This is a genomic window from Microcystis sp. LE18-22.4A (genome assembly GCF_027531105.1).
GTDB classification, from domain to species: domain Bacteria; phylum Cyanobacteriota; class Cyanobacteriia; order Cyanobacteriales; family Microcystaceae; genus Microcystis; species Microcystis aeruginosa.
Genome location: NZ_JAPZRB010000010.1, coordinates 1 through 40586, shown reverse-complemented (window position 1 = coordinate 40586; position 40586 = coordinate 1). Strand labels below are relative to the sequence as shown.

Annotated in this window: 37 protein-coding genes and 4 pseudogenes; 15 read left to right on the top strand and 26 right to left on the bottom strand. The window is 42.5% G+C overall.

Annotated features, from left to right (window positions below):
- Positions 1 to 346 precede the first annotated feature (346 nt).
- The 4 genes from O9295_RS00450 to O9295_RS00435 all read right to left on the bottom strand — a co-directional run bounded on the left by O9295_RS00450 (position 347) and on the right by O9295_RS00435 (position 3812).
- A complete protein-coding gene (locus O9295_RS00450; RefSeq protein WP_185240112.1) occupies positions 347 to 712 on the bottom strand; it encodes a DUF948 domain-containing protein in 366 nt (121 codons plus the stop codon).
- Positions 713 to 1072, bottom strand: coding sequence for a YtxH domain-containing protein (locus tag O9295_RS00445; RefSeq protein WP_288030890.1), 360 nt, complete (start codon positions 1070 to 1072; stop codon positions 713 to 715).
- A gap of 521 nt (positions 1073 to 1593) precedes the next feature.
- Entirely contained in the window at positions 1594 to 2610 is a 1017-nt protein-coding gene (gene glsA / locus O9295_RS00440) for a glutaminase A (protein WP_288030887.1), read from the bottom strand.
- A gap of 92 nt (positions 2611 to 2702) precedes the next feature.
- Entirely contained in the window at positions 2703 to 3812 is a 1110-nt protein-coding gene (locus O9295_RS00435; RefSeq protein WP_288030884.1) for a glycosyltransferase family 4 protein, read from the bottom strand.
- 449 nt (positions 3813 to 4261) lie between these two features.
- On the opposite strand from O9295_RS00435, the gene O9295_RS00430 reads away from it, so the two are divergent.
- Positions 4262 to 5869 (top strand): MFS transporter, encoded by a 1608-nt coding sequence (locus tag O9295_RS00430; RefSeq protein WP_079209059.1) that lies wholly within the window; start codon positions 4262 to 4264, stop codon positions 5867 to 5869.
- Positions 5870 to 6154: 285 nt separating this feature from the next.
- Here O9295_RS00430 and O9295_RS00425 read toward each other — a convergent pair whose 3' ends face one another.
- The 3 genes from O9295_RS00425 to O9295_RS00415 all read right to left on the bottom strand — a co-directional run bounded on the left by O9295_RS00425 (position 6155) and on the right by O9295_RS00415 (position 10811).
- Complete coding sequence (locus O9295_RS00425; RefSeq protein WP_288030879.1) at positions 6155 to 7999, bottom strand: AAA family ATPase; 1845 nt, start codon at positions 7997 to 7999, stop codon at positions 6155 to 6157.
- 214 nt (positions 8000 to 8213) lie between these two features.
- Entirely contained in the window at positions 8214 to 10115 is a 1902-nt protein-coding gene (locus O9295_RS00420) for an ArsA family ATPase (RefSeq protein ID WP_288030876.1), read from the bottom strand.
- 12 nt (positions 10116 to 10127) lie between these two features.
- Entirely contained in the window at positions 10128 to 10811 is a 684-nt protein-coding gene (locus O9295_RS00415; RefSeq protein WP_288030874.1) for a GvpL/GvpF family gas vesicle protein, read from the bottom strand.
- Between the two features lie 92 nt (positions 10812 to 10903).
- Here O9295_RS00415 and O9295_RS00410 point away from each other — a divergent pair, with 92 nt between their 5' ends.
- Complete coding sequence (locus O9295_RS00410) at positions 10904 to 11236, top strand: gas vesicle protein (protein WP_002758520.1); 333 nt, start codon at positions 10904 to 10906, stop codon at positions 11234 to 11236.
- Positions 11237 to 11359: 123 nt separating this feature from the next.
- Here the strand turns inward: O9295_RS00410 and O9295_RS00405 are convergent, their stop codons facing one another.
- The 13 genes and pseudogenes from O9295_RS00405 to O9295_RS00345 all read right to left on the bottom strand — a co-directional run.
- Entirely contained in the window at positions 11360 to 11620 is a 261-nt protein-coding gene (locus O9295_RS00405; RefSeq protein ID WP_002736124.1) for a gas vesicle protein GvpG, read from the bottom strand.
- 14 nt (positions 11621 to 11634) lie between these two features.
- Positions 11635 to 12369 (bottom strand): gas vesicle protein GvpF, encoded by a 735-nt coding sequence (gvpF, locus tag O9295_RS00400; protein ID WP_061431827.1) that lies wholly within the window; start codon positions 12367 to 12369, stop codon positions 11635 to 11637.
- 15 nt (positions 12370 to 12384) lie between these two features.
- Positions 12385 to 12858 (bottom strand): gas vesicle protein K, encoded by a 474-nt coding sequence (locus O9295_RS00395; protein ID WP_002758523.1) that lies wholly within the window; start codon positions 12856 to 12858, stop codon positions 12385 to 12387.
- Positions 12859 to 13366: 508 nt separating this feature from the next.
- A complete protein-coding gene (locus O9295_RS00390) occupies positions 13367 to 13678 on the bottom strand; it encodes a hypothetical protein (RefSeq protein ID WP_043999004.1) in 312 nt (103 codons plus the stop codon).
- A complete protein-coding gene (locus tag O9295_RS00385) occupies positions 13635 to 14045 on the bottom strand; it encodes a gas vesicle protein (RefSeq protein WP_147068961.1) in 411 nt (136 codons plus the stop codon). Before O9295_RS00385 ends, O9295_RS00390 begins: the two co-directional genes overlap by 44 nt.
- Before the next feature lie 29 nt (positions 14046 to 14074).
- On the bottom strand, positions 14075 to 15115 hold the full coding sequence (gvpN, locus tag O9295_RS00380; RefSeq protein WP_002796981.1) for a gas vesicle protein GvpN: 1041 nt from the start codon (positions 15113 to 15115) through the stop codon (positions 14075 to 14077).
- 611 nt (positions 15116 to 15726) lie between these two features.
- Positions 15727 to 16266, bottom strand: coding sequence for a gas vesicle protein GvpC (gene gvpC, locus O9295_RS00375; RefSeq protein WP_288030868.1), 540 nt, complete (start codon positions 16264 to 16266; stop codon positions 15727 to 15729).
- Between the two features lie 267 nt (positions 16267 to 16533).
- The gene (gene gvpA, locus O9295_RS00370) at positions 16534 to 16749 is read right to left on the bottom strand and encodes a gas vesicle structural protein GvpA (RefSeq protein ID WP_002735503.1); all 216 of its coding nucleotides are present in this window, start codon (positions 16747 to 16749) and stop codon (positions 16534 to 16536) included.
- 371 nt (positions 16750 to 17120) lie between these two features.
- Positions 17121 to 17336 (bottom strand): gas vesicle structural protein GvpA, encoded by a 216-nt coding sequence (gene gvpA, locus O9295_RS00365; protein WP_002735503.1) that lies wholly within the window; start codon positions 17334 to 17336, stop codon positions 17121 to 17123.
- Between the two features lie 556 nt (positions 17337 to 17892).
- Positions 17893 to 18182, bottom strand: a pseudogene (locus O9295_RS00360) (ISNCY family transposase); the annotation flags it as partial.
- Positions 18183 to 18364: 182 nt separating this feature from the next.
- Positions 18365 to 19025, bottom strand: a pseudogene (locus O9295_RS00355) (IS1/IS1595 family N-terminal zinc-binding domain-containing protein).
- A gap of 609 nt (positions 19026 to 19634) precedes the next feature.
- On the bottom strand, positions 19635 to 19904 hold the full coding sequence (locus O9295_RS00350; RefSeq protein WP_288030866.1) for a hypothetical protein: 270 nt from the start codon (positions 19902 to 19904) through the stop codon (positions 19635 to 19637).
- Between the two features lie 219 nt (positions 19905 to 20123).
- Positions 20124 to 20375, bottom strand: a pseudogene (locus tag O9295_RS00345) (helix-turn-helix domain-containing protein); the annotation flags it as partial.
- 248 nt (positions 20376 to 20623) lie between these two features.
- On the opposite strand from O9295_RS00345, the gene O9295_RS00340 reads away from it, so the two are divergent.
- On the top strand, positions 20624 to 21961 hold the full coding sequence (locus O9295_RS00340; protein ID WP_002758537.1) for a helix-hairpin-helix domain-containing protein: 1338 nt from the start codon (positions 20624 to 20626) through the stop codon (positions 21959 to 21961).
- A gap of 114 nt (positions 21962 to 22075) precedes the next feature.
- On the top strand, positions 22076 to 23110 hold the full coding sequence (locus O9295_RS00335) for a M42 family metallopeptidase (protein ID WP_288030863.1): 1035 nt from the start codon (positions 22076 to 22078) through the stop codon (positions 23108 to 23110).
- Here O9295_RS00335 and O9295_RS00330 read toward each other — a convergent pair.
- A complete protein-coding gene (locus O9295_RS00330) occupies positions 23107 to 23598 on the bottom strand; it encodes a hypothetical protein (RefSeq protein ID WP_288030860.1) in 492 nt (163 codons plus the stop codon). The genes O9295_RS00335 and O9295_RS00330 overlap by 4 nt on opposite strands.
- 419 nt (positions 23599 to 24017) lie before the next feature.
- On the opposite strand from O9295_RS00330, the gene O9295_RS00325 reads away from it, so the two are divergent.
- From O9295_RS00325 to O9295_RS00295, 7 genes are all read left to right on the top strand, one after another.
- Positions 24018 to 25577, top strand: a complete 1560-nt coding sequence (locus O9295_RS00325; protein ID WP_288030857.1) for a hypothetical protein — start codon at positions 24018 to 24020, stop codon at positions 25575 to 25577.
- Positions 25578 to 25630: 53 nt separating this feature from the next.
- Positions 25631 to 26074, top strand: coding sequence for a hypothetical protein (locus tag O9295_RS00320; protein ID WP_190718099.1), 444 nt, complete (start codon positions 25631 to 25633; stop codon positions 26072 to 26074).
- 132 nt (positions 26075 to 26206) lie between these two features.
- Entirely contained in the window at positions 26207 to 27313 is a 1107-nt protein-coding gene (locus O9295_RS00315) for a hybrid sensor histidine kinase/response regulator (RefSeq protein ID WP_190718101.1), read from the top strand.
- A gap of 223 nt (positions 27314 to 27536) precedes the next feature.
- Positions 27537 to 30323 (top strand): cation-translocating P-type ATPase, encoded by a 2787-nt coding sequence (locus tag O9295_RS00310; protein WP_288030853.1) that lies wholly within the window; start codon positions 27537 to 27539, stop codon positions 30321 to 30323.
- A 468-nt stretch (positions 30324 to 30791) separates the two neighbouring features.
- Complete coding sequence (locus tag O9295_RS00305) at positions 30792 to 31196, top strand: Het-E N-terminal domain-containing protein (RefSeq protein ID WP_288030850.1); 405 nt, start codon at positions 30792 to 30794, stop codon at positions 31194 to 31196.
- 31 nt (positions 31197 to 31227) lie between these two features.
- The gene (locus tag O9295_RS00300) at positions 31228 to 34905 is read left to right on the top strand and encodes an nSTAND1 domain-containing NTPase (RefSeq protein ID WP_288030847.1); all 3678 of its coding nucleotides are present in this window, start codon (positions 31228 to 31230) and stop codon (positions 34903 to 34905) included.
- Positions 34906 to 34972: 67 nt separating this feature from the next.
- Positions 34973 to 35167 carry a hypothetical protein gene (locus tag O9295_RS00295; RefSeq protein ID WP_079209040.1) on the top strand — a complete coding sequence of 65 codons (195 nt, stop codon included), beginning with the start codon at positions 34973 to 34975 and terminating at the stop codon, positions 35165 to 35167.
- Between the two features lie 69 nt (positions 35168 to 35236).
- On the opposite strand, the pseudogene O9295_RS27635 reads toward O9295_RS00295, so the two are convergent.
- The 4 genes and pseudogenes from O9295_RS27635 to O9295_RS00275 all read right to left on the bottom strand — a co-directional run bounded on the left by O9295_RS27635 (position 35237) and on the right by O9295_RS00275 (position 36870).
- Positions 35237 to 35662: pseudogene (locus tag O9295_RS27635) on the bottom strand (PIN domain-containing protein).
- Positions 35649 to 35849, bottom strand: a complete 201-nt coding sequence (locus O9295_RS00285) for a hypothetical protein (protein ID WP_147069269.1) — start codon at positions 35847 to 35849, stop codon at positions 35649 to 35651. Before O9295_RS00285 ends, O9295_RS27635 begins: the two are co-directional and overlap by 14 nt.
- A 329-nt stretch (positions 35850 to 36178) precedes the next feature.
- A complete protein-coding gene (locus tag O9295_RS00280; RefSeq protein ID WP_287693153.1) occupies positions 36179 to 36610 on the bottom strand; it encodes a type II toxin-antitoxin system VapC family toxin in 432 nt (143 codons plus the stop codon).
- A gap of 8 nt (positions 36611 to 36618) precedes the next feature.
- Positions 36619 to 36870 (bottom strand): hypothetical protein, encoded by a 252-nt coding sequence (locus tag O9295_RS00275; RefSeq protein WP_002796964.1) that lies wholly within the window; start codon positions 36868 to 36870, stop codon positions 36619 to 36621.
- Between the two features lie 502 nt (positions 36871 to 37372).
- Here O9295_RS00275 and O9295_RS00270 point away from each other — a divergent pair.
- Genes O9295_RS00270 through O9295_RS00260 form a run of 3 tightly spaced genes read left to right on the top strand, consistent with a single transcriptional unit; the run spans position 37373 to position 39764 of the window.
- Complete coding sequence (locus O9295_RS00270) at positions 37373 to 38119, top strand: pseudouridine synthase (RefSeq protein WP_079209038.1); 747 nt, start codon at positions 37373 to 37375, stop codon at positions 38117 to 38119.
- A 26-nt stretch (positions 38120 to 38145) separates the two neighbouring features.
- On the top strand, positions 38146 to 38907 hold the full coding sequence (locus tag O9295_RS00265) for a helix-turn-helix domain-containing protein (protein ID WP_079209037.1): 762 nt from the start codon (positions 38146 to 38148) through the stop codon (positions 38905 to 38907).
- An 8-nt stretch (positions 38908 to 38915) separates the two neighbouring features.
- A complete protein-coding gene (locus tag O9295_RS00260; protein WP_288030842.1) occupies positions 38916 to 39764 on the top strand; it encodes an ADP-ribosylglycohydrolase family protein in 849 nt (282 codons plus the stop codon).
- Positions 39765 to 39801: 37 nt separating this feature from the next.
- Here O9295_RS00260 and O9295_RS00255 read toward each other — a convergent pair whose 3' ends face one another.
- Positions 39802 to 40029, bottom strand: a complete 228-nt coding sequence (locus O9295_RS00255; RefSeq protein WP_002803885.1) for a hypothetical protein — start codon at positions 40027 to 40029, stop codon at positions 39802 to 39804.
- A 90-nt stretch (positions 40030 to 40119) separates the two neighbouring features.
- Here O9295_RS00255 and O9295_RS00250 point away from each other — a divergent pair.
- Positions 40120 to 40586, top strand: a 467-nt coding sequence (locus O9295_RS00250) for an RNA-guided endonuclease InsQ/TnpB family protein (protein ID WP_288030840.1), incomplete at its 3' end; no start/stop codon positions are given.

The window sequence follows — 40586 nt, the reverse complement described above, 5'->3', positions numbered from 1 at the left end:
AATATCCCAGCCAGACAGTCGCTCTGTAGAAGAATCAGACAAGCCATAAATGGTACATTATCAAAGCGCAAGTCCCCAGCGAGAAACCAACAACGATGACACCCCCCAAGAAACCCCCGAATCGGAGCAGTAAAGATTTGCATACCACAGAAAGGTAACTTAGGCAAAAAACTTTACAAATATTTAGGGTTTGCTGAAAAAGTTTGTTGGTGGGGTTAGGATTCAGGATTCGGTCGTCAGGATTCAGGAGTCAGTCCCGATGAAAAAATTTTCACCCCCACAGATGAAAGAGGTTTCCTTCCCCACACCCCACACCCCACACCCTACACCCCACTTCCCCATCTGCTTAACTGCGTTTCCAAGTATTCCAAGCGACTTTAAAACCGATCAGGAGGCGACGGCTGCCACGATCGAGCTTGCTAAGACCAGCTTTAGCACTACCGATACTGCGATCGACTCCTTGGACAACTTGGCGGGTACTTTTGACCCCTTCATCGATATTGTCGGTTAATTCGCTGATTTCCGCCCCTGTTAGGCGAATTGCTTCTAGAGTCGGGGGAAATTCCCGATGGAGGGTATCGAACAATTTTTCGGCACTCCGGGCTGCCCGGGCTAACTCTTGCAGAGCAGGTAAAGCGGCGATGAAAACCGCCGTTAAACTAACGGCGACTAGCAGTAAAGAACATCCTAGCCAGAAAATAGGTTCGGTCATTTAGTAGTGATTCGAGTGTTGATTATCGCCCTGGGGGGATTCTTGCGAGTCAGGGGAGGGATTGTCCGTGGCTATACTTTGACTAGCTTCGATTCCGGCTGTCACCGCCTCTTTTAATCTCATTAAAGTATCATCCCAATTACGCCGGGCTGATTCCGATAGGCGATCGGCCTGCAATTGCATCGTTGTGGTCAGATCTTCGGCTAATTCAGGCAAAGCCCTGGCGGATTTTTGCAGAATTCGACGGGTTTCTTTTCCAGATCTCGGCGCTACTAATAAACCCGCCACTGCCCCGATCGCACTGCCCACTAAAACCCCGACGACGAATAAGCCACCGTTACCGTTATTTTTATCTGCCATAGGATTGCCCCTGTACTTAATTCCCAATTTTACGAGGAATTACACTTCTCTTGTGCAGTTTCTTCGGCAAAAATTTTGACCTGTTGCTCTTGGTAAGCAGCAACAGACCTAGAAGGGATAAATTGAGAAAAAACTAGCGATCGGGGAAAACCTGATTTTACGGCTGACTTTGAGCCAATAAGGGAGTGAAAAAGAAGAACCTCTGGGAGTCTTGCCGTGTTTCGACCCCAAAGGTTCCTCTTATGCTGAACTTATACTCCTCACACGATATTTATATTACACACAATCCGCTGCTTTTGTCAAGGGGTTTATGAAATTTTTTCCATAGACTTCTGGCCAAATTAATTTTTTAGGGTCGGTAGGCGCTCTTGCTGGGGACAGTTAAGTAGGGTTTGCGGCAAAAAGTTTTTCCTGGGGGTAGGGTGTGGGGTGTGGGGTGTGGGGTGTGGGGTGTGGGGTGTGGGGTGTGGGGTGTGGGGTGTGGGGTGTGGGGTGTGGGGTGTGGGGTGTGGGGTGTGGGATCAACTATTGCCTTCAAGCCATGTTTTTAAATCTCGTTCTGGTTTGGCCACATTGAATAAATGTAAACCAAAATCCTCTGAAATATCTTGACAAATTTTCACTCCTCTGATAGTGTTGCCTTTTTCATCTAAAAGGGGCGAAAAAGTTCCAATTCCCAACTGATGGGGAACTACTGCCGTAATTCCGCCCCCGACACCGCTTTTTGCCGGTAATCCTACCCGATAGGCCCATTCTCCCGAAGCGTCGTACATTCCACAGGTAAGCATAACACTGATCACATCTTGAACGTAGTGTTCATCGATCGCCCGTATTCCTGTGATTGGGTTGACACCTCCATTAGCCAAAGTAGCGGCCATCAGGGCTAAATCGTGAGCATGGACGAGGATGGCGCATTGTTGACAGTAAAGGTCGAGGGTTTCTTCAATTTTATCGCTAACCATGCCAAAATTTAGCATCAGATAGGCCATGGCCCGATTACGATTGCCGGTGGATTTTTCCGAGAGAAAAACGGGGACATTAATCTCGTGATCCCTACCCGTATAGCGTTTAAACATTTCTAAAATACGTTTTAGCCTTTCCGTGGCATTCTGTCCGGTGATTAAATCCGTGGTAGCGATCGCACCAGCATTAACCATAGGATTATAGGGACGATTGGTTTTTTCATCGAGAATAATCGAGTTAAAAGCTTCCCCCGTGGGTTCAACACCGACTTTACTGTTAACGTATTCCCTTCCGTGATCTTCTAGAGCTAATCCAAAGACAAAAGCTTTAGAAATCGATTGTACTGTAAAGGTTTGCCGACAGTCTCCCACCTCAAAAATCTGACCGTCAGTGGTAATTACCGAAATACCAAACCATTGTGGAGCTGCTAGGGCTAATTCCGGAATATAATCAGCGATCTTACCCGTCTGTAAATCAGAGTATTTGTCGTGAAGATAGTTAAGATAGTTGCGAAAAGGATAGACCAACTTTTGACCAGAATTGACCGGACTAATAAAATCTTTTGGGGAAGCCATAGAGGAGTATAGCAGTTATCTTAATAATGAGTGACAAAGTTGTGGTTTTGGCTAGTCAGTGGCCGGTATTGAGGAGACGATGCCCAATGAAGTTATAATGAGATTAACTGCCGTAATTTTGCTTGTAAAGTCTTTTTGCCGAATTTAGTTACAGTTTGTTGACGCAACCATTGCGGGTGACAACGTTGATCCTGACCTGGCAAAATTTCTAAACAAGCTTGAGCCACCTTTTCGGCATCTCGATAGGGAACGCGCCACCCCACCAAACCATCCTGCAGCGGTTCTGCTGAACCGTCCTCATCTCCAGAAATCACGGGAATACCACAGGCCATGGCCTCTAGGTAAACAATCCCGAATCCTTCCCGGGAGGGCATAACGTAAGCATCGGCTAAACGATAATGGTCGGCTAATTCCTCCGTCGGGACAAAACCCGCGAAAATTACCTGTTTATCCACTCCTAACTGCTTGGTTAAAGCTTCTAACCTGGGGCGATCGTCCCCACGTCCAATGACTAGATATTTTACTTCGGGATAAGTCTCTAGAATTGTCGGCAGGGCCCGAATGGTAACATCTACCCCTTTATGGATATCCCCCGACCACAACCGGGCCACTGTTAATAAAACTTTGGCATTTTCCATATCATATTTTTTGATTAATGTCAAGGACTTTTCGCCTAAATTAAACTTTTCTTCATCCACCACACAGGGGAGAATTGCTACTTTTTTGGGATCGATAGCGTTAGCCTTACACATAAGATCGCGAGTGTAACGGCTAATTGTCCAGATCGATGCGGCCGCTTGCAGGGCCTGTTTTTGGGAATTTGGTAAAGGTTCCCAGACTTCATTGCCGTAGGTGAGGACGGTGTAGGGTATGCCTAAAGCTTGACAGTAAAGACGGGTGAGGGGGGCTAAATTTATATGACCACAAAAAACCCGTTGGGGACGTTTCCGGAGGAGAGAAACTAGAAACTTAAGGGCTAATTGAATGCGTCCGAGAGTTGCTGAGTTATTTTTCAGGTAATGAAAGGTAATACCTTGATTTTTGAAAGGATTAGGACAATCAGGGGCATCCCGCAGTAAAAAAACCTCGGCCGCCTCGCAATCGGGCAAAGTGAGATAAGCTTGCAGGACATCCTTGATATAGGATTGAATACCGCCTTCTTGGGAAAAAATCTCTAAAAATAGGAAGATATGAGGCATCATAGAACGTCAGCGTCAAAAAGTTTTAGGTTTGGCGAAAAAATTTTCCCCGATCTCTTATCTGTACTATCACACTTTCTTGATCTATTTCGATCGTCTCCCCAGTAATAACTCCTAACCGCTAACAGTCCGAAAAAGAACAATCTGGTGGCTCTTCTTGAGTTTAACTGCCAGAATAAGGGGAATTCCGATGCTGATAGCTAAAATAACTGATATTAGTCAGTTTAGCTGATGATGCTGGTCAAGGCGATAGATAAAAAGTGAAGGACGGGGAAATAGTCAGAATTTTCCCGGATGCCAAAGATCAAGCTATTTCTTTGTCCCTTGTGTCATCGGGGAATCTTCCCTTTTAACGCTAGATATTTTCAGGAATTACTAGAGACAAAAAAAATTAAAGTTCCTCAACTGCTCCCAGAACGGTTAAGCTTATTTTAATCTCTGTAATTGCTTTTATGGCTCATTTGACTTCTGAAAGACTCAATTTAACCACAAAAATCGCCTATGGTGCTGGCGATTTGGGACCGGCTATCACTGCCAATATCTCGGTATTTTACCTGCTATTTTTCCTCACTGATGTGGCAGGATTATCGGCAGGATTAGCTGGTAGTGTGCTGATGGTGGTGAGAATTTTCGACGCTATTAACGATCCGATCATTGGCATGTGGAGCGATCGAACTCGTACTATCTGGGGTCGTCGCTTACCATGGATGTTATTGGGGTCGATTCCCTTCGGAATTAGCTATTTTTTACTGTGGTTAATCCCGACTAATAACCAATTATGGCTATTTTTATATTATATTTTTATTGGTATTATCTTTAATTTAACCTATACAGTAGTCAATCTTCCCTACCAGGCACTCACCCCTGAATTAACTTATGATTATAATGAGAGAACCCGCTTAAATAGTTTTCGTTTTGCCTTTTCCATCGGGGGCAGCATTCTCTCATTAATTCTCTATATTATCGTCTCATCGTCCTATGCCAACGATCTCCATCAAGCTTTTTTATTGTTAGGTGTAGTTTGTGCTTTAATGTCGATTATAGCAGTTATTTGCTGCGCTTTAGCTTTACAAGAACGAGGAGCAAAAGCGATTCTCAATTCTCCCCAGAAAAAAGTTTTGGCAATTGCTTTTATAGTTATCGGTGGGCTTTCCTCGGTCTATGGACTAGGAAAAATTGGGGTAAATCCCAGAGACTTTATCGCTATTTCCACAATTTTATTAGGAATAGAAGGGATAGTTTCGGGGTTAACCCTTTACTATGGCAAAACTGAAAATCATCTCAAGGATAGCGCGGCAATTAAACAGAGAGAAGCGGATAATAATACCGAAACTATTCCCCTGAAAGAACAATTAAAAATAGTTTTTGGTAATCGTCCCTTTTTATACGTTATTGGCATCTATCTTTGTGCTTGGTTAGGAGTACAATTAACTGCCTCGATTTTGGTTTACTACGTCGTCAGCTACATGAGACTATCGGAAGCAGAATCGGGTTTAGTCGCTTTGGCAGTACAGGGAACAGCTTTAGTGATGTTATTTTTCTGGCAAGCAGTTAGTCAGAAATTAGACAAAAAGATAGTCTATTTTTTAGGGATGACATTCTGGATTATTGCCCAAATTGGTTTATTTTTGCTCCAACCAGGAGAAATAACTTTAATGTATGCTTTGGCAGTTTTGGCAGGATTTGGCGTATCTGTGGCCTATTTAATTCCTTGGTCAATGGTTCCCGATGTGATTGAATTAGACGAATTAGAAACAGGAAAACGTCGAGAAGGTATTTTTTATGCTTTCATGGTACTTTTGCAAAAAATTGGTTTAGCTTTGGGGTTATTTCTTGTCGGTATTGCTCTAGAAACATCGGGTTTTAAACCGAGAATCCCAGGAGAAGCAATTCCCCTGCAGCCAGATAGTGCTTTAATAGCAATTCGCCTAGCAATTGCTCCTTTACCGGCATTTTTTCTGATCATTAGCTTAATTCTTGCCTATTTTTATCCAATTACTCGCCAAGTTCACGCCGAAATTTTAGACCAATTAGCAACAAGAAGACAAGAGGAAAAGTAAACATCAGTTTTTTGAGAAACACTGTCAGTTAAACCCCGTAATAATTTTTCTTCTTCAGGTTCCAATCGTTTTGTAAATTATCAAGACAAAGTTATACTAAATCCGTTGAGTATAGGCTACATATCAGGACAGGCACTCATGCAAAAGGGGAAATAAATAATCAGTTTTTAATAACCGGATTTAGTATTAGACCCATGATTGCAGACATTTTTGAAAATTTTCCTTTTTACGATGGTTTTCCTGAATTGAGATTCTCCCCCCTACTAAAGCAAGGGGGAAAAAAAATCAATTGGCACGCTGTTCAACCAACAGTTGGTAAGCATGATTAAAATCAGCCGTTGTAATGCGAATCTCAGCCGGGTCAGTCATTCCCTGATGGCGATAACGACGAATTGCCATCAGTGCCGCTTGGTTACATAATAACGCTAAATCTGCGCCATTCCAGCCTTCGGTTGCCTCGGCCCAATAGCCTAAATCCACATCCTGTAAAGGACGTTCATCATTATGAACCCCGAGAATTGCTAAACGACTAGAGGCATTCGGTAAATCAACTTTTAACTGTAAATCCAACCGTCCCGCTCGCAATAAGGCTGGATCTAACGCATCTGGGCGATTAGTGGCTCCAATCACTAAAATCGTTGCCCCCGTTTGCAACCCATCCAACTCCGTGAGGATTTGTCCCACAACCCGGTCACTCACTCCTGAATCCCCACTATAACGACCTCTTGCTGGTGCTAAAGTATCAATTTCATCAATAAAAACCACACAAGGTGCTGCCTGACGAGCTTTGGCAAACAACTCACGCACCGCTTGTTCACTCGCACCCACCCATTTACTCAAAAGCTCAGGTCCATTAATACTAATAAAATTAGCTCGCGCCTGAGATGCAACCGCTTTGGCCAATAAGGTTTTTCCCGTTCCGGGGGGACCCCAAAGTAAAATACCTTTGGGAGCTTGGGCTTTGGTTTGCGTATATAATTGAGGATGGAGTAATGCCCCTTCCACGGACTCCTGTAGGGTTTGTTTAATCTGTTCAAGTCCGCCAATATTGTCCCAGTCCACATGGGGAGATTCCACTTCCACAGACCGCAATACCGCCGGTTTAACTTCTTTAAGGGCTTGCAAAAAGTCGGCTTGGACCACCGTCATTGTTTCTGGAATTTGCGAGTCAATCGTAGGAACCTGGCGTCGCAAAGCACTATAGGCCGCTTTCTGGCAAACGGCTTTTAAATCTGACCCGACAAATCCCACAGCATTATCGGCAATCAGAGCTAAGGAAACTGATTCATCTAGGGGCATGGAACGGGTGAGAATTTGCAGGATTTCTAAACGGCCCTTGCGGTCAGGCACCCGAAAGAGGACTTCTCGGTCAAACCGTCCAGGGCGACGGAGGGCAGGGTCAAGATGGTCGGGACGGTTTGTCGCCGCTAGAACAATCACCCCTCGGCTTTGGGCAAAGCCATCCATTAAACCCAGCAATTGGGCTACCAGTCTTTTTTCTACTTCCCCTTCAACTTTACTGCGGTCGGGTGCCATGCTATCAATTTCGTCAATAAAAACGATACAAGGCGCATTCTTACCGGCTTTCTCAAAAATTCCCCGCAGTTTTTGCTCGGCTTCCCCATAATATTTGCTGATCACCTCTGGTCCGACTAAGGCAATATAGTTAACACCGAGTTCTTCGGCCAAAGCACGGGCGGTCAGGGTTTTACCGGTTCCAGGGGGTCCGACTAAGAGAACGCCGCGAGTGGGTTCAAGTCCTAACTTGGCCAACAAGTCAGGGCGTTTCAGAGGAATGGCAATTAGTTCTTTGAGTTCTTTAATCACTTCCGTCAAGCCACCAACATCTTTCAGGGAAGCCGTGGTCGGTCCTTCGGGCGGTGTCACAGTGTCTTCAACCCCTGAATCAGTGGGAGATGACCGATTGCGATTGACCTCAAAATCATCCCCGCCAGAATTGCTCGGACGAGAAACTCCCCCTGAACGGGGAATACCGCCAGAACGGGGAATATTACTCAAGGGACGGGAATTAAATTGCATTTCGGTTTTAATTTCCCCTTTTTCCAGTTTCTCTTCCAAGATTTTAGCCAGTTCGACTAATTGCTCGAAGCCTTTGAATAATTCTGCCATAAAATTTCTCCTGAGTCAAGTGAAAGATGGGGACTGCAGCAATTCTCATTTTAAGGTTTCATGACATTAAAACCCTTGCACCTAGAGGGGTTAATAATTCTTAACGAGTCTCTAGATCGCTGAAACAACGCAAAATCGTTTCAAAATGAGAATTGCCGTGGGGACTGGGTGATAGATGGGGTGAAGAAGTCCGACTTGAGCAGACTAATTACCTTTAAAATAACAGATCTGCCGCGCTTTTTACCCGGGCTAGAGGTTCTACTGACCGGGGTAAACTGGGTAAGCGAATCAAAGTTTGATCTGGGAATAAATCCCAATCAATTTCCTCATTAGCGTGATAACGATTCTGCACGACATAACGTTGATAGACTCCCATTTTTTTCAAAGATGCTGTCAATCGCAGTTGTTCGGCAACTATAGCATCTTGGGCTTGCAAAACTCCAATAAATTCTGTATGTTGGGGGTCTTTTAGTTTTTTCTGGGCAGACATCACTTGTTGTCTTAAGGTTCGCAATCGTCCCATTAAATCTACACGCCCTAAGACATTTTGATACTTCATCCAAAGCTTAAAAATCCAACTTAACCAATCTCCTAAAGCCGTTGGCATTTCCAAAAATCGCAGGAGATGACCGGTAGGAGCCGTATCTAAAATAATCAAATCTTGTTGTTTCTGGTCTAATAAATCCATCACTGTTACTAGGGATAACATTTCATCAATTCCTGGCAGAGATTGAGCTACAATTTGTCGCCAAGCTTCCGGAGTATAAGCTAGTTTGATGTTTCCTTCTTCCTTACCTTCACCACTAATCATTTCTGCCAGTTCCCATAAATAATCATCCCGAAATTTTTCTAAAATGATATTAGCATCAACTTCTTGACCACTTAAATTATCAGTTAATTGTGTGGATTGATGTCCTAACTTTGTCCCAAAGGCATCTCCCAAAGAATGAGCCGGATCAATAGAAATAATTCTAATTTTTTGATCGGGATGACGATTAGCTAACGCCCAACCAATGGCCGCGGCAACGGTGGTTTTTCCCACCCCCCCCTTGCCACCAATGATAATGAGTTGGCGTTTGTCGTCAATAAAATCACTAAAACTCGGCAGAATTTTTTGCGGCCATTGAATAGGAGGCGGGGGAGTAAATTCTACTTTTTCGATGATTTTAATTTGACTCATGATCTGATCTAATGCTTCACCTCCTAGGGGTTCTTTTGATTGTTGGGGCAGGGTGAAAATTGTCTCTTGACCTGGAATTTTTAGGAATTTATCCAGGAGTTGCTGTTGCTCACTATAGCGATCTAAATTTTGATTAGGATCCGTTAGAATTCGATTAATAAATAAGCTGCCGCAGGGAATATTTAAGTGATGCAAACTATTGAGTAATCGTTCGGTTTCTAATAAACTCATCGGTTCGGCAATTGCCACAATTAAACAAAGGGTAAAATCCCGATCTTGTAGGATTCGTTTGCCTTCGGTTAATTCTGCTTGTGTTTTGACTAAAAAGTCATCCACATCATCGGCATTGTAGGTTTTTGAAAAAGTTTGCGAAATAACACGATGTTTTTCTTGAAACAACTCTAAAGAATTTAAAATAATCTCTAAAAAGTCTTTAATTCCCAATAAATTCAAGGTATGACCAGAGGGAGCCATATCAACAACAATTCGATCTACAACATTGTCAATAAGTAATCGTTGAATTTCTAATAGACCCATAATTTCATCTAAACCTGGCCAGTCTAAATCCCAAACAGGAGTTAAATCTTCTCCTTCAACAAAACTGCCCCGTTCTACTAAAAGTTCTAAAAATTTTCCGTATTTTTCTTTAAATTCTAAGAGCAATTTTTCCGCATCTAATGCCCTAACTTTTAAGTTGGGTAAGTCTTTTACAGGTGATGCTTGATCGCTAACTTCTGTTTGCAATACATCCCCTAAAGAATGAGCAGGATCGGTTGAGATTAACAGGATTTGTTCCTCGGGAAATAATTTAGCCCAACGGCGAGCAAATCCACAGGAAAGGGTGGTTTTTCCCACTCCTCCTTTGCCACTAAACATAACTAAATGTCGAGTGTCATAACGACTTAGAGAGTTATTTACCAAGTTAAAGTTAGTCATAGAGAAATCAAGTTAAGTAAAGTGATAGGGGGGAGAAACTTGTCCTAATTGTAATTCCCAACGGGGGCAGGCTTTCTGCCAATGCAAGACTTGCTCGATTAGTAAAGGTTCTTCTTGAAAATCAACTAAAAGATAAATTCGTGATTCTGTCCCTGGAGCAGTAATAATTCTCGTTGATGGATAGCTTTGGGTGATTAAATTCACGAGATTTTGCCATTCCGAACCTTGCAAAGTATAAAAATCTTGTTGGGCTTCATAAAGCTGTTTTTTGGCTAAAAAATATTGTCTGCCCTTGCTTTCAGAAAAGAGTACAGGCTCCTCTGGCTTACGGGGATTACATTTTAAAAGATATTCTCCTTTTCCCTCAAGTTCTTCAATTTTTTCTTGATATTCTTGGCCATGAGAACAAAGATGAGTCAGTAAATTTTCTGCCTCTAAAAAAGATGTGCCAAAACGTAAGGGTAAAATAGTGGTTTGTTGAAATAATTGACAGATGACTCGATCATGACATAAAACGGATTGAATCAAGCGTTCATCATCATTTTGTAAAGTGTCTAAACCAACTTCGGGTTCGACTACGGCCGATAGCTCTCCACCAGTTATCAGTAACAATGGGTTAGCCATTCCAACGGGTAATTTTAGGCTTTCTATGGGGGTTTTCAAAAAAGCGTAAGTATATAGATTGTACAATTTCATAGGGTTTACCAAAAGAAAATTGACGATTTTTTACAAGTTTTTATATTGGGGCGTTGATATGCTAGAATATTCTAAGTTATTCAGGGATTGTTATGACAACCACTCGTCCACCCAGACCAATTAGATCTAAAATTAGCACCATGCCTCGGAAACAATCTGAAGCAGATCACCAACTTGAGCTTTATAAGTTAATTACTGAAAAACAACGTATCCAAGAAAAATTAGAAATGATGGAGCGGCAGATTCAGCAATTAAAAAATCGTCTCACGTTTGTGACAGAGCAAATTGAGACTACAGAACAAAGTATTCAAAATTTGCGTACAGCCAACCCTCCTAGTGTAGCTAAAAAACCTGATTCCCCCAAAACTGTTGCTCACTCCTCTAATAATTCCAGTAATTTCCAAACTTTTTACCTAGAATATTAAGGCTTAACCAAGGGCTAGTTCTGACCAAGCTTCAACGAGTTCTTGAGCTTGTCAAATCCGCCCTTACTAAGCTTACAATTTGTGATTTTGTTCATGATCTATGTGGTGGGAAAGATTGCAAGTTTAGAGAGAAGATTCAGATTCGTTTTCTGCCTCTTCTTCTTCTAAGGCTTGAATTTTTAATAAAAGTTCTTCTTCCTGAATTTCAAACTCCTCCTCAGAAATGTTGCCCATATCGTAAGATAGTTGTAAGGATAATAACAATTTGTGCAAATTTTCCGCCTCATCATATTCTATATCTGCACGCTCTTGAATTTTCTCCCCAATCCAGATCAGACCCCCAATAGGACCGGTAACAGGAAGAAATAAAAGATCGAGAAACATAACTAATACTCTCCTTAGACAAGTTGGGCAAAGGTATAGGGTGCGGTTAAATTGTTATAGCGAATTCTTAGGCGATCACCAAACTGCTGATCGATCGCTTCAACGTTTTGGCTAAATTCCGGCTCTTGCTCCCAGGGAATTAAATAAGCTGCATTGTAAATCATGTCATCCGTCATCGGATCGCTTTCAATCACCTCTTGGGCGCGATGATTTAATTGCTCTCTAAAGACTTGAATAATGTCTTGTTTCCGTTGCAATACAGTGGCTTCAATGAGTTGACCTATATGGATAATTTCTTCCATATTTAAGTTTTTACCCATCATCGCATCCCGTTCTTGCTTTAACTTAGGATTAGACTCCAAAGCCGCTTGTAATTCCCACTGATTATCCCAAAAAATCTTAATGCTAACCTCTCGTTGGCCTGACAGTTTAGCAAATAATTCTTTCAGTTGGGTTTTATAGGGACTAATTAATTGTTCGGTGACGGATTCCCAGGTTTTGATAACTAAGCCAAACCGCAGGGGCAACAACGTTGTAAACCCTGCTTCCATGACAGTTTCTAATACTTTTTCATGGCAAATTAAATAGCGACGGGATGCCAAATACTTCTCTTTATGAGCAGCGGAGTAGAGAAAACTAAAACCCTCAATCATCTCACTGTGAACTGGCTCATTATCAATCCCTTGCAAAACGAGTCCGTCAGGAACTGGTTCGGGAAATATTCCATATAAATAAAGACCCACTGTCATCAGTATTCTCCCAAATTAAACCGGCTGAGAAGTTAAAACCAAACGAAGCTTTAGATGAATTAAATCTAGTTGAGCTAAACCCAGATCAACATTTCCTTCCACAACAACCCCTGTATTGAGGAGTCGATCCACTAATTCTAACACAGAAGGCTTAATACCCTCCTCTCCCGGGTAATAACTCCCTGCTTCCGGTAAAAGAGTTCCAAACTCTCCTAAGTGGACATTTAACTCTTCTGGCTCAACCTCAAAAATTTCACACAAATAGAGAATTTGTTCTTGCAATTTTTGGATACTTTCTGCGGCTCTATCTAAATCAGACTCACTGAGAACCCCTTTTTCCATCCGGCGAATGATTTGGGCTTCGAGCAATTGGCGTACCAGTTCCACGACAGTTAACAGTAAAGGGGCTAAACCAGCTTGGCTATTACTTTCTGGACGGGTCAGCAAGGCTTGATTATCAGAATCGTAAGGTGTGCAAGCAAGTGTCATGGTGGGAATTGGTAAATGAGCAGTTTTTGACGGTGAGTCTCTAGTGGGGAGCTTGGGCAAGAAATTTTATCTGAGGGAAAATAATGATTTGACATACCCCACGCCGTTTACGACGTGGATTCTTCTCGCATCACTGCTGTGAATTTATGGCTCAACGAGTCCACTTGAATTAGATTCCTGGCGAAATCCCACCCAGAGGTGGTTCTCTCCTCAGACTTTCGCGACCTTACAGAAGCCTGTTTTCCTATGCCCTACGATACAGTTCAAAACCTCTAAAATCATTGGTTTCTTTGGTACTTGACGCTGAGAGCTTTTACCTATAGGAGCACTCCCCTAGAGAACCCCATAACTCTAGTTTTCAAGGTGCGTTCATCGGTTGATGACTGGGTTTTTTAAGCGGTTGCTTACCCGGCCCGCTATTCTTAATATCATACATCCTATAAAGTCGCCCTAAAAGGGCGAGGCTTTCAACCCAATTTTTCGGTAAACTTCTTTACCGTTTGAGGATTCAGTTGAGGAATTTCAATGTATATAAGGAATGTGCCTGCTCGTTCGGACTGGTATCACGGCTCTCCATTGCACTCAATTTGCCTAAGGATTTTAAGGCTTGAAGTCGCCGTGAAAGTTCCAGGTTTTCTGCGAATAAAGCTTGGCATTGGCTAGGGAGGTGGGGATAACCTTGGCACCCATCAATTGCCATTTCCCTGGCTTTATCAAGAGGGGCAACCGTCAACTCGTGTAAATTTCCTAACCTTTGAGGATTCAAGTGAGGAATTTCACGCATCTGAGGAATGTGCTTCATCGTTCGGACTGGTATCATGGCTCTCTATTGCACTCAATTGGGTTAAGGATTTTAAGGTTTCAAGCTCAGTTTCTAGGGTTTGGAGTCGGAGTGAAAGTTCCCGATTTTCTGCTAGTAAAGCTTGGGATTGGCTATGGAGGTAGGGGTCTCCTTCCCACCAGTTGATTCCCATTTCCTTTGCTTTATCAACAGAGGCAATTAACAAACGAATGCGGATATTTATAAGTTCAGTGGAGGCGATCGAAACGGAAATATCGCCGGCAATCACAATTCCTTTATCTAAAACTCGTTCGAGTATATCCGCTAAACTCGAACCTTGAGTTGCTGTTTTTAGGGAGTTGTTTGACTGGTTTCTGAGCGAGCCAGCAAAAGTGGAAGAAGTCACAGTTAGTTTCACTCAATAAGAGTATAAAATTAGTCTTTTCGCTGGGGCAAGTTGCCTCGCAGTAAAGATTGAATGGCTTTTAACGATTGATTTCCTGTCGAAGGCTCAGAAGTTGACACTTGGGCATCGGAAGGCTCCTCTTCCTCTAGAAAGGATAAGGATTCTAACGGATTGTCCTCGAGGATTTCCCATAAAATCGCTCTTGACTTATCAACAGATAAATTTGTGCGTGACAAAAGAACATCGGCGCAGATATCACGGAAGTCCGAGTCAGCGGAGTTGGCCGCAATATCGTGAGAGGCGCAGACTTTAGCAATCATTAAACAAGAGCGCAAACCCGACGTTTTTTCAGTCGCAGTTTTCACACGAAAGGTTTTGACGAGGTTGACAATAAATAAAGCATCTTCTCGACCAATCCCCGTTTTTTGAGCAAGAATTTCTGTCTGAGTTAGTTGGTCCGGTTCAGGCATATTGATAGTTACCAACCGATCCATTAAAGCATCTTGGGTAGCATGAACCCCACAGTATTCTTCTGGGTTGGAGGTGAAAATTGCCCGAAACTGAGAATTGACTTGTAGGTAATCGGGTTGATGGCTAGTGGGCGGCAGGGTGAGAATTTTTTCTTCCAAGGCAGAGAGTAAAACGTTGTTGACCTCAGGTCGAGAACGATTGAACTCATCATAAACTAGGGTAAACCCCTCGCGACAGGCCATTGTTAAGCGAGAATCCACCCAATTGTGTTTTAGCTCGTCTTCAACTTTGAGAACGCTGTGGATATAGTTATCCATCAGTTTTTTATGGGTGTAGCCAGACTGACTACCAATTAAATCGGAACTGGTAAAGTCATCATCGCCAAAGATTAGCATCACAGGTCTGGCTAAACAATTGGCCAAGTGCATTGCCAAGGTGGTTTTTCCCGTTCCTGCTGGGCCACATAGATGAATGGAAAAACCAGAGTTTAGATAACGTAAGGCGCGGGTGGCAATTTGATCAATCGAAGGCGTAACAACAAATTGACCGGGGCGGAGGCTGAGGACGGCTCTTCTTGTTTGAGTTTCAGTAACTGTCATAGTTGAAATATAGTAAATACCATTGATAATCCCCGCCTGAAGCGTACGGGTATTCTTGAGCTAACAACTGCTGGTTCAGGTTTCCCCTTAATAACCGAGTAGGCAAGGACGCTTGTGTTACCCGAATTTTACGGCAAGTTTAATCGTCTTTGGCTTTTAAGGCTTACCTCATAATAATATCACAAAAAATTAGGAACTGTCATCAATTAGATCTAGAACCTTGATTCTGAAGGTATTTCAGGATATTCCTTAGTCTAAGGGTCTAAAATTCTTGTCTAGATTACTTTTCAAGACTTAAACAATGACAAGCCCAGATGCAGTCCTTTTCCCTTACCTCCTTTGTCAATAAAAGACTAATAATGACAACATTAGCTATAAACTAAGTGAAGTTTTATAATACTTCTTAATTTACCAGAGCCCTAGAGCAGCCTGAAGAGGAACCCACCACTCCTACGTTGAGTCTAGAAACTTGAAAAGGCAGGACTAGCTAGGTTTAAAACCAAAGGCTTATTGTTGTATTTTCAGATAGTCCTCTAGTTTAGCCAGGAAAAGGGACTAGAGGGTTTTTACTCTAGCCCTAGGCTTAAGTGGGTTGTAATTAACCTAGAGATTTATTTGCCAAAAACGTAGATAGACAACTCTTGACGAAATTGACGCAAATCGTCTTTTAGCTGTTTCGCTTCCGCTAAACGTCGTTCTTGAAATTGACTCAAATCATCCTTCACCTGTTTAGCTCGATCTAGATGAAGTTGGCGTAACTCGTCCTCTAGCTGTTTCGCTGCCGCTAAACGCTGTTCTTGGAATTGACTTAAATCCTCTTTCAGCTGTTTAGCTCGATCTAGATGCTGTTGACGTAAGTCGTCCGCTAGCTGCTTCGCTGCCGCTAAACGTTGTTCTTGAAATTGACGTAAATCCTCTTTTTGCTTTTCCGCCTGAGCTAAACGCTGTTTTTGGGTAGCTGTTAAAAACGCAAGGCTTTCTTGTTGAACTTTTTGGAAAGATTGGCGCAAAGCAGTTGCCTGTTCTTGCGCTTGTTTTTGTCTTTCAGTTTTGACATCCGACAAAAAAGCTTGGACTTCTTGCGAGAGTTTAGCTACTTCTCCAGCAATCGATAAACGCTCCTGGCGGAACTTTTCCATGAGAGCAGGCATGGGGTTGTCCTCAATTACTAAATACTATGGAATGGATTAGACCCAATCACCCGTTAGAAAAACCTTCACGGGGACTGGGGGGAGAGACAGTAGATTCCGACTTTTCTGATCATCCCAAAGTCGAGATAGCGAACTACCCTATCAATTATAGACTATTGCGCCCCAAGAGAGGGGTAACTAAACTCAATAGGGATTAAAGAAAAGCCGAGAATCTAGAAAACCCGGTCGGGTTTTAACTGAGCAGATAGGAGAATCTGTGAGCAATCCTTAAGCAGGAACCGCCGCAGATTGAGTCAGACCAACGGCTTCAGCATATTTGAGGTAGGTTTCAACCGAAGCGATAACTACACGAGCTTCAATCGCTAATAATTCGATTCCCACCAGAGAGACGCGAGCCCAAGCATCAATAACGATACCTTTGTCAAGGATACGATCGATAACTTCAGCCAAGCTAGAGGAAGAGTTAGTTTTTTCAACTGCCATGGTAGTAGACCTTTTTGTTTGTATAGAGAGTGTACAGCGCTGATCCAAAAGTTGAGATGGCGAACTACCCAAGACCAAGGGGCGCGGCTTCCCACCCAAAGAATTGCTTTCTATTCCGAAAAATAGTGAGCCTTACACTCTGGTGATTGGGGGTAAACCTAGCTACAAGGGACAAAATCACGGTTACAAAAACAATTTGTCTGCGTCTAGCTTTGTCTTCGCTATCCGTTGCCGTGCCGACCCTATCAATTATAGACTATTGCGCCCCAAGACAGGGGTAACTAAACTCAACAGGGATTAAAGAAAAGCCGAGAATCTGGAAAACCCACTAGGGTTTTAACTCAGCCGATGGGAGAATCTGGGATCAATCCTTAAGCAGGAACCGCCGCAGATTGAGTCAGACCAACGGCTTCAGCATATTTGAGGTAGGTTTCAACCGAAGCGATAACTACACGAGCTTCAATCGCTAATAATTCGATTCCCACCAGAGAGACGCGAGCCCAGGCATCAATAACGATACCTTTGTCAAGGATACGATCAATAACTTCAGCCAAGCTAGAGGAAGAGTTAGTTTTTTCAACTGCCATGGTAATAGACCTTTTTGTTGTTTTCATAGAAGGTGTACAGTGCTGAAATCATGGAGGATTCAGAAATCCATTTTGTTTTTCTGCCTTCATCACTTCCGCAATTTTAAAGATAACACCCTTGTTTTGTCGTTGTCAATACCTAAGTGAGATTTTTTTCGTTAAGAAGTGTGTAGGGATTTCTCATTTTTTTCGTTAAGAAGTGTGTAGGGATTTCTCAGATAAGTCCGATACATTCGACCTATTGGATAATTTTTTTATGGTACGATGGACGGTTTTGCTTTTTTCTCGATTTTTAGATTGAATTAGATTGAAGTTGCAAAGAGAATAAAATGTGATCTTATAAATTTGGTACAATTTTTACTTGACAAAAATTTCTGGTTGTGGTTCTGTAGTATTGATGGAGGCTTAATGCTTTGCCTTGCTGTGCATTGTTGTCATGGATAAAATACCAAGCAGCGCCAAAGTGATTCTTCCATTTTTTTAGAGAAAGATAGATTCTCTCTCACCAACAGAGAAATCCTTGGTTGAAAGGTATTGTTAAGTCTTTACAATGGGATTAGTTTGACCAGTTTCTTGGCTCTACCTCTCGATGACGTTTACTCGGAATTACCGTCTTATATGACTTCCAAAAATCAGTGTAAGTAACAGCACATGGTCGGTAAACACCGGGTAAACTGACCCCAAAGTTTTTTGGCTGATTGGCGACTCCTATCTCCGCGCATAGCCGCCAATAATTTCCCCTGTCTTTCTATCAATTAACCGCCAAATATAAACCTTTATCGTCTTAAAAAAAACCAATGACTACATTTCATCACACTCTATGACTAATTTGCCTTTTGATTTTTCTGGGTGGTGATTCGGTAGTGGTGATGGAGCCTTAATGCTTTGCTTTGCTGTGGATTGTAGTCATGGATAAAATACCAAAGGACTCCCCAAGGTGATTCTCCATTTTTTTAGAGAAAGATAGGCTCTCTCTCACCAGCAGAGAAATCCTTGGTCGAAAGGTATTATTAAGTCTTCCAAGGGGATTACTTTGACCAGTTTCTTGGCTCTACCTCTCGATGACGTTTACTCGGAATTACTGTCTTATAGGACTCCCAAAAATGAGTGTAAGTAACAGCACATTATCGGTAAACACTGGGTAAACTTGGCCAAGGTTTTTTAGCTGATTGGCGGCTCCTATATCCTAAATGGCCACCAATAAGTTCCCTTGTCTTTCTATCAATTAACCGCCAAATATAGACCTTTATCGTCTTAGAAAAAACAAAAGGGGACATCTCATCACATTCTATGAGCAATTTACCTTTTGGTTTGTCCGAAACCTTTACTTGAAGGGGTACAGCCGCTAGTTTATTGTTGACATAATTTTGTAAACATGACCAATTTACCCCTGTTACTCTGGCAATTCCTCGTCAGGAAATTCGTTCGAGCAAGAGTTGATCGATTAATTGTCTTGGTATCGGGAGAGATAGTTTTATTAGTGGGATTGATCACAAACGGTTGACCACATTCTTGACAGTGACGTTTGGGTTTCCCCTTAGGAATATAACCGTTCTTAATAGTATGGTGAGAACCACAACTAGGACAAGTAAATACAGGCAAACCAGTGGGGGGATTTTGCTCCGTGCTAGGCTGATATTTGAGCAGGCCCTCCACGAGCCATAAAGAGATACTTATCAGAAAAGTCATGATCAAGCTAGAGGTTTAAGGATTGATTTGAGCCAATTATTTTTATTGATAAACTGACGGTTCGCTCATTTTCCACATATGGTGTTTTTGGATTAAGCCACCCACTGCCTGTACTGGCGTAAGTTGAACTAATTCGACTTCGGGTAGGTTTTATCCGTTGTCAAAACACCATCTATAGTGATCTGCGAGCCGAGAGTAATAAGTATATTACACAGTTCATACCGAATAAGCAACATGGTAAGGTAAACACATCTTAACAACCCTTGACAAAATGAACCTCGTGTGAGTTGCTTACCCAGAGGGCGATTCAGGCATATTTAGGTATAATTTCTCATCTCAATTGTTAAACAAAAATCGACCAAATGTTAAGATTTCGTAACTATTTTGATTTACTGGTATCACTTGAAATGCCCACACTTATCACAAAATTAGCCGATTGTCAATAGCTTTTGAGATGCGATACCCCCCCTTGCCTACCCGACTTCGGGTGGGCAAGGGGGGGTGGTAGAATGCCTGCCAGGACTATTGAAAATTGGTATTAGCTATTTTTTCGGGGACTCTAGCCACTATTTTCAGAGATTGCTGTAATGCGGATTGGTTGAGGTCCGTTTAGGTGGATTGACTGGCCAGAAATTGTCTTTGATAGTCTAAAAACTGGCCATGCCATTCCGCAAAACGCCGCTCCCCATCTTTGACCAAAAGTTGGCGGTAGGCTTCCGAGGAAATCCACGGCTTTGTTGGGCGTTGTTGGGCCGAACGAGCTTGGTATTCAGCCCTTGATTGACGGCATTGGTTGTGATAATTTTGGTGCCATTCCTGATAGCGCCGTTCTCCATCCCGCACGAGGGCTTGGCGATAGGCTTCTGAAGATAGACTCATGGTGTTACTCCTTTTCAAATCCCTTGATGGCTTGGCCAGAATTATAACACAATGCGTGAACTAGCCAGTGCTGACCTCTCGTCAAGGTACGATATAGGCCCTTACCCTCAGGGGCAAGGTTTCTTTGCTATCTCAACTGCTGCATTTTGTCCCGCTTTGCGTTGCTACCCTTTAACCAAATTTAGTACCACCAGCAAAGAAATTAGTAAAAGCTGCTTATAGGTGTCTTAAACCTTGTGGTCAAGCACTACAGCTAACCTCATTCAAGAAGTCTAATTCTTCTTGTTTTTTCTCCTCGGTTAACATTGAAGAAGTTTGACTGTATCCTACTCTTTCTTGTCTTTCATACCCAGCTTGTGTTCTGACATAGAGAGCTTTATTGTCAACTAATCTTACACAGCCCAAGGTGTGCCGCAATAGCGACTCTTGTTCGGGTGTTGGGTAAAATCGAAACTAATAGGCTTTCTCCATGCCTCACATTCTAGCATATATGGTGTAAATGCGCTAGTATTTAAATTAAAGCCAACCTAAAACGGCGGGGTTTCAGACCAAAATTTTCGATGATGTTGTTTAATTTGATCCTAACCTATTGTAGGTAAAATATACACTTTAGTTATTAATCTGGTAATTTTTTTTTCCTGGGGAGCCTGATTGAGCAAAGAAATGCTATATTTCTATTAGCACCGTTGCCAAAATCTCTGGAGAGTTGGGTTACTAATATGGTTAAAATTATCGGTCGTCAATCCTTGGGAAGAAAACCCGTTTACGATATTGGTGTGGAGAAAGATCATAATTTTTTGCTGGGCAACGGGTTAATTGCCTCCAATTGTTTTAATAAATCTCACTCTACCGCTTATGCTTACGTCACCTATCAAACTGCTTATTTAAAAGCTAATTATCCTGTGGAATATATGACAGCGTTACTAACTGCTAGTAGCGATAATCAGGATAAGGTGGAAAAGTATCGAGAAAACTGTCAGAAAATGAATATCGATGTCGAACCTCCCGACATCAATCGATCGCAAAAACATTTTACCCCGATTGGACGCAAAATTCTCTTTGGTTTGTCCGCAGTTAGAAATCTGGGCGAAAATGCGATCGAGGCTATTTTAAAAGCCCGGGAAGCAACAGGAGGAAAGTTTACTTCCTTAGGGGATTTTTGTGAGCGTGTTGATTTGCGATTGGTCAACAAAAGAGCTTTAGAAACGCTAATTTATTGTGGTGCTTTTGATAAAATTCAACCTAATCGCCATCAATTAATTGAAGATTTAGAATTAGTAGTTGCTTGGGCGCAAAAACGCACCAAAGAGAAAGAAAGTGGTCAAATGAATATTTTTGATATGCTAGGAGGTAACACAGAAAATAAACAAGAATCCGAGTTTGAACAGTCTCCCAGTGCCACCGCAGTAGAAGATTTTTCCCTACAGGAAAAGTTAAAACTGGAAAAAGAACATTTAGGTTTTTATGTTTCCGAACATCCTTTAAAAGCTTTACAAAGAGCCGCTCAAGTCCTATCTCCTATCAATTTAGCTGACTTAGAAGAACACAAAACCAGAAAAAAAGTTAGTGCAATTGTCTTATTAAATGCCGTTAAGAAAATTATGACCAAAAAAGGGACTCCGATGGCATTTTTAACCCTAGAAGATGCCTCGGGACAATCGGAAGCGGTGGTGTTTTCTGATACCTACGAACGTCTGCAAAAATTATTAGTGGAGGAAGCAACTTTAATGGTGTGGGGAAAAGTTGATCGCCGAGATGATCGGGTACAATTAATTATCGAAGATGCGGAACCGATCGAAACCATTAAAATGGTGATGGTTAATTTATCGCTGCAAGATGTCGTCAACCAAAATCGTCAAAATCTTCTTAAAAGTATTCTGCAATCGGGAGACAAACAAAAGGCAAAAGTTCCCGTTATTGCCACCATTGGTGCGGGAACTCAGCGTCAATTTGTGCGTTTAGGACAAAACTATTGGGTAGAGGATGACAATTCGGTGCTAGAGTCTCTGAAAGTTGCGGGTTTTCTGGCTAATTCTGCACCTCTGATTAATCATTAAATGCTAACTGGCAATCACCCAAGAGCCATGGCTGCGCCAATATTGTTCCTGTAAAACCTTTTCGATTTCCTGTTTCGATAATAATTCTCTTTCGACCCACAAATCAAGACAAATATGGATTTTGATCACCTCTTTGACACTATTGCCACTCTTGTCCTCCATCATTCTCCTAGTGGGATGGAAACGGAAATCGATCGCTTTTTACTAGAACGCTTTCAAGAGTTAGGATTAGAAACATGGCAAGATCAAGCGGGAAATGTCATCGGCAAAATTAGAGGACGAGATTCGACCAAAAAAATTGCTATTACTGGTCATAAAGACGAAATTGGTGCTATTATCAAAGCAATTAATCCCGATGGTACTCTGCAAATTCGCCAACTCGGGGGAGCTTTTCCTTGGATTTACGGAGAGGGAGTGGTGGATATTATCGGTGATAAAGGAACCAGATCGGGGATTCTCTCCTTTGGTTCCCGTCATATTTCCCATCAATCCCCGCAAAAAGTGCAGCAGGAAAACACTCCCGTCACCTGGGAATCCGCATGGATAGAGACGAAATTGACTCCGGAAGAATTAGACGCTTGCGGGGTGCGCGCGGGTAGTCGAGTCGTGGTGGGAAAACACCGAAAACAACCCTTGCGACTAAAAGACTACATTGCCAGTTATACCCTTGATAATAAAGCTTCCGTGGCGATTCTTTTGGCATTAGCGGCCAGAATAATTAACCCCGCAGTGGATATATATCTGGTTGCCTCAGCTAAGGAGGAGGTAGGAGCATTAGGGGCCTTATTTTTTACCGCAAATAACCGCTTAGATGCTTTAATTGCCCTAGAAATCTGTCCCCTCGCTCCTGAATATCCGATTAAGGATGGCAGCAGTCCTGTGTTATTGTCTCAGGATGGTTACGGTATCTATGATGAGCAATTAAATCAAGAATTACGAATTGCGGCCGAAAAGGCGGGAATACCGCTGCAATTAGCCATTATTAGTGGTTTTGGTAGCGATGCCTCCATTGCCATGAAATTCGGTCATATAGCTAAGGCCGCTTGCTTAGGTTTTCCCACCCAAAACACCCACGGTTATGAAATCGCCCATTTAGGAGCCATAGCTAACTGCATTAGCATATTAGAAGTTTATTGTCAACTAATTTAGCTATTTTTAGCAAAAAACCAGAGCATCAATAGAACAATAGCGATCGCCAGTCCGCTAAAAACAGTATTTTTATGCTGCTCTAACTGCATGGGTGCGGGGGATTCTTCTTTTTTCTGTTTATTTGTTCCCTTTTTAAATTGCGCTGTACTATCGGGAAGTTTATCTAAATCGGGAATCTTCGTCATCCACTCATCTGGGCGTTTGAGACGGGGAGCTTCGATAATATAAAGCAGACGCTTGGCCTGTTCGCGAATTTGATAGATAGGATGGGTAATAAGTTGCCTACAGATTTCACTAGCTTTCTCCCCCTCTCCTAACCCTTGATGGGCAGAAATTAACCAAATTTGAATCTCACCCCCTTCTCGGGAGCCTAAGGAAATTAAGGCTAAAGCCGCATTTAATTGCTGGACACTAAGACGATATTGTCCACGCTCAAAAGCACTGATTCCAGCTTGATAAAGGTCTTGAAAAGAAAGATTTTCGGCCACGGAGTCAAGATCGAGATAAATAAAATTTTACATAAGTATAGCAAGAGGTAAGAAGCAAGAGGAAACTTTGATCAGTATCAGATGTGAGTTTTCAGTTCACTGATGGTTCTTCGTTACTTGGTATGGTTTGATCGGGTGGCATAAATAGACTACATCCTTATCTGGCAAGAGACTTAATTGATTAGTTCGTTCTAGATGGAAAACAATTGACAAAAATCGCCAAATGTCTTTCTATATAAGGGTTTCATCTCTTATAACCCCGTCTATTGCCTAACACAAACAAAAAGAACCTCACTTGATTACTGTTTACTGTTCACTGTTTACTGATCACTGAAAAGCTCCCCACCTCCGCCATTGAGAATGAGAATCTCGGCAAAAATCCGGTACACTTTCTGCTAGACCTGTTCAACCCGCACGGCATGAAAGAGAGGAACTCCCTGTTACTAATTATATTAGCGATCGCCACTATACTAATTAGTCTAGTTTTAGGGATTGTATTTGGCAAAAAAGCGGCCTTGTTAGGAATTTGGGCAGTTCCCGCCATGGTCGGTTCTTTTATCCATCCCCGTCTGGGATTATTGGCCCTAATCATCTATCTTCCCCTGAGTAATACCTTCGCTTTGTCTGTGGTGAGAGTTTTTCAGGTAGTGGGCAACTTTATTGGCATAGAGCCCTCCTATGCTCTCTACAAAATCGCCAAGGATGCCTTTTATTTCGCCGCTTTAGCGGCAATTTTAATTAAAACCAAAACTTTTAAGCAATTACGCCCCAAAATCAAGCCTTTTCTCATCACAACTTTGATTTTACTTGCCAGCAGCCTGATAACTTTTCTTTTTGTCAATCTGCCCCAAGGAGCAATTGCTGTGGGAATTGTGGGATTAAAAATCCTCCTAAGTTATATTCCCCTAGTTCTCTGTGGCTACTATCTAATCGAGCAAAAACGGGATTTATTCGTGGTTAATCGGCTTTTAATCGTGATGATCTTAGTCTGTTGTGTTTTAGCTCTAATTCAATACTTCTTACTCGTCCAAGGTATCTGTCCTGATAATGAATTCCTCAATCAACTGGAAGTTCTTGTCCCGAAATCCGACAGCCAATTTTATCCGAATATTACCGAGAAAGCCAGCCTGAAAGCTCAATGTTTTGTCGGGGGTTCAGTGTTGTATAATCCCGATCGAGGCTTAATTCGTCTCCCTGGCACATTTTCTGATCCTTGGCAATGGGGTTGGTTTTTAGTATCTAGTAGCGTCATCAGTTACGCGGCCAGTTTTAGTGATCCGCAAAAAAGATGGCGCGTCGCTGGTTGGGTAGCAATGGTTTTAGTCTTCCTTGCGACTCTGGTTTCTGGACAAAGAATACCTTTCTTGCTAGTACCTTTGTTTTACTTGGTTCTTTTTATTGCTACTGGCAAACATAAACAAAAGTTACCATTAAAATTGGGAATCTTGGGGCTGATTTCCCTGCTCGCGGTGACGTTAAATCCCTTTATTCAGGAAAGAGGGCTAAATTTTATTGATCGCTGGCTATATTCGTCTCCAATTGACTTTGTAGGCAATCAAATACAGTGGATATTCAATTATGTACAGCTTTTTGGTTTTGGTTTAGGCACAGCCAGCAGTGGCGCTCTTCATGTAGCTGGAGAAGAAGAGATAAGACTAATTGAAACCTACTACGCTAAACTCCTCTACGAAATCGGTATCGTCGGTTTTATCGCTTTTATGGCACTGGTGACAATTCTCTGTATTCTCACCTTTAAAGCCTATTTAAAAGTAAAAAATGCTGCTTTAAAGCATTGGGGTCTCTGTATCTGGATTTTCCTACTTTTTATTAGCTTTAACCCCTACTATTATCCTCTCTCCGTCGAGCCAGTTTCTGTTTACTATTGGTTATTCGCAGGACTATTGCTAAAACTGCCGGAAATCAGCGAGAAATTGGAAGATGAGGAGAGATTTCTCGAAAAAAATGAAGTGGAGAATTAAGAGGATTTTTATCGATAATTAAATTATCTCTCGACTGATAGGAGTTAACCGCAATGACAGCAGAAACCCTTGCCTATTCCCTCGAATCTGTCCTCAAGGAAATTAAAGATAGTATTAAAAGTGTTGATCGCAAGCTAGACACCTTCCAGAAAGATGTTGACCAAAAGCTAGACAATCTCGAAAAAGGTTTTGACCAAAAGCTAGACAATCTCGAAAAAGGTTTCGAGCAAAAGCTAGATAATCTCGAAAAAAGTTTTGACCAAAAGCTAGAAACCTTACAGAAAAATGTCGAGCAAAAGCTAGACAACCTACAGAAAAATGTCACCGATGTGAAGATAGGACTAGCAACTTTAACAGAGAAAGTCGATAGTATCGATAATCGACTGATCAAGGTGGAAGGAACCCAAAGTAACCAAATTTGGACATTAATAACTCTCTTGAGCGCTTCCTTGATTGTTGTGGGGTTCCGTGCTTTTTTTATGGGCAACAATCCCTAGGCGATCGCTGTAGAGTAACGAGACTTTCTCGCTTGTCCCACCCGACAGGCTGCCCCCAGGAAAAACTTTTTCGGCAAGCCCCTGTTTTTTTATACACTTTATTTAAACAGTTTGAGTTATAAAATAACCGGCATGACTCAACTCACACCGCGCCCTAGTGTCTTAATTGTCGATGATTTGCCCAATAATGTGCGGCTATTGTCGATTATGCTCACCGAGAAGGGCTATCAGGTACGCAAAGCGATTAATGGACAGATGGCCCTGAATACAGTGCGATCGCTAATTCCCGACCTGATCCTCCTCGATATTAATATGCCCGATCTCAATGGTTATCAAGTTTGTGAACAGTTAAAAGCTGATGAAAAAACCAGAGAAATTCCCGTAATTTTTATCAGCGCTCTTGATGATGTCTTAGATAAAGTCAAAGCTTTTCAAGTGGGAGGTGTTGATTATATTTCTAAACCTTTTCAAGGGGAAGAAGTCATGGCCCGCATCGAAAATCAATTAACTATTTCTCGTCAAAAAAAACAACTCCAAAACGAAATTAAAGAACGTCAAAAAACTGAGGAAACTTTAGAAATTTATCTTCATGCTGTCTCTCACGATCTCCGCAATCCCGTGATCGGGATGTCAATGATCTTAAATAATTTAATTAAAAATTCTCAGGGAGAAACTAAAGAAGTATCCCAGAAGATTTTACAACAGATGGCCAACAGTTGCGATCGACAATTAACTTTAATTGATTCTCTCGTCGAAACCCGACAAAATGATCTTTGGGGAGTTTCCCTAGAACTAAAGCCTTTATCTCTCTACGAAATTGGTCAACAGATCAGTCAGGAATGGGAGTTAAGATTAAAGGAAAATCAAGCAACTTTAATTAATAATTTTTCCCCCGATTTACCCTTAGTTAATGCCGATGCTCACCATCTCTGGCGAGTTTTTGAGAATTTATTAGCCAATGCCCTTAAACACAATCCCCAGGGGATAATTATCACTTTATCCGCTAGACTAGAGGGCAATTATCTCCGGTGTAGTATTGCCGATAATGGGGTGGGAATTAGCGAAACCCAGAGAAAACAATTATTCGATCGCTATCAACGAGGCAATAATAATAATCAGATTAGTTTAGGACTAGGTTTATATCTATGTCGTCAAATTATCCATGCTCACGGAGGTGAAATTGGCATTATGAATAATGACGAAAAAGGTTCACAATTTTGGTTTACTTTGCCCTACTAAGCTGTTGACTAAGTAGGTAGATGTTAAAAACTTTCAGACACCCCCCTTATCAAGGGGGGATTAAGGGGGGATCTATCTTCAATTTAATTATAACCAGCTACTTATCTACATTACTCGTTAAGACTGTCTATGAGCAGGAAGAGCCAGTTTAAACATTTGTTTTTTCCTGTTACCGGGGAAAGAAAGGGCTAAGATCTATTTAGATCAACTATCTTCACTTGCCATGGCCGCTAATGCCGACTATTCTGCCCATTCTAGCCTTAACTTGCAACAACCTTGGCATACCTATCCGGTGGAAACCACCCTATCTATCCTCGGTAGTTCGGCTGTTAATGGCCTCAATAGGGAGCAAATCGCCCAAAGAATTAAATATTATGGCAAAAATGAACTACAAGAACGTCCAGGGCGCAGTAATTGGCAAATTCTCCTAGATCAGTTTACCAATATTATGCTCCTCCTCTTAATTGCCGTGGCCATAATTTCCGGAGGACTGGATTTACTAGCATTACAGCGCGGTCATCTGGCTAAAATTGGTGTTCCCTTCAAAGATACGATCGCTATTTTAACAATTGTCATCCTCAATGGTATCCTCGGCTATCTGCAAGAAAGTCGCGCCGAAAAAGCTCTGGCCGCTTTAAAAAAACTTTCCTCTCCCCAAGTTAATGTTATTCGCGAGGGCCAACGCAGAGAAATAGATGCGGTTAATCTCGTCCCTGGGGACATCATGCTGATTGAAGCGGGAACCCAAATCAGCGCCGACGGCCAAATTATCGAAGCTTTTAACCTGCAAATTCGCGAATCGGCCTTGACAGGAGAGGCAAATAGTGTTAATAAATCCGCCTCCATTGACCCCTTAGACAGGGATACTCCCATTGGCGATCGCTTAAATTTTGTCTTTACCGGAACAGAGGTACTGCAAGGCCGGGCCAAGGTCATCGTTACCAATACGGGGATGACAACGGAATTAGGCAAAATCGCTCAAATGTTAGCAACAGTCGGCAATGAACCCACTCCTCTCCAAAAAAGAATGACTCACTTGGGTAATGTCCTTGTTGCTGGTTCTCTCATTTTAGTTGCCCTGACTATTACCATCGGCCTGATCAATGCCGGTTGGTCGGCCCTAGAGGAATTAGTGGAAGTTTCCCTTAGTATGGCAGTAGCCGTCGTTCCCGAAGGATTACCCGCAGTTATCACCCTAACTCTCGCCCTAGGTACCCAACGCATGGTCAAACGTCAGGCCTTGATTCGCAAACTGCCGGCAGTAGAAACCCTTGGTTCCGTTAATGTGATCTGTTCCGACAAAACCGGGACGCTAACGGAAAATAAAATGACCGTGCGGGAGATAGAGACAATTAATCGCAATTTTTCGGTGACAGGGGAAGGATATAGCCCAAAAGGACAATTTTTAGACTCCGAGCAACAGGCGATCGATCCCAAAACCGATCTAGAATTACATCATCTTTTAATTGCCAGTATCCTCTGCAACGATGCCAGTCTAAACCTCGATAACGGTCACGATAGCATTTTAGGCGATCCCACGGAAGGAGCCTTATTAGTTTTAGGGGCGAAAGCGGGCTTAAATTTATCCCTAACCAAGCAAGAGTTCCCTAGAATCGCTGAAATCCCCTTTTCTTCTCAAAGAAAGCGAATGTCGGTCATTTGTCAAGGAGTCAATCCCGTACTGTTTACCAAAGGTTCCCCGGAATTAATCCTTGAACAATGTCTCTCCTATCAATCGGGATTAGAAAGTCTTCCTTTTGGGGATGGAGAAAAAGAAAAAGTCTTAGTCGCTAACAATGCTATGGCTAACAGGGGTTTGCGAGTCTTAGGATTAGCCTACAAAAACCTGATTTATCCGCCAGAATCAACTGAAATCAGCGAAGATGCCCTAATTTGGTTAGGAATGGTCGGTATGATCGACGCAGCGCGACCGGAGGTACAAATCGCCGTGGCTAGGTGTCGAGAAGCGGGAATCCGTCCAATCATGATCACCGGCGATCATCAATTAACCGCTCTAGCGGTGGCTAAAAGTCTTGGTATTGCCCAAGCGGGAGCTTTAGTCATCTCAGGGCGAGAATTAGATAAATTATCACCAATTCAGCTAGAAACCCTCATTGACAAAACTAACATCTATGCCCGTGTCTCCCCCGAACATAAATTAACCATTGTCCGCGCCTTGCAAAAAAAGGGTAAATTTGTCGCTATGACCGGAGATGGGGTGAATGATGCTCCGGCCCTGAAACAAGCAGATATCGGCATTGCCATGGGAATCTCCGGCACCGATGTCACCAAAGAGGCTAGTGATATGATTCTCCTTGATGATAATTTTGCCACCATCGTCGCTGCCACGGAAGAAGGGCGAGTGGTTTATAACAATATTCGCAGTTTTATTAAATATATTCTCGGCAGTAATATCGGGGAAGTGATTACTATCGCTGCTTCGCCTCTTTTGGGTTTAGCTACTCCTCTCACTCCCCTACAAATTCTCTGGATGAATTTAGTTACTGATGGTTTACCTGCTTTAGCTTTGGCAGTGGAACCCGCTTCTCCCAATATTATGCGTCGCCCTCCTTTTAGTCCCCAAGAAAGTATTTTTGCTCGCGGTTTGGGCAGTTATATCGTGAGAATTGGGATTATTTTTTCGATTATTAATATCACTCAAATGTTAATCGCTGTGCGCTTGGATCCACTTTTTGGTAATACTGGTTCATGGAAAACTATGGTTTTTACTACTCTCTGTTTAGCTCAAATGGGTCATGCCATTTCTGTGCGATCGAGCGATCATCTTACCATAGAAATGAATCCTTTGACTAATCCCTATCTCTGGGTAGCAGTAACCCTGACGACAATTTTTCAACTGATGTTAATCTATGTTCCTGCCCTGCGGGATTTTTTCGGCACTCAATTTTTAACTAAAGAAGAATTATTAATCTGTTTGGGATTTAGTACCTTGTTATTCGTTTGGGTGGAGTTAGAAAAATTATTTACCCGTTGGTATCATCGGCGATAATCAGGGAGTTTTTTTCATTGTTCAGTAAACAGTGAATTGAAAACTCAAATCTGATAACTGATAAACCCCATCCACAGGGAAAACCCTTGTTTGGCTTTTTCAGCTACGATTCTTATATAGGGTTTGCGGCAAAAAGTACGGGCGAAGCATTCGGATAGAAAATCTACGGTTTCATCGATAGGTTATTGCCCGAATGCTTCGCCCCTACAGGACGCGGGCCGATGAAGACGCAAGGTTTTGAAGCACGATTCTCTCAAAATCTTGCACCTGTTTCCAGAGAAAAGCCAGAAAGCCCCTACCTTGCCTACATTTCACATTTATTCAGCAAATCCTACATAGTAATAATTTTAAGGTTTAGTGCCTTGGCCGTGAAATTCCAGTTCTCTAGCTGATTGCGGTTTGGCTTACTATTAAAAATTGTTTTGATCTAAAATTGAGTTAGCAATATTGTATTGGGAGTATCAAACAATGGAACCAGTTTCTCTGATTATCGCCGCCTTGACTGCTGGTGCGGTTGCTGCGGCTAAAGATACGGCGGAAAAAGGTGTTAAAGATACATATCAAGGTTTGAAAACCTTGATTAAGCGTAAGTTTACTAATGATGCTTTAGCACAGGCAATGGTAGAGGCAAAACCAGAGGATATCAAGAAAGCTGAAGGTTTGTTAAAAGATAAAATTGTCGAAGCGGGGGTTGATAAAGATAATGAAATCATTAAATTAGCCCAAGATTTACTAGACAAGCTCCAAGAACAACCCGGTGGACAACAAATTATCACCCAAAATATCAGTAATTTTAAATATGCTGCTACCTCTGGCACGGGTAATGCTAGTATTAGCAGCATCACCGAGCATGGCACATCTAAGGATGACTGAGACTGTATTTTAATTAATCAGGATGGTTGATATGTCAGAACCAAGCGAAATTCAACAAAATATTACAGAAGCTCAATATGCTGCTACCTCTGGGACTGGCAATGCAACCATCACGATTACCAATTACTATTATCGAGAAGAAGCAAGAATAGCCCCTGCTGATTCTGCCGATGTTGCCGATGATAATCTGCCCTGTCCCTATCGTGGCTTGTTTCATTTTGGGCCAGGAGATGCAGAATACTTTTTTGGGCGCAAAAGCTTTATCACAAACCTATTTCAGGCAACCCAAACCCGTAATTTCATCCCCCTATTAGGTGCGTCGGGAAGTGGCAAATCCTCGGTAGTTTTTGCGGGATTAGTCCCTAAATTGCAACAAGAAGGTCACTGGCAGTTTACCCATTTTCGTCCCGGTTCTGACCCTTTTCATGCCCTAGCTTTGGCATTAGTTCCCCTTTATACAACTAATTTAAATGAGACAGAACGCCTCGCCCAAGCGCGTCAGTTAGCCAATTATTTGCGTGATGGCGATATTTCTTTAGCTGACGTTGTTGCCCAAATCCAACACAATTATCCCAGTGAACGGGTGCTGCTAATTGCCGACCAATTTGAGGAACTTTATACCCTCTGTCCTGATGAAACAATCCGTCGTAATTTTCTCGATAAATTAACTACATTCCCCTTTGAAAGGGTAGGAATGGTGTTGGTATTAACTATGCGGGCGGATTTCTTGGGGAATGCTCTTTCCTATCGTCCCTTTGCCGATGTCTTACAAAATACTGACTTGAAATTGGGGCCGATGAACCGAGAAGAACTCACAGAAGTTATTGAAAAACCGGCGCAAAAATTGGGGGTGACATTGGAAGCGGGACTGGTGGAGCGCATCCTCGATGATGTGGAGAGTGAGCCGGGGAATTTGCCATTACTAGAGTTTGCCTTAACGGAATTGTGGCAGCGGCGACAGGGCCAACAGTTAACCCATCTGGCATATACAGAAATTGGCCAAGTGCAGGGTGCTTTGGCCCGCCATGCCAATGAAGAATATGACAAGCTGAGTGAGGCGCAACGGGAACAGGTGCGGCGCATTTTCATCCAATTGGTACGCCCAGGGGAAGGCACAGAAGATACGCGGCGGCTGGCGACAAAAGCGGAATTGGGGGCGGTAAATTGGGCGCTGGTGAAACAACTGGCGGATGCGCGTTTAGTTGTCACCAGTCGCAGTGAAGAGGCACAGGTGGAGACGGTGGAAGTGGTGCATGAAGCACTGATTCGCAATTGGGGGGAATTGCGGGGCTGGATGGACACAGACAGGGTTTTTCGCGCTTGGCAGGAGCGTTTGCGGGGGGCGATGGGGCAATGGCAAAAGACGCAGGGGGATGAAGGCTCATGGTTGCGCGGGGCGGCGTTGGCGGAGGCGGAAGAACAATTGAAGAAACGCCCAGAAGATATCAGCCAAAGTGAACAGGATTTTATCAGGCAGAGTCTCCAAGAGCGAGAACGGATAAAACAAGCCGAAGCAGCCCGCAGGCGGCGCGAAATTAGAACCGCTTGGGGGATTGCGGCGGGTTCCTTGGTGGCGGTGGTGGTTAGTACGGGATTGGGTTTGATGGCTTTGCAAAAAACACAACAAGCGGAACTCAATCTGGCAAATGCTCGCGGGTTTTCTTCCTTGTCTTTGTTTGATAGAGGAAAAGAATTAGAGGCTTTTGTTGAAGCGATTAAAGCAGGAAAAACCCTACAAAAGCAGCAGGCATCCGACACGAAGGTGACGAATGCCTTACAGGAACTTCTCAACCGCAAAAGTGAACGCAATCGCTTAGAAGGGCATGGTAGATATGTCCATAGCGTTAATTTTAGTCCTAACGGCAAGACTTTGGTGAGCGGTAGTGATGACAAAACTATCAAACTCTGGAATGTAGAAACAGGCCAAAAACTCCACACCTTCGAGGGGCATGGTGGCCCTGTCTATAGCGTTAATTTTAGTCCTGACGAGGGCAAGACTTTGGTGAGCGGTAGTGATGACAAAACTATCAAAATCTGGAATGTAGAAACAGGCCAAGAAATCCGTACCCTCAAGGGGCATGGTGGCACTGTCTATAGCGTTAATTTTAGTCCTGACGGCAATACTTTGGTGAGCGGTAGTGATGACGGGACTATCATACTCTGGGATGTAGAAACAGGCGAAAAACTCCACACCTTCGAGGGGCATGGTGGCCCTGTCTATAGCGTTAATTTTAGTCCCGACGGCAAGACTTTGGTGAGCGGTAGTGGTGACAAGACTATCATACTCTGGAATGTAGAAAAACCCCAAGAAATCCGCACCCTCAAGGGGCATAATGGCCCTGTCTATAGCGTTAATTTTAGTCACGACGGCAAGACTTTGGTGAGCGGTAGTGGTGACAAGACTATCAAACTCTGGAATGTAGAAAAACCCGAAGAAATCCGCACCCTCAAGGGGCATAATAGCCGTGTCAGAAGCGTTAATTTTAGTCACGACGGCAAGACTTTGGTGAGCGGTAGTTGGGACAACACCATCAAACTCTGGAATGAGTCAACAGGCCAAGAAATCCTCACCCTCAAGGGGCATGAAGGCCCTGTCTGGAGCGTTAATTTTAGTCCTGACGAGGGCAAGACTTTGGTGAGCGGTAGTGATGACGGGACTATCAAACTCTGGAATGTAGAAATAGTCCAAACCCTCAAGGGGCATGATGACCTTGTCAATAGCGTTAATTTTAGTCCCGAGGGCAATACTTTGGTGAGCAGTAGTGATGACGGGACTATCAAGCTCTGGGATGTAAAAACAGGCGAAGAAATCCGCACCCTCAAGGGGCATGATTACCCTGTCAGAAGCGTTAATTTTAGTCCCGACGGCAAGACTTTGGTGAGCGGTAGTGATGACGGGACTATCATACTCTGGGATGTAAAAACAGGCAAAAAAATCCACACCTTCGAGCGGCATAATGGCCTTGTCAGAAGCGTTAATTTTAGTCGCGACGGCAATACTTTGGTGAGCGGTAGTTGGGACAACACCATCAAACTCTGGAATGTAAAAACAGGCAAGGAAATCCGTACCCTCCATGGCTTCCAGGGGCATCATGACCGTGTCAGAAGCGTTAATTTTAGTCCCGACGGCAAGACTTTGGTGAGCGGTAGTAATGACAAAACTATCAAACTCTGGGATGTAAAAACAGGCAAAGAAATCCACATCTCCTATGCCTTCAAGGGGCCTGAGGGTCCTGTCAGAAGCGTTAATTTTAGTCCCAACGGCGAGACTTTGGTGAGCGGTAGTTATGACAAAACTATCAAACTCTGGGATGTAAAAACAGGCAAAGAAATCCACACCTTCGAGGGGCATGATGGCCCTGTCAGAAGCGTTAATTTTAGTCCCGACGGCAAGACTTTGGTGAGCGGTAGTGATGACAAGACTATCAAACTTTGGGATGTAGAAACAGGCCAAGAAATCCGCACCCTCCATGGGCATGATAGCCGTGTCAGAAGCGTTAATTTTAGTCCCGATGGCAATACTTTGGTGAGCGGTAGTTGGGACAACACTATCAAACTCTGGAAGGTAGAAACAGACTCGAATTTATTGAATTTAGATGCTTTAATGGGGCGTAGTTGCGATTGGGTGCGGGTTTATTTGCACAACCCTAATTCTGGTGTCAGGGAGGAGGATAGGCATTTGTGTGATGGCATTGGTACAAAGAATTAATTGTCAGCTAAGTTAGTTCTGGTTAAGAAGATTTGGTCATGACTTCTACTATTTATCTGTTAAAAAAATGACAGGAGATACTTTATATATAAGCACTCAGGTTTTACCCGGTAATAAGATTGAAATTGCCACCCCTGAATTAAATGTGGGTGAGGTGTTTGAAGTTTTAATACTTGCCAAAACTCCTCAAGATAATAATGAATCTGATCCGTTAATAGGTTTATTTAAAATTTCCCCCAGAGGAATATTTAGCAATGATTAAACTAGCTGCATTGGTACGAATATCACCTAGTTAATGCTAAATTTATCATCATTAACCAGTAAAATAATTTTATTGCTTAAAGGGATTAATAATAGTGAATTTTTTATTAATAGTTAAACCATCCTGCATATCTTCTGAATACAAAATATTTGCATCAGAAAATAAAGCGCAAGCAATCACCAAACTATCCCAAAATGATAGATGATATTGAGTTCTCAGATTAGATGCAGATTCAAAAATATCAAGATTAAATGATATAACTTGATATTTTCAAAAGGAAATAATTAATTTAAACAGTTGTTTTTCATCAAGCTTATGCTTTTTAAGTAAATTACAAGAAACCTCATTAATTATTTGGGTACTGATAATGATGGACTTTTCTTTAATTAATTGTTTCGCTAATATTCTTTTAGTTTCTTCTTTTTTATCAGTGGAAAAAGCATAAAGCCAAATATTAGAATCAACAAAACAACTATGATTTTTAAATTCTGTCATAAATTTCTTCTCGTTTCATAAATTCTAAATTATCAACCTCTATAGGATTTTCCAATAGGTATTCAATCATATCAATTTCAGGTTCACTTTTACTGAGTTTATTTTGAGCTTTAAATGCGGCAATAAGTACCTGTATCTGCTGAATTTGTTCAGGTTTAAGTCCAGTTACATTAATATTTTTAATCATGGCTACATTGGAATAATTTTTACTTTAATTATACTAATTACACCCTCTCACAATAATGCTCTTACTTTTTTACATCTTTGACTAAAATTATCGGTGTTTATGAAGAGTTATTATAGCCTAGTCTTTGAATTATAACAAAGAGAGGCAAGCTCCGTCACTTACGTCCCCAATTCATCATCAATCAAAGTTTACCGCTTGGATAACCGAGAAATAACCCGTTTAAAGTCATATCCCCCCGTAAGCAAAACTAGCTCGACTTTTGTGCTTTTCTAAGCATACTGCCTAGTCAGGTTAAATAAAACTAAAGCTATTGAGAGAGAAATAAAAATCTACACTTCAACCAAATGAACCCAACTTAGAGAAGATTTAACGCTGTTAAATAAGCGTTTATCGCTAGGGTATAAATTTGCTTGAAATCGTTGAGCTAATACTAGATAATGGGCATCATAAGTAGCAGGAAGATTCAAGGTTTGCGAAATTTCTATTGCTTGGTAATGGAGGTAATGATCTCCATGAAACTGAATAGGTAAATCTAAGACTTCTGTAAGGAGGGTTTGCGCTTCCGTCTCCAAAATTTGACCAGCTTTTTTCAGACGATAAAATACGTTAGTGACTTCGTAACATAATAAAGTTGGTGCAATCACTAAATTTTCCTCGGTCATCCATTTTTGCCAGAGTTGACTGTACATTGTTACAGAAGGTTCAACCGTTGTTAAACGAACTATAAAACTAGAATCAACACAGATAAATGTATTAGTCATTATTTTCTCTATTCACTCACAATTTCTTCCATCAATTGCCGATCTCTTTCTTCTCTCATTTGATGAATAATTTCAGTAACATCGGTTTTAAATGGTTTTCCCTGACGACGTTCATAAATGGCTTTTCGAGTTGCGTCAATTCGTTCTAATGCAATTTCCCAAGAGGGGTGATCTTTGAGTTTTTTTCCTAACAATTCTTGTTCTTCTAGGGACAAGGATTTAATTGCCTTAACTAGAGATTCCACGAGTTGAATATTCATTTTTTTTACATCTTTGACTAAAATTATCGGTGTTTATGAAGAGTTATTATAGCCTAGCCTTTGAATTATAACAAAGAGACGCAAACTCCGTCGCTTACGTCCCCAATTTATCATCAATCAAAGTTTACCGTTTGGATAACCGAGAAATAACCCGTTTAAAGTCATATCATCCTGTAAGGAAAACTAGCCCGACTTTTTTAACAATTGTCGGCAAAATTTTGCTTGCTTTTTTCAGGGCTTTTTGCCATAATATTTTTATAAGACTTTATATATAATGGACTGGTGGAGTCCACCCAAAAATGCACGGATTCCCATTATAAGAAAAGTATAACCGAAGCCGCCGCCCAAGTCAAGGGATTACTCCTCTTTTTTTTGAGAAGTTTTCAAAGAAAAAAAACAAAGAGGCAGCCGGAGATATTCGGTTTTTCTTCACTATTTGGGCGAAAAAACCCTTTTAGGATGCCTATAATAGGAGATAGAAAGGGTTAAAAACTAAAAAAAAATGGCGGAGAGAGTCCAGAAAATCCTTGCCCAGTGGGGAATTGCCTCCCGAAGAAGGGCGGAGGAGATGATCGTAGCCGGCCGGGTGAGACGGAATGGCAAAATCGTGCAGTTAGGAGAAAAAGCCGACCCCGAAAAAGATCACCTAGAGATAGACGGAAAAAAAATTGAACCGGCCAATCGTCCCAAAAGATTGTATATACTGGTCAACAAACCCATTGGTGTGGTTTCTACCTGTAGGGATCCACAAAACCGGCCGACAGTAATCGACCTTTTGCCCGACTCCCTTGCCAGCGAGACGGGGTTACATCCCGTAGGAAGGTTGGACATCAACACCACTGGGGCTTTACTCCTCACCAACGACGGTCAACTCACCCTCACCCTCACCCATCCCCGTTATCATTTGCCCAAAACCTATCGGGTTTGGCTAGATGGTGCGATTGATAGACTTGCTCTCCAGCGTTGGCGAGAAGGTATCCTCTTAGAGGGAAAAAAAACCTTACCCGCACAGGTTGAGATCCTCAAGCAAACCGACCAAAAAACCCTACTAGAAGTTATTTTAGTGGAAGGAAGAAATCGGCAGATTCGCTCTGTAGCCGAAGAATTAGGTTATCACGTCCTGAAACTTCATCGCAGTGCTATCGGTCGTATTCAACTAAACTCCGGTAATAATTCCCCCTTACCCTTGGGTCATTACCGTTTTTTAACCCTTGATGAACTGAAATATTTAAAGAACCAGATTAACTAAGCTGAAAGTCAGCCCCTAATAGCGATATGTTTCGCCTTCTCCAATCACAACTCGACCCCCAGCATAAACAGCGCACCAAATTACTGGAAATCGGCGTTTATTTGCAAAAAAATCGCCTAGAACAGTCCCTTTCTCTCGAGGAAATTGCCCAGAAAACCTTAATCCCGCGCCATCGTCTAGAAGCGCTGGAAGCGGGGGATTTGGAGTCATTGCCCGAACCGATTTATATTCGTTGGTTAATCAAACAATTTGCTGATAGTCTGTCCCTGGATGGTGAGACGATTAGCCGACGTTTTCCCACCAAGGTCAATAACTTTTTTAGGGGAACAAAACCGTCTTTATCGCTGCCGAGTCTTCAAATTCGCCCGATTCATCTCTATTTTCTCTATTTAATCTTAGTTATTGGTTCCGTACAAACCCTATCCCACGTCCTGCAAAAATCGGTACTGCAATCGAATCGCTTACCGCCGCCTTCCTTGCCACAACAGCAAATTGTCCAACCGAAAAGCAATCCCCTTCAACCGGTAGCCAACAAAACCAGCAATAATCAGCAGCTGGTGGTGGGGGTAAAACTGGAGGATGACTGCTGGCTGCGGGTGGTGGTGGATGGCAAGACAGAATTTGAGGGTGTACTGCCCCAAGGAAGCCATCGCACTTGGCAAGCAAACCGAGAATTAACCGTGAGGGCGGGTAATGCCGGCGGGGTTTACGTTGCCGTTAATAACGCCAATGCTAAACAACTGGGGCAACCGGGCAAAGTCGAGGAAGTCACCTACCGGGCAAATTGAGCTAATTTATGCAAAAGGTTTTTTCACCCCTCGATCGCCTTCAGGGAGGGTTAATCGGGGCATATATTGGGGAATCCTTGCATAATCAGCCCCTAATACCAGCCTTTAACTATGAGGCGACACCGAGGACGATCCTGCTTTTGCAAGCTCTGCAATCTCAGGAGGATTTTCCCCTTGCGATCGCAGCCAAGCAGCAGTCGGAATCGGCGTTATTATTTGTGCTGTTGCCGGAGATTTTAACCTGGCCCGACCATGGGGAACGTTGGCAAGCTAGATTAAATTTTTGGCTAAAAAAGGGCTTAATTTCCGATTTAACCCGACAAGAAGCGATAATTTGGGGAGAGGCGGTAGGTCTGTTATTACAGGGAAAAAGGCCTTTAAATCAGTTAATGGGGCAATTACTAACTATTAACCCCAATAATAAGCTATTAGAGCAGATTCAGTCAGCTTTAGGGCAAAATCATCCCTTAGAGTCCATTTTATCGGCTTGGGCGAAAGATATCTCACCTTTGGGAATTGCGATCGCAGCTTCTCTCTATACTTTTCTGCAAACGAGCGAGGATTTCGCCGTGAGCGTGCGTCGTGCTAATTCTAGTCCCTATCAACGGCAATTAACCACCACTTTAGCGGGAATTTGGGCGGGATTGTACAACGGTATCGGGGGGATTCCCCTAGCTTGGCGGCAAAATTTGCCGACAGAGCCAGTTAAACAGCAATTAATGGATAAAGCTGGGGAAATCTATCGAATTTCCCTAGGTATATCTCCTCATCTTGTCCTATCTCCTCATACTGCCGTCGCTTACGGGGGAACAATCCAACCCCGTCCTAGCTTAAAATTGGTCTCTCAAGACAGCTGAAGATCGCTGTTATTTGGCTCACAGGCGCTCGCTGGCTTTAATAAGCGATAACATCTCCTTCTTCCCAGTCGAGGGGAACATGGGGGAGTTGCCCGGCAATAGACTGGCGTGTGCTGGCAGAAATGCCTTTGGTGAAGATGCGTAACACCAGCTGCCCTCTGGCATCTAGACCGATTCCGGTGCCAGTTACACCGGGTTGAGCCATCAACCAAGCTTCTTGGCTGTCACGCAAAGCCAACAACTGTTCCTGAGTATAATTTTTCATCGAAAATTTGGGTCTGAAACCCCGCCGTTTTACGGCGGCTTTGCTGTTAAATATTAGCACATTTACGAAATATATGCTAAAATATGAGACATGGAAAAAGCCTATTCTTACCGATTTTACCCAACACCAGAACAAGAGTCGCTATTGCGGCGCACTTTGGGCTGTGTAAGATTAGTTTACAACAAAGCTCTCCACGAACGAACACAAGCTTGGTACGAAAAGCAAGAAAGAGTAGGCTACGCTCAAACTTCTTCAATGCTAACCGATTGGAAAAAGCAAGAAGAATTAGACTTTCTCAATGAAGTCAGCTGTGTACCTTTACAACAAGGGTTAAGGCATTTACAAACAGCTTTTACTAACTTCTTTGCTGGTCGTACTAAGTATCCTAACTTTAAGAAAAAACATCAGGGAGGAAGTGCCGAATTTACCAAATCTGCTTTTAAATTTAAAGACAGACAAATCTATTTAGCCAAATGCACAGAACCTTTACCTATTCGATGGTCAAGACAAATACCAGAAAGCTGTGAACCAAGCACAGTAACAGTCAGATTACATCC

Coding starts and splice junctions, on each gene's coding strand:
- O9295_RS00415 (WP_288030874.1), bottom strand. CDS start 10,811: ATGAAATTGTACAATCTATATACTTACGCTTTTTTGAAAACCCCCATA.
- O9295_RS00405 (WP_002736124.1), bottom strand. CDS start 11,620: ATGTTTCTCGATCTTTTATTTCTTCCTGTTACCGGTCCTATTGGGGGT.
- O9295_RS00285 (WP_147069269.1), bottom strand. CDS start 35,849: ATGATTAAAAATATTAATGTAACTGGACTTAAACCTGAACAAATTCAG.
- O9295_RS00295 (WP_079209040.1), top strand. CDS start 34,973: ATGACAGGAGATACTTTATATATAAGCACTCAGGTTTTACCCGGTAAT.
- O9295_RS00270 (WP_079209038.1), top strand. CDS start 37,373: ATGGCGGAGAGAGTCCAGAAAATCCTTGCCCAGTGGGGAATTGCCTCC.
- gvpA (WP_002735503.1), bottom strand. CDS start 17,336: ATGGCAGTTGAAAAAACTAACTCTTCCTCTAGCTTGGCTGAAGTTATT.
- O9295_RS00265 (WP_079209037.1), top strand. CDS start 38,146: ATGTTTCGCCTTCTCCAATCACAACTCGACCCCCAGCATAAACAGCGC.
- O9295_RS00410 (WP_002758520.1), top strand. CDS start 10,904: ATGACAACCACTCGTCCACCCAGACCAATTAGATCTAAAATTAGCACC.
- O9295_RS00310 (WP_288030853.1), top strand. CDS start 27,537: ATGGCCGCTAATGCCGACTATTCTGCCCATTCTAGCCTTAACTTGCAA.
- O9295_RS00275 (WP_002796964.1), bottom strand. CDS start 36,870: ATGAATATTCAACTCGTGGAATCTCTAGTTAAGGCAATTAAATCCTTG.
- O9295_RS00255 (WP_002803885.1), bottom strand. CDS start 40,029: ATGAAAAATTATACTCAGGAACAGTTGTTGGCTTTGCGTGACAGCCAA.
- gvpA (WP_002735503.1), bottom strand. CDS start 16,749: ATGGCAGTTGAAAAAACTAACTCTTCCTCTAGCTTGGCTGAAGTTATC.
- O9295_RS00445 (WP_288030890.1), bottom strand. CDS start 1,072: ATGGCAGATAAAAATAACGGTAACGGTGGCTTATTCGTCGTCGGGGTT.
- gvpF (WP_061431827.1), bottom strand. CDS start 12,369: ATGACAGTGGGTCTTTATTTATATGGAATATTTCCCGAACCAGTTCCT.
- O9295_RS00450 (WP_185240112.1), bottom strand. CDS start 712: ATGACCGAACCTATTTTCTGGCTAGGATGTTCTTTACTGCTAGTCGCC.
- O9295_RS00300 (WP_288030847.1), top strand. CDS start 31,228: ATGTCAGAACCAAGCGAAATTCAACAAAATATTACAGAAGCTCAATAT.
- gvpN (WP_002796981.1), bottom strand. CDS start 15,115: ATGACAGTTACTGAAACTCAAACAAGAAGAGCCGTCCTCAGCCTCCGC.
- O9295_RS00335 (WP_288030863.1), top strand. CDS start 22,076: ATGGATTTTGATCACCTCTTTGACACTATTGCCACTCTTGTCCTCCAT.
- O9295_RS00340 (WP_002758537.1), top strand. CDS start 20,624: ATGGTTAAAATTATCGGTCGTCAATCCTTGGGAAGAAAACCCGTTTAC.
- O9295_RS00320 (WP_190718099.1), top strand. CDS start 25,631: ATGACAGCAGAAACCCTTGCCTATTCCCTCGAATCTGTCCTCAAGGAA.
- gvpC (WP_288030868.1), bottom strand. CDS start 16,266: ATGCCTGCTCTCATGGAAAAGTTCCGCCAGGAGCGTTTATCGATTGCT.
- O9295_RS00280 (WP_287693153.1), bottom strand. CDS start 36,610: ATGACTAATACATTTATCTGTGTTGATTCTAGTTTTATAGTTCGTTTA.
- O9295_RS00260 (WP_288030842.1), top strand. CDS start 38,916: ATGCAAAAGGTTTTTTCACCCCTCGATCGCCTTCAGGGAGGGTTAATC.
- O9295_RS00395 (WP_002758523.1), bottom strand. CDS start 12,858: ATGACACTTGCTTGCACACCTTACGATTCTGATAATCAAGCCTTGCTG.
- O9295_RS00435 (WP_288030884.1), bottom strand. CDS start 3,812: ATGATGCCTCATATCTTCCTATTTTTAGAGATTTTTTCCCAAGAAGGC.
- O9295_RS00420 (WP_288030876.1), bottom strand. CDS start 10,115: ATGACTAACTTTAACTTGGTAAATAACTCTCTAAGTCGTTATGACACT.
- O9295_RS00425 (WP_288030879.1), bottom strand. CDS start 7,999: ATGGCAGAATTATTCAAAGGCTTCGAGCAATTAGTCGAACTGGCTAAA.
- glsA (WP_288030887.1), bottom strand. CDS start 2,610: ATGGCTTCCCCAAAAGATTTTATTAGTCCGGTCAATTCTGGTCAAAAG.
- O9295_RS00325 (WP_288030857.1), top strand. CDS start 24,018: ATGAAAGAGAGGAACTCCCTGTTACTAATTATATTAGCGATCGCCACT.
- O9295_RS00430 (WP_079209059.1), top strand. CDS start 4,262: ATGGCTCATTTGACTTCTGAAAGACTCAATTTAACCACAAAAATCGCC.
- O9295_RS00350 (WP_288030866.1), bottom strand. CDS start 19,904: ATGAGTCTATCTTCAGAAGCCTATCGCCAAGCCCTCGTGCGGGATGGA.
- O9295_RS00305 (WP_288030850.1), top strand. CDS start 30,792: ATGGAACCAGTTTCTCTGATTATCGCCGCCTTGACTGCTGGTGCGGTT.
- O9295_RS00315 (WP_190718101.1), top strand. CDS start 26,207: ATGACTCAACTCACACCGCGCCCTAGTGTCTTAATTGTCGATGATTTG.
- O9295_RS00390 (WP_043999004.1), bottom strand. CDS start 13,678: ATGATACCAGTCCGAACGATGAAGCACATTCCTCAGATGCGTGAAATT.